General features: G+C 50.2%; 47 protein-coding genes and 1 other annotated feature (1 of these 48 only partly in view). Of the genes, 14 read left to right on the top strand and 33 right to left on the bottom strand.

Going from position 1 to position 53,825, the window contains the following annotated elements; translation table 11 throughout:
* On the bottom strand, nt 1-449 hold the beginning of the coding sequence (locus HPY52_13370; GenBank protein NPV81239.1) for a serine hydrolase. It extends 739 nt beyond the left edge of the window; only the first 449 of its 1,188 coding nucleotides appear in the window; the start codon lies at nt 447-449; its stop codon lies off the left edge, out of view.
* 208 nt (nt 450-657) lie between these two features.
* The gene (locus HPY52_13375) at nt 658-1,026 is read right to left on the bottom strand and encodes a hypothetical protein (protein ID NPV81240.1); all 369 of its coding nucleotides are present in this window, start codon (nt 1,024-1,026) and stop codon (nt 658-660) included.
* A 251-nt stretch (nt 1,027-1,277) separates the two neighbouring features.
* On the opposite strand from HPY52_13375, the gene HPY52_13380 reads away from it, so the two are divergent.
* Complete coding sequence (locus HPY52_13380) at nt 1,278-2,774, top strand: proline--tRNA ligase (GenBank protein NPV81241.1); 1,497 nt, start codon at nt 1,278-1,280, stop codon at nt 2,772-2,774.
* A gap of 38 nt (nt 2,775-2,812) precedes the next feature.
* On the opposite strand, the gene HPY52_13385 is transcribed toward HPY52_13380, so the two are convergent.
* The 14 genes from HPY52_13385 to HPY52_13450 all read right to left on the bottom strand — a co-directional run bounded on the left by HPY52_13385 (nt 2,813) and on the right by HPY52_13450 (nt 15,573).
* A complete protein-coding gene (locus tag HPY52_13385) occupies nt 2,813-3,586 on the bottom strand; it encodes an amino acid ABC transporter ATP-binding protein (protein NPV81242.1) in 774 nt (257 codons plus the stop codon).
* The gene (locus HPY52_13390) at nt 3,579-4,340 is read right to left on the bottom strand and encodes an HAD-IA family hydrolase (protein ID NPV81243.1); all 762 of its coding nucleotides are present in this window, start codon (nt 4,338-4,340) and stop codon (nt 3,579-3,581) included. Before HPY52_13390 ends, HPY52_13385 begins: the two co-directional genes overlap by 8 nt.
* Complete coding sequence (gene tmk, locus HPY52_13395; GenBank protein ID NPV81244.1) at nt 4,321-5,061, bottom strand: dTMP kinase; 741 nt, start codon at nt 5,059-5,061, stop codon at nt 4,321-4,323. The genes HPY52_13390 and tmk overlap by 20 nt, the downstream gene beginning before the upstream one ends.
* A 158-nt stretch (nt 5,062-5,219) precedes the next feature.
* On the bottom strand, nt 5,220-5,690 hold the full coding sequence (locus HPY52_13400; protein ID NPV81245.1) for a F0F1 ATP synthase subunit epsilon: 471 nt from the start codon (nt 5,688-5,690) through the stop codon (nt 5,220-5,222).
* Between the two features lie 21 nt (nt 5,691-5,711).
* Complete coding sequence (gene atpD, locus HPY52_13405; GenBank protein NPV81246.1) at nt 5,712-7,184, bottom strand: F0F1 ATP synthase subunit beta; 1,473 nt, start codon at nt 7,182-7,184, stop codon at nt 5,712-5,714.
* Between the two features lie 59 nt (nt 7,185-7,243).
* Nucleotides 7,244-8,131 carry an ATP synthase F1 subunit gamma gene (gene atpG / locus HPY52_13410; GenBank protein NPV81247.1) on the bottom strand — a complete coding sequence of 296 codons (888 nt, stop codon included), beginning with the start codon at nt 8,129-8,131 and terminating at the stop codon, nt 7,244-7,246.
* A gap of 3 nt (nt 8,132-8,134) precedes the next feature.
* Nucleotides 8,135-9,931: a F0F1 ATP synthase subunit alpha gene (locus HPY52_13415; GenBank protein ID NPV81248.1), complete on the bottom strand. Its 1,797-nt coding sequence runs from the start codon at nt 9,929-9,931 to the stop codon at nt 8,135-8,137.
* Entirely contained in the window at nt 9,928-10,422 is a 495-nt protein-coding gene (gene atpF, locus HPY52_13420) for a F0F1 ATP synthase subunit B (GenBank protein NPV81249.1), read from the bottom strand. The genes HPY52_13415 and atpF overlap by 4 nt, the downstream gene beginning before the upstream one ends.
* 48 nt (nt 10,423-10,470) lie before the next feature.
* The gene (gene atpE, locus HPY52_13425; GenBank protein NPV81250.1) at nt 10,471-10,725 is read right to left on the bottom strand and encodes an ATP synthase F0 subunit C; all 255 of its coding nucleotides are present in this window, start codon (nt 10,723-10,725) and stop codon (nt 10,471-10,473) included.
* A 272-nt stretch (nt 10,726-10,997) separates the two neighbouring features.
* Nucleotides 10,998-11,666, bottom strand: a complete 669-nt coding sequence (gene atpB, locus HPY52_13430; protein NPV81251.1) for a F0F1 ATP synthase subunit A — start codon at nt 11,664-11,666, stop codon at nt 10,998-11,000.
* 281 nt (nt 11,667-11,947) lie between these two features.
* The gene (locus HPY52_13435) at nt 11,948-12,403 is read right to left on the bottom strand and encodes a hypothetical protein (protein ID NPV81252.1); all 456 of its coding nucleotides are present in this window, start codon (nt 12,401-12,403) and stop codon (nt 11,948-11,950) included.
* Nucleotides 12,321-12,545: an AtpZ/AtpI family protein gene (locus tag HPY52_13440; GenBank protein NPV81253.1), complete on the bottom strand. Its 225-nt coding sequence runs from the start codon at nt 12,543-12,545 to the stop codon at nt 12,321-12,323. The genes HPY52_13435 and HPY52_13440 overlap by 83 nt, the downstream gene beginning before the upstream one ends.
* Before the next feature lie 371 nt (nt 12,546-12,916).
* On the bottom strand, nt 12,917-14,317 hold the full coding sequence (locus tag HPY52_13445) for a hypothetical protein (protein ID NPV81254.1): 1,401 nt from the start codon (nt 14,315-14,317) through the stop codon (nt 12,917-12,919).
* Between the two features lie 128 nt (nt 14,318-14,445).
* Entirely contained in the window at nt 14,446-15,573 is a 1,128-nt protein-coding gene (locus HPY52_13450; GenBank protein ID NPV81255.1) for a hypothetical protein, read from the bottom strand.
* A 1,697-nt stretch (nt 15,574-17,270) separates the two neighbouring features.
* On the opposite strand from HPY52_13450, the gene yyaC reads away from it, so the two are divergent.
* Nucleotides 17,271-17,888, top strand: a complete 618-nt coding sequence (gene yyaC, locus HPY52_13455) for a spore protease YyaC (GenBank protein NPV81256.1) — start codon at nt 17,271-17,273, stop codon at nt 17,886-17,888.
* Nucleotides 17,889-18,393: 505 nt separating this feature from the next.
* Here the strand turns inward: yyaC and HPY52_13460 are convergent.
* The 6 genes from HPY52_13460 to HPY52_13485 all read right to left on the bottom strand — a co-directional run bounded on the left by HPY52_13460 (nt 18,394) and on the right by HPY52_13485 (nt 24,896).
* On the bottom strand, nt 18,394-18,645 hold the full coding sequence (locus HPY52_13460; protein NPV81257.1) for a YkuS family protein: 252 nt from the start codon (nt 18,643-18,645) through the stop codon (nt 18,394-18,396).
* A gap of 695 nt (nt 18,646-19,340) precedes the next feature.
* A complete protein-coding gene (locus HPY52_13465) occupies nt 19,341-20,006 on the bottom strand; it encodes a phosphoribosyltransferase (GenBank protein ID NPV81258.1) in 666 nt (221 codons plus the stop codon).
* A gap of 626 nt (nt 20,007-20,632) precedes the next feature.
* Nucleotides 20,633-20,851 carry a transposase gene (locus tag HPY52_13470; protein ID NPV81259.1) on the bottom strand — a complete coding sequence of 73 codons (219 nt, stop codon included), beginning with the start codon at nt 20,849-20,851 and terminating at the stop codon, nt 20,633-20,635.
* A 657-nt stretch (nt 20,852-21,508) separates the two neighbouring features.
* Nucleotides 21,509-21,982: a polymer-forming cytoskeletal protein gene (locus HPY52_13475; GenBank protein ID NPV81260.1), complete on the bottom strand. Its 474-nt coding sequence runs from the start codon at nt 21,980-21,982 to the stop codon at nt 21,509-21,511.
* Between the two features lie 336 nt (nt 21,983-22,318).
* Nucleotides 22,319-23,326: a peptidoglycan DD-metalloendopeptidase family protein gene (locus tag HPY52_13480; protein ID NPV81261.1), complete on the bottom strand. Its 1,008-nt coding sequence runs from the start codon at nt 23,324-23,326 to the stop codon at nt 22,319-22,321.
* A 1,051-nt stretch (nt 23,327-24,377) separates the two neighbouring features.
* Nucleotides 24,378-24,896 (bottom strand): DUF4446 family protein, encoded by a 519-nt coding sequence (locus HPY52_13485; GenBank protein NPV81262.1) that lies wholly within the window; start codon nt 24,894-24,896, stop codon nt 24,378-24,380.
* Nucleotides 24,897-26,347: 1,451 nt separating this feature from the next.
* Between HPY52_13485 and HPY52_13490 the strand changes: the two genes are divergently transcribed.
* Nucleotides 26,348-27,289: a hypothetical protein gene (locus HPY52_13490; protein ID NPV81263.1), complete on the top strand. Its 942-nt coding sequence runs from the start codon at nt 26,348-26,350 to the stop codon at nt 27,287-27,289.
* 841 nt (nt 27,290-28,130) lie between these two features.
* Here the strand turns inward: HPY52_13490 and HPY52_13495 are convergent.
* The 11 genes from HPY52_13495 to rpmH all read right to left on the bottom strand — a co-directional run bounded on the left by HPY52_13495 (nt 28,131) and on the right by rpmH (nt 39,178).
* Nucleotides 28,131-28,982, bottom strand: coding sequence for a ParB/RepB/Spo0J family partition protein (locus tag HPY52_13495; protein ID NPV81264.1), 852 nt, complete (start codon nt 28,980-28,982; stop codon nt 28,131-28,133).
* Between the two features lie 695 nt (nt 28,983-29,677).
* Nucleotides 29,678-30,460 carry a ParA family protein gene (locus HPY52_13500; protein NPV81265.1) on the bottom strand — a complete coding sequence of 261 codons (783 nt, stop codon included), beginning with the start codon at nt 30,458-30,460 and terminating at the stop codon, nt 29,678-29,680.
* A 231-nt stretch (nt 30,461-30,691) separates the two neighbouring features.
* A complete protein-coding gene (locus HPY52_13505) occupies nt 30,692-31,582 on the bottom strand; it encodes a ParB/RepB/Spo0J family partition protein (protein ID NPV81266.1) in 891 nt (296 codons plus the stop codon).
* Nucleotides 31,583-32,328: 746 nt separating this feature from the next.
* On the bottom strand, nt 32,329-33,096 hold the full coding sequence (rsmG, locus tag HPY52_13510) for a 16S rRNA (guanine(527)-N(7))-methyltransferase RsmG (GenBank protein ID NPV81267.1): 768 nt from the start codon (nt 33,094-33,096) through the stop codon (nt 32,329-32,331).
* A 47-nt stretch (nt 33,097-33,143) separates the two neighbouring features.
* Nucleotides 33,144-35,102 carry a tRNA uridine-5-carboxymethylaminomethyl(34) synthesis enzyme MnmG gene (gene mnmG, locus HPY52_13515; protein NPV81268.1) on the bottom strand — a complete coding sequence of 653 codons (1,959 nt, stop codon included), beginning with the start codon at nt 35,100-35,102 and terminating at the stop codon, nt 33,144-33,146.
* 5 nt (nt 35,103-35,107) lie between these two features.
* Nucleotides 35,108-36,496: a tRNA uridine-5-carboxymethylaminomethyl(34) synthesis GTPase MnmE gene (gene mnmE / locus HPY52_13520; GenBank protein NPV81269.1), complete on the bottom strand. Its 1,389-nt coding sequence runs from the start codon at nt 36,494-36,496 to the stop codon at nt 35,108-35,110.
* A gap of 325 nt (nt 36,497-36,821) precedes the next feature.
* Nucleotides 36,822-37,505, bottom strand: a complete 684-nt coding sequence (locus HPY52_13525) for a protein jag (GenBank protein NPV81270.1) — start codon at nt 37,503-37,505, stop codon at nt 36,822-36,824.
* Complete coding sequence (locus tag HPY52_13530) at nt 37,480-38,193, bottom strand: membrane protein insertase YidC (GenBank protein NPV81271.1); 714 nt, start codon at nt 38,191-38,193, stop codon at nt 37,480-37,482. The genes HPY52_13525 and HPY52_13530 overlap by 26 nt, the downstream gene beginning before the upstream one ends.
* A 197-nt stretch (nt 38,194-38,390) precedes the next feature.
* Entirely contained in the window at nt 38,391-38,603 is a 213-nt protein-coding gene (gene yidD / locus HPY52_13535) for a membrane protein insertion efficiency factor YidD (protein NPV81272.1), read from the bottom strand.
* A gap of 25 nt (nt 38,604-38,628) precedes the next feature.
* The gene (rnpA, locus tag HPY52_13540; GenBank protein NPV81273.1) at nt 38,629-38,985 is read right to left on the bottom strand and encodes a ribonuclease P protein component; all 357 of its coding nucleotides are present in this window, start codon (nt 38,983-38,985) and stop codon (nt 38,629-38,631) included.
* A 58-nt stretch (nt 38,986-39,043) separates the two neighbouring features.
* Nucleotides 39,044-39,178, bottom strand: a complete 135-nt coding sequence (gene rpmH / locus HPY52_13545; protein ID NPV81274.1) for a 50S ribosomal protein L34 — start codon at nt 39,176-39,178, stop codon at nt 39,044-39,046.
* 996 nt (nt 39,179-40,174) lie between these two features.
* Here rpmH and HPY52_13550 point away from each other — a divergent pair.
* The 11 genes from HPY52_13550 to HPY52_13600 all read left to right on the top strand — a co-directional run bounded on the left by HPY52_13550 (nt 40,175) and on the right by HPY52_13600 (nt 53,256).
* Entirely contained in the window at nt 40,175-41,143 is a 969-nt protein-coding gene (locus HPY52_13550) for a hypothetical protein (protein NPV81275.1), read from the top strand.
* A gap of 68 nt (nt 41,144-41,211) precedes the next feature.
* Entirely contained in the window at nt 41,212-42,564 is a 1,353-nt protein-coding gene (gene dnaA / locus HPY52_13555; protein ID NPV81276.1) for a chromosomal replication initiator protein DnaA, read from the top strand.
* Nucleotides 42,565-42,838: 274 nt separating this feature from the next.
* Nucleotides 42,839-43,945, top strand: a complete 1,107-nt coding sequence (dnaN, locus tag HPY52_13560; protein NPV81277.1) for a DNA polymerase III subunit beta — start codon at nt 42,839-42,841, stop codon at nt 43,943-43,945.
* Between the two features lie 14 nt (nt 43,946-43,959).
* Nucleotides 43,960-44,178 carry an RNA-binding S4 domain-containing protein gene (locus tag HPY52_13565; protein ID NPV81278.1) on the top strand — a complete coding sequence of 73 codons (219 nt, stop codon included), beginning with the start codon at nt 43,960-43,962 and terminating at the stop codon, nt 44,176-44,178.
* Nucleotides 44,179-44,183: 5 nt separating this feature from the next.
* Nucleotides 44,184-45,281, top strand: coding sequence for a DNA replication/repair protein RecF (gene recF, locus HPY52_13570; protein ID NPV81279.1), 1,098 nt, complete (start codon nt 44,184-44,186; stop codon nt 45,279-45,281).
* Nucleotides 45,282-45,397: 116 nt separating this feature from the next.
* On the top strand, nt 45,398-45,928 hold the full coding sequence (locus HPY52_13575; protein NPV81280.1) for a DUF721 domain-containing protein: 531 nt from the start codon (nt 45,398-45,400) through the stop codon (nt 45,926-45,928).
* Nucleotides 45,929-45,962: 34 nt separating this feature from the next.
* Complete coding sequence (locus tag HPY52_13580) at nt 45,963-46,259, top strand: DUF370 domain-containing protein (GenBank protein ID NPV81281.1); 297 nt, start codon at nt 45,963-45,965, stop codon at nt 46,257-46,259.
* Between the two features lie 268 nt (nt 46,260-46,527).
* Entirely contained in the window at nt 46,528-48,468 is a 1,941-nt protein-coding gene (gene gyrB, locus HPY52_13585; protein ID NPV81282.1) for a DNA topoisomerase (ATP-hydrolyzing) subunit B, read from the top strand.
* Between the two features lie 208 nt (nt 48,469-48,676).
* Nucleotides 48,677-51,073, top strand: a complete 2,397-nt coding sequence (gyrA, locus tag HPY52_13590) for a DNA gyrase subunit A (GenBank protein ID NPV81283.1) — start codon at nt 48,677-48,679, stop codon at nt 51,071-51,073.
* A 62-nt stretch (nt 51,074-51,135) separates the two neighbouring features.
* Nucleotides 51,136-51,690 carry an archease gene (locus HPY52_13595; protein NPV81284.1) on the top strand — a complete coding sequence of 185 codons (555 nt, stop codon included), beginning with the start codon at nt 51,136-51,138 and terminating at the stop codon, nt 51,688-51,690.
* A 108-nt stretch (nt 51,691-51,798) separates the two neighbouring features.
* A complete protein-coding gene (locus HPY52_13600) occupies nt 51,799-53,256 on the top strand; it encodes an RtcB family protein (protein NPV81285.1) in 1,458 nt (485 codons plus the stop codon).
* A gap of 474 nt (nt 53,257-53,730) precedes the next feature.
* Nucleotides 53,731-53,824: a sequence feature (possible 16S ribosomal RNA but 16S or 23S rRNA prediction is too short), on the top strand.
* Nucleotide 53,825: the final 1 nt, after the last annotated feature.

Raw genomic sequence — 53,825 nt, forward strand, 5'->3', positions numbered from 1 at the left:
AGAGATCTCACCGCATCTTCTCTCGTGCTACCATGTAAGTAGATAGCCACAGAAGCCGGCAGCCCTGAAGTGTGGGTCAAAAGGTGGAAAAGGGTAATGCAATCTTTCATGGGGGCATCGAATTCCGGAAGATATTTGGAAACGGGATCCTCCAATAGCACCTCACCCATCTCCAAAAGCCGCAAGAAGGCGGAAGTCGTGGCAACGGGCTTGGTAATGGAAGCCATGTCGAAGATGGTGTCAACGGTCATGGGCACTTTTTCAGGCTCGAGAGATCTATACCCGCATGCCTCATAAGCGACGGGCAGGCCCCGGCGGATTATAAGCGTAACTGCCCCAGGATATGCAAATTTCTCCGTTCTGTCGGCAGCATTCCTCCTGATGAGTTCCAGGGCTCTCTCCAAACGATCAGCGTCCATGCCCGCCTCTTGAGGATCGAAAATTCTCATATCCAACCGACGCGGTATCCCCCCGAATTCCTTATGGCAGGCGCCGGTCTGTTTTTCAGCCCATCGCAACCGGGCGCCCACCATCAGCGAAGGGCAGAAATGCGTCTGTCCCCCCTTTTCGCCAGGTTCGAGATCCTCCTTGTGCGAGCCATCACCAGCGGCGCAAGGTGCCTCGAGCCGCGTTGAGATTTAAGACATCGTATCTATTCTATGAGTCAGATTCAGTCTGCTTAAGGTATTCCTCACGCGAAACGAGCTCACCATTGGTGATATTGGCCCCAACTACACGATATGCACAATCGAATTCAACAAAGAGATCCATCCTATTGAAACATTTTGTGCTCTTGCCCATGACTTCCTTATGGACAAAGAACACCGCGCCCGGGGCTGAACATACATTGTCGCAATCCCTCTGAATCTCATCTGTCTTACGCAGCCTCAACGGCACTATCTCCCCACACTTCTTACATTTGACATAGATCCAGACCGCATTGCGATCATTCGCTACAGCCAGACCCTTTCCTGATTCCGCAGGCTTACTCGATGCGGAACTGAATAGCTTTGCAAAGATTCCCACAGTCCTCACCAACCTCCAAAAATCGGTGATTTTACATCAAACCTCAGCCGCCTCGTCTTCCGGCGGTATATCCAGTCCGCCATGCATGGGATCCGACTCCGTCCCGGCCAGGTCCTGGCAGCAGCAGAGGCATGAATTCTTATACCCGGGGTGATAGTTACATTGAAATTTCATGTTCTACATGATATATTCCAGATATCGGCGCGGATTCCTTGTTGAAACGTGTTACAATAACTGATAAAAAGACCATTATGGGCCAACCCGCCCGGGGATATGGCTCTAGGAATTGGGGTGGTGCCGAATTGAGGGAAGAAACGAAATTCGTAGAACATCTTACGCCAAGGTCAGAGGATTTTGCCAGATGGTATACAGACATCGTGCTGAAGGCGGAACTCGCCGATTATGCGCCTGTTAAGGGCTGCATGGTTCTCAGGCCCTATGGATATGCCATATGGGAGAATATCCAGCGTTCTCTAGACGCCCGTTTCAAGGCCACCGGCCACCAGAACGCGTATTTCCCGCTTCTCATTCCCGAAAGCTTGCTGCGCAAAGAAAGCGAGCATGTGGAAGGGTTCGCTCCCGAGGTCGCGTGGGTGACCAGGGGCGGTCAGGAGGAACTAACAGAAAAGCTCGTGGTGCGTCCTACATCAGAAACCATAATCTGCAGCATGTATTCAAAATGGATCAAGTCATACAGAGACCTGCCTGTATTGATCAACCAGTGGTGTAATGTGGTCAGATGGGAGAAGACTACGAGGCCATTCTTGAGGACCTCCGAATTCCTGTGGCAAGAGGGGCATACTGCCCATCGCACCAGTCAGGAGGCTGAGGAGGAAGCCCTCAGGATGCTCGGAGTATATACTGATTTTGTGACCCATGACCTAGCCATCCCCGTGATTTCCGGCCGCAAGTCCGAGAGTGAGAAATTCGCAGGCGCGGTAAGCACATACACCATTGAGGCATTGATGGCCGATGGCCGGGCACTTCAGGCGGGCACTTCCCACAATCTGGGGCAAAACTTCGCGAAAGTCTTTGACATTACTTTTCTAGATGAAGACAATCAGCTCAAGCACGTATGGCAGACTTCCTGGGGCGTCAGCACGCGACTCATCGGCGCGCTGATAATGGTCCATGGGGACGACCGCGGTCTCGCCCTTCCTCCCGATATCGCCCCCATCCAGACCGTCATCGTCCCTATAATGCCGCCAAAGGACAGAAATGCTGTTCTGGCTCGGGCACATGAGCTTGCATCGCAGTTATCCAAGCAATTCCGGGTGCGTGTCGACGATAGAGAGGAATTTTCACCCGGATGGAAATTCAATGAATGGGAGCTCCGCGGTGTTCCCCTGCGAATAGAGCTTGGCCCTAGGGACCTCAAGGTTGGCCAGGTCGTTCTTGTCATGCGGCATTCCGGGGAGAAAAGATCCACCCCTCAGGAGGGACTGGTGGATGCGGTAGGTAAGGCCCTCGACGAGATCCGCGGGGGGTTGTATGAAAGGGCCAGGAGATTCCGGGATGAAAACACACATGAGGTGCAGACCTATGATGAATTCAAGACTCTCCTCGATACCAGGCCCGGTTTCATAAAAGCCGGCTGGTGCGGGAGCCATGAATGTGAGGCCGCCATAAAAGCCGAGACCGGCGCCACCATAAGATGCATCCCGCTGAACAACCAGGCGGGCGAGGCTACCTGTATCAGGTGTAATAAAACAAAAGGCCCGGTAGTCTATTTTGCTAGGGCATATTGATTGCGAATAGCAGAGGGACCTGGCTGAGCGCCATCGCCTTATAAGATGGACTGAATAAAGCTTCTAGCCTCAGGAGTCCGGGGATTTTTGAACATTTCCTGCGGGGTCGCTTCTTCCAAGATACGCCCCTCATGCACGAAAAGCGCCCGATCCCCGACTCTCTGGGCAAAGCCCATTTCATGTGTCACGACAACCATGGTCATGCCTCTCTCAGCGAGCGCCTCCATAGCCCGGAGAACCTCGCCAATGAGTTCGGGATCCAATGCTGAGGTTGGTTCATCAAAAAGCATCAGTTTGGGGTCCATGGCAAGCGCACGGGCGATTGCCACCCTCTGCTGCTGCCCGCCGGATAATTGATCCGGATATGCATGGGCTCGGGCACCAAGGCCTACCTGATCCAGAGCCGCTTTTCCAATGTGCTCGGCCTCACCCGGATTCATATGCTTTACAACCCTAAGGGCCAGAGTGACATTGTCAAGGGCTGTCAGGTGCGGGAATAGATTAAAATGCTGGAAGACGAAACCCATATTTTCCCGAAGCCTTTGAAGATTGGTCCTTACCGGGTCTATCTTCTTACCTTCAAACCAGATTTCGCCACTGTCTATTGTCTCGAGGTAGTTCAGACATCTGAGTAATGTGCTCTTCCCCGATCCGCTCCTTCCCAGGATGACCACAACTTCTCCACTATAGACAGTAAAGCTTATATCTTTTAAAATATGCAGCGTCCCCAAACGCTTGTTGATATTTACCGCTCGCAAGATCTCAGGTCGGGATATCTCCCGCGCTGCGGCCGCTCCGGGCCCTCTATTCATTGGAAGCAACCCTTTCTCTTTCATAAATATCTGCATGCTCAAGGACAAGATCTACAAGCTCTCCAATTTCCGGTAGAATCATTGTCGCTCCTCGTAATTTATCACTATATGTTGAATCTCTTTCACCATTTAAAAGAATGAAGACTTCAAGTCCGGCATCCCTGCCAGCCAAGATATCCACCACTGAATCGCCCACATATATTGTATCCTCAGGCGTACCTCCAAGATCGCTGAGAGCCTGGAGGATCATCGCGGGGTCGGGCTTAGGCGCAGGAACGCAATCAGCACCCACTATCACCGAAAAATGATATCGGATGTCAAGCGCATCGAGGAGATTGATCGAGGAATACCTGGGCTTGTTGGAGGCGATGGCACATTTCAGGCCGGCCTCCCTAAGTCGCCTGAGCGCCTCTGGTACTCCGGGAAAGACCGCGGTATTCTTGCATTGTACATTATTATAATAATCGCGATAGGCAATTACCACTCGCTCCATGTCCTCTTCTCGCACGCGACCATCAAGGAAGCGGTGCAAAGGATACCCCAGCAGGTGTCTTACATCATTTTCGGAAAATGGCTCATATCCAGCGCTGAGCAATGCATAATTGAGAGCTCTCAGGATCCCAGGATTCGAATCCACAAGAGTCCCATCAAGATCAAAGATGATATTCTTCAATCGTGCAAGTCGACTATACCTAAATAGTCCTACAGAATCTCTCGCCATCGCCGGTTGCTCCTCATCCTTCATCGGACGCATTTCCCTCTGGCTGGCCATTCTCAACGAACCCCATGGGAAGCGGTTGCCCCGAATCTCTGGCCCTGTTTCGCGCGCCCCTAGTCTGCCCCAGTAAGGGTTTTACCAGATTTACCACATCCCTGTGGATATCCTTTAATGGACGGTTTCCATCTATAATCTCTATGTTATGACCCTCTCGCTGCAAGATCTTTATGATTCTTAGGTAATTCTGATCAACCTGTTCGAGTTTTGACGTCTCCTCATAAAGCTCCACATGCCACCTATCCTGAAGCCTCCGTTTTTCAGCCACCAGGGGAGGCACCCTGAGCATGATAGTCAAGTCTGGCATGATGCATCTTGAATTTATGGCCTTTATCCACTCATAGTCCACTGATAATGACTGGTAGGCAAATGATGACAGATAGTACCTGTCGCAGATGACGGTCACGCCATTTTCCAATTTGGGTAGGATATCAACCTCCAGATGATCTATCCTATCAGCGGCGAATAAAAGCGCGAGGCAGGCAGGATCAAGGCTCTGGAGCTTACCATCCTTAGTTGGAACACCAACTCTTTTGGCGAGAACCGTTCTGATGAGCCCCCCTACCGGCCCATCTGTAGGTTCCTTGGTCAAGTGAACCGGCAGGCCGAGTTTCTTGATATATTCTTTTAACCTATATGTCTGAGTCGTGACCCCAGACCCATCAATGCCCTCAAAGACAATAAATCTACCCCGGATCACCAAGGTCGCCCCCTCACTGAAAATCCTGTTGGGATTGCGACTAACTAGTCAGTTAATGCCAAAATGGCCAGGCTGTCACACTCCCTATTATACCGCAAGGGCCCCTTGGATCAACCCCGGACCTCGCCTCAGGCCATCTCTGGCGGTTAGAATTATCCTTACTCTATGCTTCGAGGGTATTCGGATTCAGAAACACCTTTGCCGGGACCATTTTTCCGATCAGAAGCGACCTTGAGCCTGGTCATCGCCCTTTGTAGGCGGGCACGGGCGCGGATCAGGGAAACATGTTCCGTGCTCTTTGCCAAGATCTCTTCAGCACGGCGCTTTGACTCCAATGCTCTTTCCACATCAATCTCATATGGCATCTCCGCGGCCTCGGCCAAGACGACCACCTTCGTCGGTGTTATCTCGAGAAAACCCTCACGCACCGCCATGCGGATCTCCTCATCCCCATCATAGATAGTCAAAACACCAGTCTCAAGGTTGGTGATAAGGGGCATGTGCCCCGGAAGAATACCAATATATCCATCCCATGAAGGCGCTATAATGCTGTCAACCCGGCGAGAAAACTCTATCCTATCGGGAGTGACCACATCGAGTTGTATCTTCCTTTTTCCTTCGCCACCCAAAGCGTCCACCTCCAGGGAGGGTCAATTCCCCAGTTGTTTCGCCTTAGCCACCGCCTCATCTATGGTTCCGACCATATAAAACGCCTGTTCAGGCAGCTTATCATGGCGTCCCTCGATGATCTCCCTAAATCCGCGAATTGTCTCGGCAAGGGGTACCGTCCGGCCAGGAATGCCGGTAAATTGCTCAGAGACAAAAAAGGGCTGCGACAGAAATCTCTGTATACGCCTTGCCCGCGCCACAACAAGTTTATCCTCGCTCGACAGTTCCTCCATCCCCAAGATGGCAATTATATCCTGAAGTTCCTTATACCTCTGCAGAATGGACTGAACCGCCCGGGCCACCTCATAGTGTTCCTCCCCCACGATGGACGGTTCCAAAAAGCGCGAGGTGGAAGTCAGAGGATCCACCGCCGGATAGATGCCAAGTTCTACTATACTCCTATCCAGATTCGTGGTTGCATCCAGATGTGAGAAGGTCGTTGCAGGCGCTGGATCTGTATAATCATCCGCAGGCACGTAAATCGCCTGTATGGATGTTATAGAGCCTGTCCTGGTAGACGTGATGCGCTCCTGGAGTTCCCCGAGATCAGTGGCCAGGGTAGGCTGATAGCCGACAGCGGACGGCATCCGCCCCAGAAGCGCCGACACTTCGGCGCCAGCCTGTATGAATCTGAAAATGTTGTCTATAAATAACAGCACATCTTGGTGTTCCTCATCTCTAAAATATTCAGCCATTGTGAGGGCGGCAAGGGCAACTCGCAGTCTCGCGCCCGGTGGCTCGTTCATCTGGCCGAATATCAAGACAGTCTTATCCATTACGCCAGACTGCACCATTGAGTGCCATAGCTCGTTCCCTTCTCTAGTCCTTTCGCCAACTCCCGCGAAGACCGATACTCCACCATGCACCGTGGCGATATGCCTAATCAGTTCCATGATGAGGACTGTCTTCCCCACCCCAGCCCCACCGAACAGGCCGATCTTGCCGCCCCGCGGATATGGGGCAAGAAGATCTATCACTTTTATCCCAGTCTCTAGGATTTTTAGGTCAGTTGCCTGCTCCTCGAGGTCAGGCGGAACCCGATGGATAGATTCATACTTCTCGGCTTCGACTGGTCCCAATCCATCGATGGGTCTCCCAAGAACATCAAAGATGCGCCCAAGTATGACTTTACCTACGGGAGCCTTTATTGGTTCCCAGGTGGCTCGAACAGGTAGTCCACGCTTCAAACCCTCAGTGGCTGATAATGCTATACATCGCGCTCGGCCACGTCCAATATGGCTTTCAATCTCTCCGACCAGGAGTACTTCCCTCTGACCACCTGGCATGGTTCCCTGTGGACGAAGAATTTCTACAGCAGTTCTGACGGGAGGCAGTTCGCCCTCTGGGAACTCCACATCTATTACGGGACCGACTATTCGAACTACCCTGCCTCGCGCGGTCTCATCATGGTTGTTAAAATGAATCGAATCTATAGCTCGTTCTAAAATAGCCATATTACTCCGCCCCAGTGCAGCGGCGGTATCCATCTCCTTCCTCGCCGGCTGCTCCTCTGCTAACGGACAGCCTCAGCCCCGGCGATTATCTCCGATATTTCCCGGGTAATAACCATCTGACGCTGCCGATTATAGGCCGTTGAGAGCTTCTCTATCATCTCGGTCGCATTATCGGTCGCCGTAGTCATGGCTGTCATGCGAGCCCCCCGCTCGCTGGCCTCAGCCTCAAGTAGTGCCCTGTAAACGGCAGCCTGCATGTACCTGGTAACGAGACGATCAATGACATCTAAGGCTGACGGCTGGATATCGCGATTCCATATCCTGATGCGAACGCCCCCGGCTTCAGGAGAGGATGCCTGTAATTCTGCCGAGGGTTTTGCCGGGATCAACTGGAACGTCCTTGGAACCTGCTCCATAGCAGAGTGGAACCTAGAATATATAAGATACACTCGATCGAATATCCCAGCCGTATAAAAATCTCCGATTCTATCAGCTATATTCTCCGCCCAGGCAAAAGTCGGACGGCTAGATAACCTTTCATAAGAGGCCTTAACGGTAAATCCGTGGGCTCTGAAGAAATCACGCGCCACCCGGCCAACGGCGATGATAAACACCTTTTCCGGACCGCCAAATTTGGCGGCCTCCCGCATGGCCAGCTCCAGGATATCTTGATTATACCTCCCACATAACCGGCGATCAGACGTGATGACCACCAGCCCCACGTGCTGTACCGGCCTCTCCTGCAGAAATGGATGGGGAGGGCTAGACATCATTGAGCAAATATCCACCAATACTTCGCTGGTTTTCCGGGCATATGGCCGGGCAGCCTGTACACGTTCCTGGGCGCTTCTGAGTTTTGCTGCCGCAACCAGCTTCATGGCCCGGGTAACATGTCGGACTTCCCGCACTATTCGAATACGCTTTTTGATTTGCCTGAGATTGTCCATGGATCAACTAGCCTTCTTCCGCCTCTCCCTCGCAAAACGCTCTCTTACTTTAGCCCCAAGATCCTTAATGAGTTGGGTTTCCTCGGGTGTGAGTCTATTCCCCTGTTTGATCTTCCTGATTAGCCCCGGGTAATCTTGGGATACCCCTCGTATCACCTCAAAACCAAATTCGTGGACGTCCTCGATAGCAAGTTGCTCTATCCCGGGAGAGGCCATAGCCCACAGAAAAATCACCTGGTCCTCCATAGCCATGGGATGGTATTGCTTCTGTTTGAGCGCCTCCATGAGTCTCTCACCGCGAGCCAGTTGGAGTTTTGTGGCCCTATCTAGGTCGGCTCCAAACTGGGCGAATGCAGCGTGCTCCCGATATTGGGCAAGCTCGAGTCTAAGCGGCCCTGCGACCTGCTTCATTGCCGGGAGCTGGGCATCGCCACCAACCCTGGACACAGAGAGGGCCACGTTCACTGCAGGCCTCACGCCGGCGAAAAAGAGATCTGCCTCGGTGAAGATCTGGCCGTCGGTTATAGAAATCACATTGGTTGGGATGTATGCTGAAATATCCCCTGCAAGGGTCTCCACAATCGGGAGCGCCGTCATCGAACCGCCACCCAGGTCGGATGTAAGCTTTCCCGCCCGCTCAAGGAGACGTCCGTGAACATAGAATATGTCGCCAGGATAAGCCTCCCTTCCTGGAGGCCGCCTGAGAAGCAATGAAAGCTCTCTATGCGCTACGGCATGTTTCGAAAGATCATCATAGACGATGAGCACATCCTTGCCCGAATACATGAACTCCTCCGCCATCGCGCATCCCGCATATGGCGCAATATATCTCAAGGGTGTAGGATCGCTGGAGGAGGCGACCACTACCAGGGTATAATCCATGGCGCCCTTATCTTGCAGAGTCTTGATCAATTGGGCGATGGTCGATGCCTTCTGCCCAATGGCTACATAAACGCAGATGACTCCCTTATCCCGCTGGTTTATAATGGCATCAATGGCGATGGCTGTCTTCCCGGTCTGCCGGTCACCTATGATCAATTCCCGCTGACCCCGGCCAATAGGGATAAGGGCATCGATGACCCTTAGGCCCGTCTCCAGGGGGACCCTGACCGGCTCCCTTTCGATAACACCCGGAGCATGCGATTCCACAGGCCGTCTGCGGGCGGTCTTTATGGCCCCCTTTCCGTCGAGTGGTTCACCAAGGGGGTTTACTACCCTCCCTATGAGCTCAGGCCCGACCGGGACATCAATTACTCTACCGGTGCATCTCACCATATCTCCTTCGCCCACTTCATCCCATGGGCCGAGAAGTATGCACCCAGCTTCCCTCTCGTCGAGATCGAGCACTTCAGCAGGGATACCCTGCCCGATGAATACTTTTTCACCTATGAGAGCGTCGCTAAGCCCGCTGACCCTGGCTACCCCATCACCTACCGAGGAGACGAGGCCCACTTCCTCCCGAATGGGCGCTAGATCCAGCGAGGATAAGACCGCCTTGAGTCGATTCACAATTACACTGGCATCTGCATTCTCTTGCCATTCCGGGATTTCAGCGGCCCTGAGGGAACTATCAATATATTCGAGACGGCCCCGCGTGCTGGCATCGATCAATTGGTCACCCACCAGGATACATATACCGCCAAGAATGTGAGGATCGACCTCAATGGAAATGTCGATCTCCTCACCAAATTCCCGCCTGAGGGTCTTTTTGATATACTCCTCGAGGGCTGCAGAGATCTTTGTGCAAACCTTGACTTTGACCGGCCTTGCCATCCTAGGGGCGCCCAAATTGTTCATCATCGGGTAACACCACCAGCATCAACTATCTTGTCCAGGGCACGCCTGATCTGTTCTTCATAATCCTGGCCCGGTCTATCCTCGAGCACCTTTAGGCAGGCAGCCGTAGCAAGGTCAGCAATATCTTCCTTTAGCTTCATCCAAGCATCGCGTCGCAACCTGACGGCCTCATCCTGAGCGGCGCTCAGGATTCGACGAGCCTCTTCTTCGGCACCCTTTACGATGTCCTCGCGGGCCTTTTCACCTTGAAGGACAGCATCCTCCAGGCGGTCATGTATCTCCTTTTGGAGTTGGTCGAGTTTCTGCTGATATTCCTCCAGGAGCTTCTGTGCAGTGGAGCGGTCCTGCTCCGCCTTTGCCATATCATCCTGGATGCGTTGGGCGCGTTCAGCCATAAACCTTGTGATCGGCTTATAAAGAATGGCCGTTAGAATCGCAGTCAGGAGCAGAAAATTAAATATTGTCGCTATAACTGTAAGGTTTAAATTGACCACGACATTCACTTCCCACCACGGTCAAGTCATCTGCGCATCGAATTGTTATTACCCTAACAACGGATTTGCATAGAGCAATATCAATGCGACCACAAGCGCGATAATAGGCGTGGCCTCCACAAGGCCTATTCCGATCAGCATAGTTGAGAATATGCTCGACTTGGCTTCTGGCTGCCGGGCAATGCCTTCCACGGCCTTGCCCGCCACCTGCGCGTCTCCGAATCCGGCTGCTATGGCAGCAACCGAGACTATCAGGCAGGCCGCTAGGATAGAGGCCAACTTTAGTATCACTGCACTTGTCATCATGTGATTTCCCCTCCGATCTCTCCGGATCGCCGTCACCAGCACGAGGATGGCAAGATGCGACCCCTGACGCCATCCCAAGCCATACAACCATGGGATATGGCGCCCCAAAACATAAGAGCCCTCACGCATAACTTATTAAAGCGAAGCCCAGGAGCATAAAGGGCTATATGTGCGTATACGCCTAACGCATATACACGCCAAAGATTATGACTCTTATCAGGGAAAATTGCAACCCCTCAGAATGGCAACACCTGGAATCCTGCAAGCTTCTAGTCCGATTCCTCTAGAGAAACGGCAATATATGCTGTCGCCAGCATAAAGAATAGGTATGCTTGCAAAATGCTGACGAAGACATGGAATGCCTGACCTAGCATAGGCACAAAAAACATGACTAACCTGCCGAGAATGACGATGAGCACATCTCCAGCAAAGATATTTCCGAAGAGTCGAAAGGCTAGTGTAAGTGTACGTGTAAACATTTCTAATATATTCAATGGCAGGAAAAGAGGATTCGGCTTTATGAAGCTCAAAAGATACTTTTTAAGACCTTTGGTCTTGGTTCCAGCGTAGACGGTCAACCCCAGCACAGCAACAGCAAGCCCAATGGTGACATTGATATCTGATGTGGGGGATGAGAGCCCCGGGACCAGCCCAATAAGGTTTGCAAACAAAATAAACAGGAATAGGGTTGCCAATACCGGAAAACAAACGGCCGCAGCCGCGCCCATATTGTCCCTTATGAGAGCCTGAAGGCTTTCGACCGCCCATTCCAAGAGGTTCTGAAAGCCTGACGGTATAAGGCGCATTTTCCTGGTAGCAAGCCAGGCCATGATTATGAGTATAGCCATCACGACCCAGGTCATGATCACTGTGTCAAAATGAAGCCCCATGCGGCCAATGTATACCATCCAATGACCACGGATTGGAGACTCCTTCATGATACCGCCACCTTTGCCATAGCTCGAGGCATCAATATATCAAACCGTATTTCTCTACGAGTATATGGAGATCCAGAATATTGCATCTGCGCTCTGCATGGAAACTCCATCAATCTAAGAAATACCCACGATACCTGGAATATCCGATCTCCTACAAAGATACTACGGAGTCAGCCTTGCGTCAACACCCCTGATCATTGAGTGTTATCGGACCGCGGTAATATCGTCCTGCCGACTGGGGATATTCCGTCATGGGATTGCCCGGAACAACCAGCCATCTCCTATGATACGGTATGCACTCTGTGCCCGTGCGCCATATGTTGGGACCTATTATGACTGAGAATCGCATTCACTACAAGCCAGGTACGGGCAATGGCAAAAGTAAATGCGAAAAGGGTAAAAACCTTCGGACCTAAGAGATTTGCGCCAATAGCCAGGAAGATGAACAGTGCCGATAGTCTGGCGGCCGAAGACCAACGCATGAACCTAACGGATTGTGCTGGTCGCAGAGCAATCGCCCTATTTGCTGAGAAAAGCAGAGCCCGGTAGTCTGCTATCGCCAGGGCAATGCCGATAATGAATGCAAGCATAAACTGCAAATCAAATTCCTCCCCCAGATTGAGACCCCAGCCTATAGAATCGCCTAATGCATGCTCATTGCTGACCACCTTCCCGGTTACGATCCCGGGCAATTTCAGAATGGCGGGATGTCCGTCTTGCCCTTTTTCTACGGTCATCTTTGATGAAATCCCTCATGGCTAACCGCCATACGCCCCAGAAGCCCGAAGCTGCACCCATAAGAAATCCCAAAACGGCAAGGATTGGCCTGGTGCCGAATTTGGCATCGAGGAGCTGGCCGCCAATAAAACCCAGGATCATGGAACCGGCAAGGTTAAATCCTATAGTCCCATAAAATTTAAGGGCTCGGATTAGATCAGGATCAAATCTTAAATCTCCCAATCCGCACCTCGCTAAAGGTTCCGGCACCGTATGAGCTGCTAGCACCTAGCATCGCATTATCAACTACAGGTACTCCGGGGCCGGACCGGAATTGTGACGCAGAAGCCAGTCCGCCTCTTACCCGCACCTAAATGGAAATGGGATCCGGCGATCTTCATCCTGTGTCCAGTAAATCAAGTGTACTACACGTGGTCTCGAGCTGTCAAGGATCTCCAATTCCCTCATTCCACTTGCATCACTGATTCTCACCTAATATCATGGGGCCACGCAGCGCAATCAGAACTGACATCCTATAGAGGTTTATTGACCCTAATGATCATCGGGCGTGGCTTATACCTGTCACGTGAAATGAATTCTCTCTTAACTTCATTCCCCTCTTCGGTAATCCGCCACACGGAAACCACATACCCATTCCCCCCTTGATCCTCCACTACCCTTGAGCCCTCAGGCAGGCTATCATCGTTTTTTTCAATTACATCGGGAGGAATCTCAGTTTCGATCACCGTCTCGATGCGAGTCTGCTTCTTGTCTTTTCGGTGACCAAATATCTTCACTATTACTTTAGCTCCCTCGAGACGCGTCACCACCATGATATGATGGCTCAGATTATTCCGAAACCGTAAATCCAGGTAATCGTAGGCCACCGTGGCATCCCGTCCGGGCGGCACATAGGCGGGGACTATTGAATGATGAGACCGGGCCGAAATCTCTAACCCGGCCAGCAGCGCGGCATTATATAGGGTCGATGAAACCTGGCATACGCCGCCGCCGAGGTCTGGAACCAGTTCCACACCGAGGACGACCGGGGCCTCCTTATACCCGGCATCCCGGCTTCTAGGGCCGACTAGCGCATTGAAGGAGAACTCCTCCCCGGGGGCCAGCACCGTACCATCGATGGCGCGCAATGCCAATTGCACATTATGCGATCTTTCACTGGCCAAATCATTGAGATGAGTAATGTATGAACTCAGAAGGACCTCTATTCCCAAGGACTGAACTTCCTGAGTGCTTATCTCAGGTTCTATAGGGATTATCGGAAGTTCAAAGGAACGTCCCTGAACGGATCGGATGGCATTCACAAGCATCGATTTCGCCCTGTCATGATCTACATAGCGCCCGGGCTCTGCCCCTATTACATGGACATGGTCCTCATTATCGATAAAGATATAGGAATTCCTGGCCCTGCGGTTTATGCCTTGTGCGATGGCGGAGAGATAGCGGTGAATCGCCTCAGTATTACCAGTAATGATGGGTGTGATTTTGATGGGCGAATCTGAGTCTTCCGAATGCGGCCATATGCTATGATACCACCTCTTCTGTCGTCGGACGGAGAGCACCTCCTTCAATGTGGCTTCGACATCGAAATCGATCCCGGCAGCCTTAGGGTCAAAACGCCATTCCTGGCCTCCATACCTTAGCACGACTGGCTCGGACTCTATTATAGCAGCAAGTTTCAGAAGCCTCTCCCTTGCATCGTCGGCAGAGAGGCCACCTAGTTCACATCCAAGTATGCGGGCCCCGGGTGGCAAGGAGGAGCGGGAATAAGTTGATGAAACCACTTTAGAGGTGATACCGGGGTAAATGTCTTCCCAAAGGCAATACTTCAGGAAAACTCCCGTGCAAGCAAGTAGGCCCAAAAGCAGTAAGCCATTTGGCACAAATGGCCGTTTTGCGATTCGCCGAAGCGTCAAATTGATACCTCCTGCATGTCGCAGAGCACGATGTATCTCTCTTATTCCTTTTGAACATCTAGGCTATGATTCCTGCTTCCCCCATTTGAATTCGCCCTATATTCCATTTTCGTAGCCCACCTACCTACCTATTTCCTGCGGATTCTGAAGACCCAGAATGGGGATGTTGTGATAATAATATGTCGCGCTATTATTGCGCAGATCAGTGGAACCCCAGCCGAACCAATAAATGGATAAATATGTTCCAATAATGTCGTAAAGCCAAGTCTAGAAATAGGTATAGCGAGGAGAGTCACCTCCACAGCAAGTAGATTTGCAGGGCTTCCAAGATATCTACTTAGCTGTTTGCCAAGTGTATAGGCGGCGGCTGTCCCACTACTGATGAGCGCAAGGAACAATATACCCTGATAGGTCTTTCCATAGATTTTGCCAACTCTTCCTGCCAAGGCGAGCATCGGCATTTCGGACTCTAGTCCACAGCGTGCATCACTCAAGACGGCATGATTAACCATGCCAATGAGCAATCCAATTCCAAGCCCTCCTAAAATCCCCGCTCTATATGCGGATCGGGAATCGCGAATATCATCGCTGAGGGATGCAAATGTGCCTATCGACAAAACCAGATTATACGAGGTGTATATGATAGCCGATGTGATCCAACCTATCGAGCTAACGGATGGGGCGGAAGTCGCCGCTATTCCGGCTCTGGTAGCAGATAGCACACGTATCGAAATCACTATGATGGCTATCAGCATCACTGGGACCATTATCAGGTTGCTCAGTAGAAGCCCTTTGGCGCCTAATAAGACGATGAAACAAATGATCCCCGCGGTAGTCATAATTCCTATATCCTGAGCCGCGGCATTTTCGATGGAGGCCACCGCCCCGCCGCCCGCGATCATGATTGTAAGACCCCCATAGACGAATATCAACATAGCCACATTCCAAACGGTAGCGTGCCGCTTCCCCAGGACAGCCACTAGGAAATCATACAGGTTGCGTGGCCTAGAAAATGCTGATAAATCTAGGATAATGGCGCCAGCCACCATAAACAGGACCGTCGATAGGAGCGAGGCGAGTATGGATCGGGGGCCAAGCGAGCTGAAGAATATAAAGATTTCTTTACCTGAGGCAAACCCCGCCCCCACTACCGCCCCTATGAAGGTCGATGCAAGGGATAGTTCCTGTATAGACGGCAACCCCGCGATGCCCCTGACCCTATGGCAGTTCAACGGCCACATTTTTGGCCGCTTCATAGATGATCTTCGTCCCTCTCCATTCATGTCTCCATCTCTGCACCGGCAGACAATGCCCTGCTGGAACAACTCCATTTAATATAAACCTGACCATATATGAGGATCCCTTACGATTAGTCCCACTACCTGAGCGGCGCGGACAAATTCTGGACGTGATCCACATTGCGACCTTTTACTGCCATAGCTACATAATTTAGAAGGCGGGCAATCCGCCTATGCATTGCCTCTCGTCATCCCTTCATGCCGATGACTGCCATCGCAATCAGAGAATGAAAATGTCCATAGTTTGTTCAAGATGGCCCCCCATGATAACATGACAGCCACCGACGGCAAATAGAAATAACCATTGGCTTCTGTCGAAACAAACCCCCATGCCACCACGATGGCATCGTCAGAATGACGAAAACTGCGGCGTGCATTTTTGGGGCAGCCCGCCATGGCGGCTAACTGTCGCGCCATCAAGGGATGAAAATAGCGCTTTGTTGCGCCCAGGGATATTTCCATGCAAACATCTCGGTTTATTTCCCGGGAAATAAAATGAATCCTATCACATACTTTTATCTGATTTGGACTTTATTTGGACCTCTCCATGACTAATATCGCGGAAATAGGAAACCCGGACCTTGCTGTTTCATTGATTCCTCCCTCATAGAGGAGGGCTCCCTCGCGAGAGGTTCGCACCGTCCCTCCTCGGGCCGCACTTCTCACATAGCTTGAGTATCGGATAAGGGAATCGACCCCCGCAGAGGTTTAACAGTGTCTGCATAAGATATCTATGTTCGACGTGCGACGTGTATTCGCCTCCTTCCTCGGGGCCGTTATCGGGCGTGTTCCGACTGTGGGCGCTAAAATCCATTGTGTTCTCCAGGCTGGTTGATTAGGTTGATGCTATATTGATGGCGTGTGGGTGATTGGTACCCTGCCATTTGGGACCGTCCTTCTTGTACGTATAGGATCGGCAGTGCTGCCAGATCATGGAAAAGCTGGCCCCCCAAGGAAACAGGATCACGACATAAGGATAATCAAGTTCGAGAGACGCACCAATACGTTACCGCCAACATCCTGCATATGTTCTAAGCCTGATCCAGGTCTGAGTTAGGCATCTATCCAGAGCTTCAATCGACCCATCTTCTGCGGTGCCACGGCCCTGCCGCCACAGTGCCGGCGACACCCCTACCAGCAATAGATGTATCCCGTCCCTTTGAACGGATGGTGAAATCCAGGAAAAGGCCCCTGCCATTTTTATTCATCTACTTTTGCTGTCCCAGCAGCATGCGGTCTGCTTGGATAGCAGCCAATGACCAACCCTTTCAGGACTTCGATGGCAGCGATAACTGGCCGACGTTGAAATCACCATGATGTCGTGAATACTCATCGGCCATGACTCATATACTTGTTATGCACGTGGCTAGCAGGGCATGAGTAAATATCACTCTCGCATCGGCTCCGAATCTATGCATCTACTCCCTGCTGTCTAGATGCTCCAGGCCGGTTCAAGATGTAGATAAAGGCCCTCGGCCACGAGTCCATTCATGAAAAGTGGCCATTTGTTTTCGCATATCCCCATTTTGTGGTTTTGTTTAGAAAAATTTGGGGGTAGCACCTGCCGGACATATCCGTGTCGGGACGTATATTTTGTAGTCATGCGAGGCTAATGGTTTTCTGTATATATTTCAGTTCGAGGATGGATCCAGGCTATGAGCGTTTTGCGGGCCCGGGATTATAAATCAGCCGCCTCCCCAAAGCCGCCGATACCATGCAGCCATATTCGTGTTCACGTAGATGATGCAAACGCCGCATCTACTCTTCAATCTACGCTTCGGGGTCACTTGACCTGGGCCATTGGACAGGGGAAACATAGAGAAGTATTAGCTATATGCATCGGCACAGATAGGTCAACGGGTGACTCACTGGGCCCGTTGGTCGGATCGCATCTAATTGAATCGGGAATCCCAGACAGGTATGTTATAGGCACATTGGATGAACCGGTCCATGCTGCTAATCTTTCTGAGACGCTAAAGCAAATTTCGGGCATTCATCCGAAACCCTTTATGATAGCCATCGACGCCTGCCTTGGCAGACTTGAGAGCGTCGGGGTCATAGTGATGGATAGAGGACCAGTCAAGCCCGGCACTGGCGTGAATAAGACTCTTCCCCCGGTTGGGGACCTACACATTACCGGCATCGTGAATATAGCGGGCTATATGGAGTATCTGGTTCTGCAAAATACCCGATTGAGTCTAGTTTTCAGGATGGCAAGGGTAATCGCAGGTAGCATAGCGCCTGTATTACTAGATATCATAAACGAGGACTAGATTCTATAGGGTCGATCTTCCATGATCAAGGCCGCGAGATTCTGAAACCCGGATCTTACCGATTCATTGGCCCCTATTTCATAGGGACGCGCCTCCTTTGCGGGGGATTTACGCCATCCCTTCTCAGGCCATCCCCGCACAGTCCCTGCAATTCGTCCCGGACCTCACAATGAATCCATAACTGGCTTCTGCCATCATATCCTTCAATGGAGCAAGGATCAATTCGCGAACTCATCGCTCGACCTCAATACATTTGGCAGACTTTCTCGGGATGCCCCGGTTTGTCCTGGCCCTTATGGTAAGGTGACATTGAGCGCATAATCTGAGATCCCTCACTTGCTGCGAATTCCGCAGCGGAATCTAAGGCTTTTTTCCCGTCCGATCTGATGAACAATTGCAAAATCGACAGGGGGTGTATACCGCTTCGGTCTTATCCTTCTTCTTCACCGCCTTATATGTTCCATCGGCACGCCAGAGGCGCCCTATCCGCCCTACCTCCTTCCACCTATCTTTTCAGGCGGATCTTATCTTCCACTATCTGAAGTACTTCATGAGGAGGCTTTCCGGTGGCGTCGATGATGGGTGTCTCAGTTGAGATTGCAGAAACACCTGACATATCCATATCCATTCCTGATACTACTACCACATCAGCCCGCCTAAGGTTCCCGTCTATTCCTACGACTGTATATCCCTCCCGCTCCAATAGATTCCCGATGTTCGACAAGCCTTCCGCAACTGCGACAATCCCTTTTTGCATCTCCTTTAATCCCATCCTTCCCAATCAATTCCTAATAGCCAGAAGGGCCTAATACTACTTTCACGAGGCTGATATCTCGCCTGGACGAGATATTAAGCTATGGACAACATGGAGCACTTCTAGCAGCTTGCCGTCCCAAATCATATGGCCTACAGAACATGATAAACAGTTCCTTGCCCGCCCTTATATCCCTGGAGGCATATGATGCCATCCAGTGGAGTGGGGTCAGATGCCGTAGACTTTTCCATCAATTATAATCCCATTACTTTGCCATGGTCCTCCCCAAAAATCGAACCTTGGCTCTGGATCATGGGCCGATTATCCAAAGCGCATCGAATCCAATGGCCTCATACCAACACGGGGCCCCATCCTTCACCCGTAAACCGATTTGAGGGGCCCAAGCAGGTGCTGCGGTCGACCGCCATGAGGATATCGCCTTTCGCCCCTGGACCCGTTTAACTTCATCCCGTCCTAAAGAGGCGCGGCCGTTCGTGGCCTTATACTGCCTACCTAACGACATGCAGTGGGTCTAAGCCGATCCGGTATCACCGCCATCCATGATTTAGATTATCCATTATCTCATGGGAATATTTAACGATGTAAGGCTGCCGCGAGGATTTAATATCGAGGACGGGGCGAATACACAGAAAGCCATCAATGTCGCTCCCATGATCATCTCAGCATAATAACCACGATCATTCGCGGCCTGAATGCCAGCTTGATCTATTTTGAACGTGCCGCTCGAGTAGTGACTCCACCTCATCGTCTAGTACGGGGGAGAAATCTCTATAGAATTGCCCGACGGCGAGGAATGCCATTGGGGTCTCAAGTATTATGGTTTCATCCGCTATATCTATGAACAACTGCGCTGTGTCTGGGGGCGCAACCGGCGATGCAATGACTATGTAGCCAGCATTCCTTCTCCGCATAGATTTCGCGGCGGCAAGCATGGTATATCCGGTCGCGATCCCATCGTCCACCAATATTGCGACTTTGCCTGAGAGATCATCGCTGCCCAAATATCTTTGATACCTGCGAAGCCTCGCTTGGATTTCATTCATTTCCTGCTTCGCTGCCGTCTGTATATATTGCCCGGTGACCCTGAGATGGCCGACAAGTTCCTCATTGAGCACGATGGTGCCATCCTGGGCAACAGCTCCTATAGCGAGTTCAGGATCTGATGGGGCCCCTAACTTTCGTGGTAACAATGGATAAAGTGGCGCATAGAGTCGCTCTGCTATCTCATATCCTACTGGAACCCCGCCTCTAAGAAGCGCAAAGATGGCCGGGTCAAGCTCCCTGAACTTAAGGAGCCGATCCGCAAGCATTTTCCCTGCCTGGCTCCGATTCTCAAATAGCATATATTGCTTGCCTCCTGATATATTATAAGATGAGGCGACCCTTTCATATGTAGGTACATTTACCGACCATGCGAGGCGCAAGGGATTCAGGTTGGTAGTCCCACGAGTCTCGCATAGGATGTCCTGTCTGCAATCCAGGATCGTAGTTGTGGCAAATGCCCTCAAGGATAGCTCTCAAATGTGGCCAACTGCCTTGTCTATCAAGCCCATTGTCTCATTTTCACACATCATGCTTGCAGAAGAGGGGTCACCGGGATTTCCTAGGCTTTTGAATGGCCTATTGATCCCTATCCCCGACGTATACGATAAAAATGTTTCACGTGAAACATTGGTAAAACTTTGCTAATATAACTGCCATGCCTGTTTGTCCGCGGGTCTCATTTCACGATGCATACCAGGCCGACTGGCCCCCATATCGACTGCCGTTCTTATCTGATAGATCTCCTTAGGGTTCTATAGATATACAAGCTCGCTTGAACCTCTCCACAACTGAAGTCGCGGGATTCTGCAATCCTTGACCTGGTCGCTTCATTGATTCCTGTTTCATTGAGCCGCGCCTCTCTTGCGGAAAGGTCTTGCCAGCCCTCTAACAGGCCATCCCCGCAGTTCCTGCGATTCATCTCCTGCTAACCTGCTAAAAGGTGCTTCCCTTCGATCAGAATGCTACGAGCGGCATTTATGTCCCGGTCATGGATTGTCCCACACACCGGGCATTGCCATTCGCGGTCGGGACGGGTCAATATGGAACTTTTCGTGCCGCATCTTCCGCATAGTCTGGACGACTGATAAAAAGGATCGATCTTGATGAACATCGTGCCATACCAGGCGGCCTTGTATTCCATCATACGCTGAGACTCACCCCATCCGGCGTCGGATATGGCCCTAGCTAGCTTCCTGTCCATGTCCTTTCACTACTGCCACATCTACCATTGCAGATATTGTAATATATATGTCTGCAGGAGGCAAGATTTACCTAGGAATATGCTCGGAAATCCTACCAAAGAAGCTATATCCCGCAATATGTTGGGGCAACTCCTAAGCGTAGCCACAATATATAGAGGCCGTCAGAGTTTTCGAGCAATCTCCTAGAATTTGTCCAGAGTTTTTCGGAATGTGCACGAAGTGCAGGATAAGCGGAGCAGATTCACCTCTAGTGGTTAGGCAGCGGCTTAACTGATAAGCCCGTCCCTGAGGTTATGCGCGCACGAAGTCTTTGTCGGCTTTACTCATGACCAAAGCCGAGAGTGTGTAGCCGGCATTTCATCGAGATCAAGAACGGGGCATAAGGAAAGCTGAGAGCATGCCTCACGACGCAATGGAGGAAGATCGCATAGGCTTCTGACAACATTAACTTGCTATCAAAGTCGCAGGGATATGCCTTTTAGACAGGACGCATTTTGGAGGTGAAGGTTTTATAATGATGGTCGCATGAGGGAAATATGGCCAGGATGATTGAAAATAAAGGGCAAATCCCGGAAGGTCTTGAGCCCATCATATATCCCCTATAGATCGCCGGCCTGCTTATCCATGTCCAATTGCCCTTCTGTCAGTCCAGGCTTATCTTTATCTTCCCCGGTCTCGATATTATCATTACCACTTGGGAGAAGCTCCGGCCTGGAGTTGTCACTATGGCTCATCTTACACCCGCCTATAAATACTGCGCCATCATCGACCACAAGCGATGATACAAATACATCACCATGTAGACGCCCTGTGGGTAGAATCTCCAGCTTCCCGCTGGCACGTACGGTACCAATTAGTTCACCCGCCACTACCACGTTACGGGCGCAGATGGTAGCCTCGACATGAGCCTTTTGACCTACGCTGACGTCACCCGAGATATTAATATCTCCTTTTACTTGCCCATCAATTCTTATTGAACCGTTCCCAGTAATCACCCCTTCAACCATCGTTTCGGGTCCGAAAATGGAATCCACTCCTCGTGATTCAGCTGGCTTACCTCGCCTTCCGAACATTAGCCAATCACCTCTAACAGCCACATGGGAAGCCTGGCTTGATTGCTAATGGAACCCTCAGAACGCATGTTCGCGCCCCTAACTTAAACATAACATGTGCCCACCATGGACCCGTGGGCATCACGAGGCTAACTTCGGACAGGCACCTCCGCCTGCAAACGCCCCTAATACTGTATAGCTTAGGTAAGATGTCTTCGCGTCTGGTACCAAAAACCACAAACTGTCAATCCCGACATCGACGTTTTAGAATGGATCCCAAATGGATTCCGATTATAAATGGAACATTGTGAACAGATCCGGGTATATTAATATGGTCAGTTCCATTCAGCATGATGTCTAGTCTGCATAGCCCCACGGGTTCTGCGGCCTCCCATATAGACGGACCTCGTAATGGACATGAGGCCCCGTACTGGTGCCAGAACTTCCAGAATAACCGATGATCTGCCCCTTTTTCACATACTTGCCCTTTGAAACCCGCAGGCCGGAAAGATGTGCATAAAGCGTAGACAATCCAGCGCCATGCGATATCTCGATACAGAGTCCATATCCCGCCCTCCAGCCAGCATATGCCACATATCCGGCGGCAGTCGTTCGCACGGCAGTTCCGGTGGGGACAGCTATATCTATTCCGGTATGGTAATGCATCCTTCTCGTAATAGGATGCGCCCTGCGGCCATAATTTGATGTTATCCTTCCCCTAACGGGGAAAAAGCTGGGCGTATGGTCCGCCTTTCTCCGATGTGCAATAGCCGCGCCTTCAAGGTCGTTGAATTCCCTTGACAACGTCTCCACTTCATCGAGGAGACTATCAAGGGATGACTCAAGGGCTTGAATATCAAATTCCCAATGGGTTGGCCCCTCTACTGCGTTCACGGTACTGGATGAAAATGGAACGCCAGTAGAGGGTCTCGAACTCCCTCGATTCGGGGTCCTGGCGCTTGTCCCACGGGAACCTCCATTGAGGATAGACCTTATCTCCATCCCAAGCTTATCAAGGGCCACCATCTTCTTCTCAAGTGTTTCAGCCTTCTTTTTCACCGTAAAAAGCTGTTCTTCCTGAGATTCAACTGCGCGTTTCAGTTCAAGGTTTTCAGAAGTCAATTTGGAGATCATGGCATCACTTATGGCCTGCTGTCTAGTAGATATCGTAAACCGGGAGAGCATATAAAAATATGTAACACATAGCAACAGCAAAACACCTGTGGCAAATGCCACTACGATGCATGCGGTGGGCAAGGAAATACAGAAGGACCTTGCCTGTCCGCCGGAAGATGACATGGCGACAATGGTAAACCTACGTCGTCCCAGCCGCCGAAGCCGCTCACGCGAAATTGGGAATTTCATTCGGCATTCCCTCCATGGAAACGTAATCTCGGGCGACTCGTCTCCATGATGATTATTTAGATTGAGGATATATCTTATTCATTGCTGCGAACCCGTGGGATTCTCATGGAAGAACCATGGCAAACTAAGAGAATACTTCTCTAGGCGCTTCTGATTTCCTCCCGCTGCCACGCATTTTTTCTTCAGTTTTGGGTACCATCCCAGGAACATCTCAAGCAGGGTGGCGAATTCCGAGCCACGGCCCGGCTGACTTATCTCCGCCGGCGTATCCCCGCTGACCTATCACATCATCCATTATGCGAAGCCTGAAGGCTCCCACAGGGGGGTGACAGATCGGCGCCAATTCCTGCTACCACGTCATATAGGCTGCCTCGAGGATGATCGAATGCAGTTTGTTTCCCTCCGACAGCTCCGCCATTGGGGTTTGCATGAGGTCCTGTCTGCCTCCCCAGAAGCACCTCCTCGACCGATTGTCCATTGATATGAAGAGAGGCCGCCAATTCCCATTTTATGAATTCAGTAGAAATAATGCCAAAGACTCAGGCTGGAACCATGGTAGGCGGGCCTCCAAGTTTATATTCGCGCATTGGTTACCATACCTCATACCTTCGTCAGGAAGAACGTCATACTCTTTACATACGTAAGGCATTGGGCTAATCCTTATGCAAAACAGCCCCGGGGAGCCTCCTGTAAGGTATTCGAATGTCCAGATGGTCATGAATATGAAGGATGGGTGTTGCATGTGCGGGCGATGCGAACTATAGATGACCAAGCTCGAATTTAGAAACATAAACTGATCGTGTCTGGAGAACCCGGCAACCGCGTGGTGACATAGCTTGGCCATTTTTCAACTCTGGACTTGGAAGTCTATAGAGCTCCCGTGAGGTGCTTGGCTATTGGATATACCCAATAGTGGAATATGCAGATTGGGCCTGACATTAATGACTCAGCAACGCAACCCTATGCACTTTACCGAGGCCGCAGCCCATAGGCTCACCAGGCACGAAAGGAAATATTGAATGGGCCTCACTATGGAGGTTTCAGAGGAGATTCAATCTCCCTTTCTGCCTGTTCTGGCGGCATCTAGGGCCTGACGCTCCTCATCAGACAGTTGATAGGGGGAGCACCAAGCCTCTACTGGCTTGGCGTAGACGCGGAATTCATCCCGCGAATGGAGACCGGTCAGAATTATACCATTGCCGCGCGAGTCGCACAATGCAATACTGAAACTCTGAGCCCCGCCCATATCATGAAAGGCATCAAAGCGTATGATGGAAAGATACTTAAAGGACCTAAGCACCTCCGCAGCTATATCATCAAGCTGAGAATTCAGATGACCCACCGAAGATTCTAGTCTAGTTAACCTTCCAAATATATGCTCAATCAGGTCACCGTGCTCAGGCGCATATGCCTCCTTGATCAGCGCCTGATATTTCCTGTATACAGATAGAAGACGAATCAGAAGGATAATCAGCGCAACGGTCAGCGCCAACTGAAATAGGAGGAAGAGCTCCAATCGCCCCTCAGCTACGATAAGTCCAAATAATCCCCCTGAATTACCTTGGTACATGCAGGACGCCGCAACCACCAACTCCGGGAAGTATAACTTTGGATGTAAGCGGCACTTCCCCCTCTACTGATAGAATATAATCGTTCCTCGTGGTAGTCCCCATACCGCCCTCCGGACATCATCATCGAAGAATATGAATGGCCGTCGGCTGCCTTCTGCAGCGGCAGCACCATCAGCGGAATAAAAATCCCGCATGTGGGCGCCGCTATTTTCAGGGCAGGCCCCCATACTACACCGGCGACACCATTAGGAGATTGAAAACAGCGCGCGGCTATTTTCGGGGTAGCCCTCCATGCCGCCGGGGCGGCACCAACGAAAAATGAAAATGGCGCTTAGCTATTTTCAAAGTAGACCCCCATGCCGCTGCGGCGGCACCATCAGAAGGATGAAAACCGCGGCGTGCATTTTCAGGATAGACCCTCATGCCGGTCTGACCGACACCATCAGGGGGATGAAAAATCCCCCTATGCGGGCTCCACTATCTTCAGGGCGGACACCCATGCCGCTGCGGGGCACCATCATGAGCATGAAAACAACGGCAGCACATTTTTGGGATAAATACCCATATCCACATGGTGACATTTAATCAATCCCGGCCGCTATGACCCTCATACACGCCCCGAAGACCTAGGCTCTGCAGACTTCCCGGCCGCTGATATTGATAGTGAATTGATTTTATGGCGCATCACCTTCAGGGTGAGGAAGACCATGTAGAATTATGAGCAGTGCCGAACCATTATCCCTCCTGTATCCGGTTCATCCTGATCATATGCAAATTGTGGATAGAAAAGCCTGGATCCGGCACATCGGCACAGCTATTATTATATCGCAGACCCAGATGGAACTAAAGATCCCTTTCACAAAAATGGTATAGAGCCAATCTTTAGATTTTGTATATTTTTAGAATTCTTTCTTCATCAGCAGGACATGAGGAATTCCATCTGACATCCTCCCACAGCGAAAGTCGTGGGGGGGTTCCTCTATAAGATCTATTCGTGTTCGGTTTCATACCTTGTAGATGCTCGCGCTGGCCTACGTGCTCTGCATGAACCTTCAAGGTCCAGGACCCCCCGGTGAGGTTTCCCCAACAAAGCAGGTTGACCGCAGGGCGGGAAATCGCGCTGACCATTCGTGGCCAGATCGGCAAGACGAGGCCAGCCTCGTAGAGATGTCCTTGGAAGATATTGTACGTGCCACAAGATCGGCGTTCAATGTGGAGCCACGGTGAATGAACGCCCCGCCGCATACCGTGCCTTCTTTGCCATTCTGCCATATATCGGGCTACCGGAAATAAGGCTGGCATTAGTTTTTGCAATGCCCAAATCCGGCGCCACAACATTGCCATTTTCCCGGTATCTTACCAGCATCCGATGGATAATGTATGAAAACCAACTCCGGTATTCGATCCATAATTCGTGTGAAATCTAATGGATCTGAAAACCGGGGTCTTGATGAAGAAATATAGAGACCTCGAACTTCCCTCGACGGAGGTTGAGGTCTCTATGCCAGCAAGCACCGGTTCAACAACCAGCCCTGAGGCAATTTTAAGTATATCGGATGGCGCCCGCGATTTCAAGACCCTTGAGCAGAAGTGCTTTGATTTGGGGATGGCGCTTGCAGCCCAGATATTTGAGAATGTGATTATGTGCCTTGATGAGGAGCTAGCCAGGACGAGGCCTCGCACACTCAGGAACAAGGGAAGTAGTGAGCGTAGGATTCAGACGATCTTTGGTGAAATAAAGATCAAGAGGCATAGATACCGAGAAGAGATACGGGAGGACGGCAAGCTCAAGAAGGGTGAGTATAGATATCTATTGGATGAGGCCTTGGGACTTCCGCCGGAGGAGAGGATCTCGCCAGGTTTAACTGAGGCTTTGGTGGAAGGGGCGGTAGAGGAACCATTTCGCCAGGTAGTTGAGAGGCGGCGGGAGGCAGGGCTTCTCACACCGAGCCATACCACAGTGCATACTCTCACGAGAAAGCTTGGGGAAATGGTGTCTCGCGAACAAGAGGAGGAACGTCGGGCTGTATTTGAATATGCCCAAGAGCTTCCTGGGGAGAAGAAGGAAGTAGCCTGTTTATTCCTTGAGGCTGATGGCACGATGGTACACCTCCAGAGGGAGGAGCAAAAGCTCGGTGAGGTCAAGATTGGGCTTTCGTATGAGGGCTGGGAGGAGCGCACGCCTGGGAGCAAAGAATATACACTTGTGAACCCCATGGTAAACTGCGGGATATTTTCTGGTTCTGATGCGTTTTGGGAGACGACGGCTGCAAGACTATCCAGAAAGTATGATCTCGATGATAGCACGTATACGGTTTTAAGCAGCGATGGCGCCGGATGGATAGATGGGGCTAGGCATTGTTCGACGATGTACAAAAGTCACAATGAATAAGCGGGCTCACATTATCGCAGTATCGTAGGCTCGTAGGTTACGCTAAGGATACATGCACTTGGTGCATGGCTACATATGAAAGGGGGTGGTGTAACAAGATAATATTACAGAATATGTCAGCCTTAATATATCGAGTGCTGAACCTTTCACATGGGCCTCCAGATTCTTGCTGGTCATTGACCATAGCCTTTTCCCGCCACTGAATCTTCTTTCATGCTGCACCATGTTCTGCTTCGCCCATCCAACAAGCCGCGAGTGTCAGATAATAGGCGATCTTTGACAACCAAATTCTATCCTGGACTATGCATATGCCATGTGCGATGAGCCTGGCAGCCGCCGGGCAGCGGAATCTTTGAATTTTAGGCTTTATTATCTATGGTTCCAGGATTGGACCAGACATAGGGTATATACGAGTTACAAGGTAGGGATGTGGAGGCAGCAGTCTCTAGACTTCAAACCTGAATTTGGACATACAAGCTCGAACCAATAAGTTGCGCCTAATGCACAGGCATCCACGACGGCCTTGCCCAGGGTGCGCCCGGATTTCGCTGCAGCTTTGGAGTTAGCCACCCCTAGAAGGTTGCGCGCTGGGCTGATAGGGGGCTGCCATGTACGGAACAAATGCGATTGGCTGCATGTTTGTAGTCATAGTGGACGATGGAGGAATGAACCCCTTTAGTCCTCGGGTACGTCCGGCGACATGATATACCAGCCAGGCAAGGGAGCTACTCGAAGTGGGAGCTCAAAATATCATAATCTACCGTAAGGTGGATGAAAAGGGCCTGATAGAAGTTGACTTATGCCTCTTGACACCCGAACCTAGATTCTATGAAAACCGGAATCAGGATGGCATCAATATCGATAATATACGCTCAAGATCATCTTTTGAATAGTAATCTATAACTATTTTCCCACGTTTCTCACCTGGGCTTATGCGCACACGAGTACCAAGGGTACGCCTCAGCCGATCTTCAATATCTTGCAAAATTGGATCGAGCGCCATCGCGGCTACTTCTTGGGCTGCAGATTTTTCCCGGGCAACCAACCTTCTTACGAGTTCCTCTGTTTGCCTTACAGATAACCCTCTCTTTACAACTAATTCGGCAGCCTCGATCTGCTGTTCAGGGTTATTAAGGGCGAGAAGAGCCCTGGCATGCCCCATAGATAATGTTCCACGTGAAACATTGTCTTGCACATCCTCAGGCAGATTAAGAAGCCTAAGCGTATTTGCTATGCCTGACCTGCTGCGCCCCACGACCTCAGCAAGTTCCTCCTGAGTCAGCCCGAACTCATTTATTAGCCGATGGAACGCCTGTGCCTCCTCAATAGGCGTCAAATCTTCCCTCTGAAGGTTTTCGATGAGCGCCAGCTCCATCATCTCAATCTCATCTACATCGCGGATCACCACTGGAACCATGCTCAGACCCGCTCTTCTCGCTGCGCGCCATCGACGTTCACCAACGATTAGTTGGTATCCGCCCTCGAGAGGTCTCACCACTAGAGGTTGAAGAACTCCATGTTGCCGAATAGATTCGACTAGCTCCTCTAGCTTGTCTTCATCAAACTGTCTCCTCGGCTGATACGGATTAGGCTGGATCAAATCAATGGAGATTTCCGTGACTTGCTCTTTCATCACATTGGTTTCATCCGGAATAAGAGCTCGAAGTCCTTTCCCCAGACCCTTCTTTACCATCTTACCTGCACTGCAAATGTTCAGGCATATGCCTATAAGTGAAAGCAGCGCTTCCTCCCTTACTGAAGAAATGAATTAGCAGGTCCCAATCGAGGGCTAATGCCAAATGTCATGGATCAAAACACTCCCTAGTCCCCATCAGATGATGCCCCAGAGCGCCCCACACCCTCGAGGAGTAGGCGATGAAATCTCGATGTAAATAACACAGACCGGTATTCGGCAGTTGAAACCAACCTTTTCATCCATAGTTGCCATAGATGGAAGTTGACATATGGTACCGCATTGGAAGTAAGTCCATTTACGCTAGATATTCTATCTCATCTAAAGCTGCCGTCTCAACGATGCCAGCATCTGTTCCGAGAATAAACAGATAACATTATCATCCTTTTGACGGTGCTGCCGCGGTAGTATGAGGGTTCACCTCAAAGATGTCCCCGGTGTTGGCGGCATTCTCATACTTCGATGGTGACGGGGAACGCCCCATATGGTCGATTAATCCGACAAATATGCCCCGTGATTTCTCCCTGTCGGCTGGTGCGACCTCGCCCGCATGGGGGGTCTATCTCGAAGATAACCAGAATCGTTCGGGGTCCCATAAGCCCCATCCTTATGCGCCGATTACTATGGCAAATTCATGTATTTCATCCGCAGCTCTTGTCGGCGTCCAACCTCATCCAATAGCACAGACTTGGATGTCAGCCCGCCACCCCAACACCGGAAGTAAGGTCAATCATCTCATGGGCCAGGTTTCTATATGCCTCAGCACCCTTTGACCGGTCATCATATAAAATTATCGGCATCCCATGGCTGGGCGCCTCACTTAGTTTTACATTTCGCGGGATGATATTCTTGAACACCTTCCCTTTGAAAAAGTTTTTTACTTCTTCTATCACCTGCTGCGAGAGATTTGTCCTGGGATCATACATAGTAAGCAGGACCCCCTCGAGATGCAAACCAGGATTCAGGTGCTTCCTGACAAGCTCCAGCGTACTCAACAACTGGCTTAGCCCCTCGAGCGCATAGTATTCACACTGGATCGGAACAATCACCGAGTCACATGCAGTCAGGGCGTTTAGGGTGAGAAGACCGAGAGATGGCGGGCAGTCGATTATGATATATCGGTAGCCCTCCCTCACTCCCTCTAGCGCGCGCTTCAGCCTTATTTCCCTGGACATCATCGATACCAGTTCGATCTCGGCTCCTGCGAGCTGAATTGTAGCAGGAACCACTGCTAAACCCTTGACCGCAGTATCCAAAATCAAATCCTTTATCGGGACATCATTAACCAAGACATCATATATACAGCGTTTAACTCGCCCCTTTTCGACTCCAACACCGCTACTCGCATTACCCTGGGGATCTATGTCTACCAGCAAGGTTGGATGATTCAGTGCAGCAAGATATGCGCCCAAGTTAACCGCCGTTGTGCTTTTGCCTACGCCACCCTTCTGATTTACGATCGCCATTACTCTTCCCATGATATCGCCGTGATGCGATCACCCACTCACAAGGTGGGAAAAATCGCGGCTTCCCCCCTTCTGGAATAGCTAGATTACCAAATGCGGGACCCATCTCATGACTCAGCTAGACAAACCATTCACTAGGGAAAAAATAACCGAGAGCCCAATGGACACCCCGGGATAGACAACCGCCCATTGGAATTCTGCGTAACCAAGGCCGAAGAATTTCGGAATCTGGATCTCGCCATTTCATCGGATGCCTCTGACAGAACCACGACCGCCCGGATTCTCCGACTGACCGCCTGTATCGGCCTCGGATCGATTAATCCTGATAATGAATTCTAGCCACCCATCAATCTCCCTCTCCTCGAGTCTCGCGGGAATCCCAGCCCGTCGTAATTCCTTTACAATCTGCCGAATTGAATTCGTAAATAGGCGAATATCCTTAAATGCTCTCACCAATCTCCTCTGGGCCACAACAGGCTTCTCGGGCTCCTTTGTAGCGAGTCTCTGTAATAGGACATCAACAGCCTGATCTGTCTGACTCACCGTGAGCCCTGAACTGCAAATCTCCTCCGCCATTCGCATCTGAGTATCAGGGTCTGGAAGCCTTAGCAGCGATCTCGCATGCCTTTCAGTAATCATTTCCCGGGCAATATACTCCAGAACCTTATCAGGCAGCCTCAATAGCCTGAGCTTATTGGCGATGGTCGACTGGTCCTTTCCAACCTTTTGTGCCACTTCTTGCTGTGTGAAACCAAACTCCTTGATCAATTTCTGGTAACCGCGAGCCTCTTCGATGACCGTGAGGTCCTTCCTTTGTAGATTCTCAATAAGAGAGATCTCGGCCGCCTGCACATCGTCCATCTCCTTAACGATGGCCGGGATAGTCTTGAGGCCGAGCAATCGACAGGCGCGTAGCCTCCGCTCACCGACTATAACCTCATACCGATCACGGATACGGCGTACCACAATTGCCTGTATTACCCCATGCTGCTTTATAGATTGCGCAAGCTCTTGAAGTCCCGCCTCATCGAATTGCTCGCGAGGCTGGTACGGGCTGGCATCGATAAGATCAAGAGGAATATCCTGAATCTCGTCCCCTTTAGGTCCCTGCCTACCTCGCTTAAGACCGATCATGCGGGCGATCTCGTCCTTCACAAAATACGGCGCAAAAAGCTTCCCATTAGCTGGGAGGAGGAACGCGCCTGCCTCCTTTCCTTTGCTCCGAATGGGGAGCAAGACATCACATCCCATTCCATTCGTCCGGCATCGAATCCCGCGGCGTCGGAGACCCCAGCACTCAGGCGTGGGGAGGAGACGCGGCTCTCTCCCTTTTCAGACTTGTACCCTCGGAGGGGCGGCGCCGAGCATTGCTCTCCTTACAAAAATTCTACAGCGGCCTTCTTTCGAAAGCACCGGCCTCAACTCCGCATGGCTGTTTAACTCCCGAAATACAGAGCCTGGAGCTGAAGAAGCACCCATGGGTGAGACTTTTGGTTCTCACGGATACCATAGCCCCGCCGGTCTTGCGGCCGGTGGCGGATGTTAGGCAGTTCCGGGCCTGCGCCTCCACTTCGTCGTAGACCCCAGCGTTAGTCATGGGTCCGCTGACCGGATGGATCACGATCTCTCCGACGGCTAGACCTTTTTCCTAGAGCCAAATCCATTATTATTTCTTCTTATTTCGTCACCCCGGCAGCGGTTCCTTCCTTTTAGCCGGATGAATTTGATCACCCATTTGGGTCATTTTCAGGGTGATATTAATCACGAAATATGTTGGAAGTTATTTCCATACTGCAGGGATGAAGGCACCATCGTAGATTAATGATAAGCATATGGATACCAGAATTATGATCTCATAAGACAGGGGGTAATGTATGGAATCATAAGGGCTTCTTGGCCGGTATCCCTGGCCTCCTAGGATAGCGGACAGGACATGGACGCTGCTTCCTTATTACAACCAAACGTCGCAGCACCTGCCCTAAAGGAAGGGTAATTTCGTCAACCTTCTCTATTTCGCCTCCCGTCTCTCCAAGTGCTCTGCTTGCGTTAGCTATTTCCTCTTGCGCCCCGGGCCCTTTCATCGCAATGAAGATACCGCCGACCCTCACTAGCGGTAGACAATACTCGACAAGAATAGATAACATCGCCACGCCGCGCGCCATGGCCACATCGTACTTTTCCCTATGCGAATCTTGTCGGCCCAGTTCTTCGGCCCTTGCCTGAATAACCTGCACATTTTCGAGCCCCAGTAAATCTGATATATATCGAACATAGTCGGCCTTCTTGCCGACCGATTCAACTAATGTAAAGTGAAGGCAAGGATAATGGATTGCCAGGGGAAGCCCGGGAAATCCTGCACCTGTACCCACATCTACAACTTGACCTGATCCCATTTCATGCAATATCCGACTGCATAGGAGAGAATCAAGAATATGCTTTATGGCAAATTCCTCCGGTTTGATAATACTGGTCAAGTTGATGGATTCGTTGAACTTCATCAGCTCCTGGTACATTGAAGCAAAAGTCTTTACTTCATCATCTGACAACTCCATTCCCAGGCCGCCCGCGCCCGACATGAGAGTGTGCATGAATAGCCGCATGTCCTCATCGCCTATTACGCTACTCCCTATCGACTTGATGTCCTGCAAGCGCGCACCCTCCCGATCTTCATGCCGGATGTCTAGGGGCTCCCATCCTAGCTAGCCCGGCGACCGACCTCATCTATATTTTGACCAGACCGAGGTTTTTCAACCTCAGCAGTGTCCCCCTCTTCTACATCATAGTCTCGGGATCCTTTCCTTCGATCCAGGCTCCGCAAATAAATCATGAGCATTGATAAGTCTGATGGTGAGACTCCGGATATTCTTGCTGCCTGCCCCAAGGTGGCCGGCCTTATCTTGGAGAGCTTCTCCCTAGCCTCACGCGAGAGTCCCCTCATGGTTCCATAGTCAAGATCAGGGGGGAGCGCTCGTCTTTCCATCCGAAGCATTCGCTCGGCCTGCTTCATCGCTCTATCAATATATCCCGCATATTTGGCCTCGACTTCAACCTCCCTTATAATATCAGAAGATAATGTTGGTCTCTCAGGGTCAACCGGCGCCAGGTCGGAATAGGTGATCTCAGGTCGACGGAGAGCATCCAGAAGGCTAGAACCAACTGATTGACCTAACGGGCATGGTATATCTGAGGAGGCCCTGCGCCCCCCGATTACCGTTCTAGAAAGCCGTTGCAGCTCATCCTTGATTTGCCGTTCCTTATGCCTTATTCGCTGGTACCTCTCCTTAGATAAGAGACCCACACGCATTCCAGCCTCCGCCAAGCGGATGTCGGCGTTGTCTTGACGCAATAGCAGCCGATGCTCGGCACGGCTTGTCATCATTCTATATGGCTCAGCTGTCCCCTTCGTGACAAGATCATCGATGAGTACACCAATATATGCCTCAGCGCGATTGAGCACCAGCGGATCCCGACCCTTCACGAACTGAGCCGCGTTGATCCCGGCAATGATGCCCTGGCCGGCCGCCTCCTCATATCCCGAGGTTCCATTTATTTGTCCCGCGCAGAACAAGCCCGAAATGCCCTTCACTTCCAGGGTGGATTTGAGCTGCGTGGGGTCGATACAATCATATTCGATGGCATATCCAGGCCTCATTATCACAGCCTCCTCAAGCCCAGGAATGCTGTGAACCATTTCCACCTGGACATCCTCTGGCAGACTGGTCGAAAGGCCACTGATATAATATTCATGCGTATCGGCACCCTCAGGCTCAATGAATATCTGATGACGCTCCCGGAATGGAAATTGGACCACTTTCACCTCTATAGAGGGGCAGTATCTAGGACCCGTGCCATGAATGGCGCCTGTATAGAGAGGTGCCTTGTCGATGTTGAGACGTATCAGCTCATGAGTCTTCCCCGTGGTATAGGTCAACCAGCAAGGCAACTGCTTTCCAGGAGTTGAATCAGTCTCAAACGAAAACCCGCAGCCAAGGTTTTGAGCTGGAATCACCTCCATGCGTGAGAAATCGATAGAAGATGCATCAACACGTGGAGAAGTCCCGGTCTTGAATCTCATCAGCCTGAGACCAAGGTCTACAAGACTCTTTGTAAGTTCAGTAGCAGCATGCTGCCCTTGAGGTCCTGATGGGAAATTTATATTCCCGATATGGACACGGCCTCCAAGATAAGTCCCTGTAGTTAGAATGACCGCCTTCGCGTGAAACTCCATCCCGGTAGATGTTACAACACCAATCACCTGGCCGTTCTCCACCAATATCTTATCCACAGTCGCCTGCCGGATATCTAACCCTGGTTGCGCTTCAAGTATCTTGCGCATTCTGGCCTGATAGGCTTTCTTATCTGCCTGCGCCCTCAAAGATTGCACGGCCGGGCCTTTACTGGTATTAAGCATTCTAAGCTGAAGGCAAGTAGCGTCTATGTTTTTCGCCATCTCTCCTCCAAGGGCGTCAATCTCCCTGACGATTTGCGCTTTTCCAGGCCCCCCGATCGATGGGTTGCATGCCATTAATGCGATATTCTCTAGATTTAAGGTGATTGCAAGAGTCCGGCATCCAAGCCTGGCGCTGGCCAATGCAGCCTCGCATCCCGCATGCCCTGTCCCAACAACGATTACATCATAGTTCAACCATATCACCTCCCTTACTTACCAATACAGAATTCCTCAAAGATCCTATTGATGACATCCTCAGAGACGGCTTCCCCCGTAATCTCTCCCAATCTATCGACCGCCTCTCTGACATCGACCGCGACCATATCGATTGGCAGTCTCTGCCTTAGCGTGTTCAGGGCGGCCTCCAGGCTCTCCTTGCTCGCCTCTAGCACCCTGATATGCCTTATGTTACCAACGAGCGGATCTGCCCCGGCCTCCACACCCCCGCCGGATACCAAATCAAATATCCGGTCCTCCAGCTCGGAAATCCCCTCATGATTCAAAATGCTGGTATAGACAATGGGCGCACTACCAGCCAGCCTTACCATATCATCACGTGTAACCTTTACCCCAAGATCTACCTTATTTAATACTATAATAGTAGACCTTTCCTTGATCTTCTCCCAGATCATTAGATCCTCATCATCCAGGGGACGAGAGCTATCTATAACAAATATGAGCAAATCTGCCCTCTCAAGCGCCGCAACAGCCCGGGTAACACCGATAGATTCGACCGCATCCTTCGTCTCCCGTATCCCCGCAGTATCAATGAGGCGGACCGGTATCCCACGAATAACGGCCACATCCTCCACCGTATCCCTAGTAGTGCCCGGAATATCAGTGACAATTGCGCGTTCGCTCCCAAGAAGAGCGTTCAGAAGACTTGATTTCCCGACATTAACCTTGCCAACTATGGCAATCGATACACCTTCCCGTAGAACCCTTCCCCTTCTAGCGTCATTTAGCAGTCCACCTATCTTCGCCATGGCTTCCTGACATCTAATACCCCATTGATCCATATCTATTTCATCTACATCTTCGGGAAAGTCTAGACGGGCCTCAAGGTCCGCCAGGAGCCCGACCAGGATATTCCGAATTTCGCGAATCCTATCTGAAAGCTGACCAACAAGCTGCCTTGTGGCGCGTTTTAGCGCAGCATCACTTCTCGAGCGAATGACATCAATAACGGCCTCAGCCTGGGCGAGATCAATCCTTCCATTCAAAAACGCCCGCCGGGTAAATTCACCGGGCTCCGCAAGCCTCGCCCCCTCTTTCAGAATGAGCTCGAGCACTCGTTTGAGGGGCTGGGGGCCTCCATGGCAGTCTATCTCTACCACGTCCTCACAAGTATAGCTGCGCGGACCGGGCATGATCAACAGCAATACCTCATCTACAATATCGCCAGATTGAGGATCAATGATCTTCCCATAGATCATGCGTCTCACACGCGAAGGTCTGATATACTTGCCGGAATGAGTCCGAAATAATCTTCGAGAAATCAGAATAGCTTCTGGTCCGCTGATACGAACTATCCCAATACCACCCTCCCCTAATGGGGTTGATATGGAAGCGATGGTATCAGAGCGTTCACTCTGAATTTCAATCACCCCCCTCTCATCCACGCACGCCTCCGGTATAGCCAAAAATGCAACGCCCACACGAGGATTTCCCGGGAAATAAATCTAGATATTACGCACCCGGTACTCCATAAGCATAATTAAGCTGCGGATCTCCAGAAAGAGAAACGCAGCCTTCTTCTATAATTTTGTTAAATTTACATTACTTTATCTACTATGGCTGTGGCGCCTGCCAATGTTGCGCCCCCGGAAAGGTGGTGCACCTTTCGGCCTACCTATGTCTTGGCAAAAATGCCAGATGGAACCCCTCAGACAATTAATCTCAATCCGCAAATCCTGCGTCGAATCATCTACGCCTTGGACCGACAGGAGAAATCACGATTCTTCGCCTGGGTTCCTCTCCTTCGCTATGGCATGAAACGCCCTCGATATTCTGGAGGGCTAGATGGACCACCCGGCGCTCCATCGGTGTCATCGGTTCAAGGGCGATCCTGCGACCATCCCGCTTAACCCTATCGGCCACCCTAAGGGCGAGACTCCTCAGTGCATCCTCCCGACGATGCCGATAGCCCTGCGCATCCACCACAAAACGGATACGATCCTCACCCTCAGGCAATCCGCCATCTTCCCTCAAAGTCCGGCTAGCCACAAGGTTGACCAGATACTGGATGGCATCTAAAGTTTGACCTCTTCGACCAATGAGATTTCCCAGCTGACCTCCCGATATATTGAACCTAACTGCCCCATCAATCTGCTCAGTCTTGATCTCACTTATCGACATATGCATCTGATCAAGTAGACCCTCCAGGAATCTCTTCGCCCGGCTGATGCTGTTCTCTACCCTTTCTTCGGGCCGTGGCGCCCGCGGAATAACAAGCACCTTTGCCGGCCTAGCGGCAAATCCTAAAAATCCTCGAGTCCCTTCCTCCAAGACCTGGACATCCACTTCGTCCCGGCTCAACCCCATCTCATTCAATGCTGCCCTTGTGGCTTCCTCAACAGTCCTACCTGTCTTTTCTACCGCCTTCATCCTGGATCTCGACCCCCTTCACCCTGAGCTTCTTAGGGATGCTGCCCTTCCAATTGGGGTCCGCAGCAACGTCTCCCCGAGTACCTGATTCACCTTCCCGAACCTTTCTAGCTTCAAGCTGACGCGCAGTAATATATTGCTGAAATATAGAGAATATATTAGTTACCACAAAATATATCCCAATGCCTGAGGGCAATCCTATGGTAATCCACGCCATAAAAAAAGGTCCAATGAAATTCATGACCTTTTGAGATGGATCTGTGGAAACCATTATACCTTGGATATATGTGGTGATACCCGCAAGCGCCGGCAAAATATACATTGGATCCGGTTTACTCAGGTTTTGAAGCCACAGAAATGGTTCCGCTGCAAAGGAGTAGGTCCGGAGCGCACTGAAAAGCGCCCATATAAAGGGTAACTGTAATAAAAGCGGGAGACATCCTCCCAGAGGGTTGACCTTGCTAACCCTATACAGCTCCATTACCCTTTTTTGATATTCTTGCTGATCATCCTTGTATTTCTCCTGCAGCTCCTTCAACTTAGGCTGAAGGGCCTTCATTTTCTCCATAGACTCGGTCTGCTTCCATGTGAATGGATAGAGGATGACACGGATGACCAGAGTTAAGGCGATGATCGCCAAACCATAATTTCCGCTTACCTTGTATAAATACTCGAGAGCCATCCGCATAAGATTAGTTAGCCCCAAATACAACCCCTCCTCCATTCATATGGCAGCAGTACATAAATTCAAGGGCGAACCTGCCTGCAAAGTCATATCTATCCACAACCGGCATCCTGAAACCATGCTTGCCTCGCACACGAATCGATAAGTGAACCGGATCGCAGTATACTATATATTAGCATGAAATCATACTATATTGCATCTCAAGGCACTGGATCGTACCCACCTGGGTTGAATGGGTGGCATCTCATTACCCGAAGTGCAGCCAGTCTGCCGCCCTTTAGCAGGCCATGCTTCTGGATGGCCTGAATGGCATAAAGGGAACAGGATGGATAAAAGCGACATGAAGGCCTTAACTTCAAGGGAGAAATCACCAGACCATAAAACCGAAGAACCATAATCACTAGCCAGCTGATGGCCCTCCCTGCGATCCCGCAGATTTTATACCCCATTATAGCTGTTTTCCTCAGGGTCAATCGCCCCACATTTTGCCAGGAGCATAGCCAGAGATGCACAAATCTCCGAAAACTTAGCCGACTTGATTCGATGCCTAGGGATGATGACAACATCCTTATATATCTTAGGTGAGCCAATTCCTTGTCTGAATGCCTCCAACACGCGCCGGCGCACCCTATTACGCTCTACTGCCCCACCGATTTTCCGGCTCACTATTATGCCCATCTTACCCGCCCTTCCACCCGCAGGATGGGCATAAACCACCAACAATCTATCAATGCAGGAATGCCCATGGTCGAGGACCTGCCTAAATTCCCGCCGATTCGAAAGCCTTTTTGTCATCCCGTATAACTCCGCCTAGATGTGAGAAGGCCTTGAACACCATTCCAATGCGACCTAATCAAGCAGTGAGTCTCTTTCTTCCCTTTTGGCGCCTTCTCTTTATTACCAGGCGACCCGCCCTGGTGGCCATCCTGGCGAAGAAACCATGTATCTTGCTGCGTCTCCGAACCTTCGGCTGATAAGTTCTTTTCATGTTCAGCACACCCCTCTAATTCTCGCATAGCCTCCAACTCTCTGCCAGGATCGGCCTCCTGGCTGAACGAGCCATGTCAGTAAGATTATAGCCTAGCCAATAAAACAGTGTCAAGGAGCCGAGACTTCGTGGCAAAAGGGGGATACAGCGTCAATATCGTCCCTATCTCTAGAAGACCAGGGCCAGGCTCCTGCGCACGGTAACAAAAGGGGTGAAATAATCCCTTCACATAGTCAATGGCCGTGAAATATGGCATATAGATGTGAAATGAGCTTTTCGGCATCCTACATCTCCTTTTCGCCGCTCTGCATCCTCCGCGCCAGTTTTCCACAGCCCATTCCACAGATGTCTGTCGTCCAGCATCTTCGGCATCCTATCACGACTTGCCCATCGGGCGCTTATTTGCTATTATTTCTATGGGATGGACAGGATAGTACCTTCTTCCACATTTATTCTAACTTTAATAGGATTACCACCTATCCACGAAATTATTCACAACTTGTGGATTATCCTGTGAATAACCTGTTGATTAAAGGCAGTCACATTCTATGGCGTTTCCGCCGCTTTCCGAAAAGGGTATGTGGAAAATGTTAAATCCCTGCTAGAACGTTTTTTATTGAAGAAAGCCCCCGTCTATTGGGGGATATATTATCCACAAGAGCCGTGGATAATTTGTGGATGTACTGTCGTTAATCCGCGTCTTACCGTGAGTTGCTTGGGTTTTTCACAGGTGTGGAAAACTTTGTGGATAAATTATAGACGTCGCCCGAAGCCGTTTTTGTTGGATTTCCATCATTTGAAAGAGGATAAGCATGTCCGGACGGTCCTGCGATCCTAGGTTGTTATCTATGGGTTTTGATTATCCACATTTTCTGTGGATAATGTGTTGATAGATGCGGACTTTTCACATAGATGGAAAATCAAATGGGTACAGCAATGGCAATTGCCGCGATTTTCGCCATATAGAGGTGTTTTCTCGAGGGGGACGAGCATAAGATGGCGGCCTTCCTTTCTCGCTTTTTCAGAAGGCGAAGTGATATAATACCAACCGGTCCTGATAGGAAGGATCCTGATACCCACAGAGCCGCACACACTGAGACCGGATCCAAGCAAACCTACTCTGTACGTCTGGCGGTTTATGACTCCCTGGCTACTGTGCCCCGGGTGATTGATTTCACATCCGGGGAGATATCACAACTCCTAGATGATCTAGCAAACAAGACCTACTCCCTTTCCCATGAAAGGGGGGGGAAGATACCGTATGTCGCTATCAAGGAGATCATTGAAAATCTGATGCATGCTGAGTTTAAAGAGGCTGTAATAAGCATATTGCCTGACGGAAATACTATAAGGGTTTCAGATCAAGGCCCCGGGATAGCAAACAAAGACCGAGCATTTCTTCCGGGATTTACCACGGCCACCGGTTATATGAAACAATATATTCGGGGAGTGGGATCAGGCCTGCCCATTGTCAAGGAATCTCTCAATATATCTGGCGGCTCAATAGTCATCGAGGATAATCTCAGAAGCGGATGCGTCGTAACGCTGAGTCTCTCACAGGGGGGCTCCAGGGATCTCACTTCCGAACAGGATGAAAAGATGGTGATGAAAAGCGGGAAGGAGGAAAATGTAGCTGCACGGCGCACATCAAAAACCGTTCCGACGGTGGAAAATCCGGAAACGGGAGATAAATTCGATGAAAAAAGACCTGTGGATATTCCCGTCGATTATGAAAAGCTCAACAGCGTGCTTTCTCAACGGCAGAAAAAGGTATTTCTTCTGATCGCTGACGTGGGTGAAGCAGGCCCATCCACCGTCGTAAAAGAATTGGATATGAGCCTGAGCACTGCATACCGGGACCTCGTGACCTTAGAGGAATATGGGCTCTTGAGTAGCGTGGATAATACAGGTAAGCGGAAACTCACTGAAAAAGGTCTGGCATATCTATCCCATATGTTTCAGTGATGAAGAGACCCAGGAAGGGAGGCAGGCCGCCGGCAGTCCACCAATGCGGGTACTGGCGGGACCAAATCATGGTCAATGAACTGACTTCTGTTTGGAACAAGGTGTTAGATATTCTTGCAGGGGAGCTTTCAAAACCGAGCTTCGAAACATGGCTCAAATCTACCACTCCAACTGGGATGGAAGGTAATACTGTTTTAGTAAAGGTTCCCCATGCATTAGCGCGGGATTGGCTCGAGACAAGATATTCGACATTAGTCCGACGCGCCCTGGAGGCAGTAACCCATGAAGAGCTCAACATACGCTTTATAGCCCCGCCGGAGGCTCCCAACAGCACCCCGGTGCCAACCATTTCGGGAGCTGTGTTGGATCATTCTAAGACGCAGTTCGACGAGCTTTCATCGGCAGCGCTAAACCCAAAGTATACATTCGACACCTTTGTGGTTGGAAATAGCAACCGCTTTGCTCATGCCGCTGCCTTAGCAGTAGCGGAGGCGCCTGCGCGGGCATATAACCCCCTGTTCATCTATGGGGGAGTCGGCCTAGGAAAAACCCATCTTATGCAGGCGATAGGCCATTATGTACTTGAACAATCTCAGCAGAAGGTAGTGTATGTATCCTCAGAAAAATTTACCAATGATCTGATCAACTCTATACGTGATGATAAAACGGTTGAGTTCCGGGAACGCTACAGAAATGCCGATGTCCTCCTTGTAGATGATATCCAATTCCTAGCCGGAAAAGAAAGGACACAAGAAGAGTTTTTCCACACTTTCAATGCCCTTTATGAGGCCAATAAGCAAATAGTGATCTCAAGCGATAGGCCACCTAAAGAGATACCAACCCTTGAGGATCGTTTAAGGTCCCGATTCGAGTGGGGATTGATAACGGATATCCAGGCGCCTGATCTTGAAACGCGAATTGCCATCCTAAGGAAGAAAGCAAGCCTCGAGCATCTAGAAGTGCCTGGGGATGTCCTGGTATATATAGCCAATCAGATTCACTCAAATATCCGTGAGCTTGAAGGGGCATTGATCAGGGTGATGGCATTTTCATCTTTGAACAATGTACCTGTGACAGTGGAGTTGGCAAGCCGGGTCCTGAAAGATATGCTCCCTCAAACAAAGAACAAGCAGATCTCCATTGAGTTCATCCAACAGACAGTGGCTGATTTCTTCCAGATAAGTTTCGAAGAAATGAGGGCTAAGAAGCGCACGCGAAATGTGTCATTCCCACGTCAGATAGCAATGTACCTCGCGAGAGAGTTGACAGAGGCCTCATTGCCGAAAATAGGCGAAGAATTCGGTGGGAGAGATCACACTACGGTGATTCATGCCTGCGAGAAGATCCAGAGCGAAAGCCAGACGGACGCAGCGCTGGCCAATATCCTGAAGGAGATTATAGCAAGACTGAGGAATTCCTAAATCCCATACTATAATTAGGTGCATTATTCACACCAAACGGGGAAAACCCTTAGGATATCTTGTGGACAACCTGTGAATAAGTTCCGATCATTTATTCAATGTTGATAATGTGGAATATCTAGGTATATAATCCACATGGTTATCCACTATGGAATCTCTGTCAACCCTATGTCTTAGACCCATTATCAACAAATTCACATGTACTACTCCGAGTACGACGAAAAGCTTTGTATAGTATCTGATAGAAGTACGCGAGATAAGGGGACGTGATCAGATGAGATTTTCCTGCAATTCAGCCAATTTGGCCTCTGGAATACAGATTGTGACCAGAATTATCTCGTCAAAGACAACTCTTCCGATACTCTCAGGGATCATGCTAGATGCCTCAGAGGGCGATTTACGGTTGGCCACGAGCGATTTGGAAATCAGTATGGAAACACGAATTGAAGCCGAAATTTCCGAGCCTGGGCGATGTGTATTGCCGGCCAAATACATATCTGAACTGGTAAGGCGACTTCCCAATTTGGGAGTTACATTCACCTCTGCAGCGAACCTTGGCCCTGTTCAAATAAGCTGTAATAGTGCCGAATACTTGGTGAATTCTATGGATCCTGATCAGTTCCCACTTTTGCCTGAGGTGCCAATGGAAATGACATTCAGGATCCCTAGTGAGATCCTCTCGGAGCTCACTAGGAGGACCGCATATGCTGCCGCCATTGCTGATGCTAGGGCCTTCCTTTCAGGGATTTTAATCGAAGCATCTTCGGGGATGCTATCTATGGTCGCCACAGATACCTTTAGATTGTCATTCGTGACGGCAAAAGTTGACGGGATTTCCGGGGAATTAAAAGGGATCATAGTCCCGGCAAAGGTATTGGTTGAGGTCACTAGACTCGCAGGCAACCTATCTGATAAGGTAGGGATCGCCATAGGAGAGAATAGAAGTGAATTCACCTTCGGTACCACGAGGATTATATCTCGCTTGATCGAGGGAAGATTCCCCAACTACCGTCAGGTGATTCCAAATGGCCATATTGCAAGGATTAAGATCTCCTCAAGGCAATTCCTTGAAATGGTCGATCGGGTTTCTCTCCTCGTAAGAGATGATATTGGATCGGTAAAGCTGTCAGTTGCTGGCGGCGTTCTTACAGTCACAGCGAATAGCCCGGATCTTGGGCGCGCAAAGGAAGAGATATCCGTTGACCATGAGGGTGAGGATGCGGAGGTCGCGCTTAAGGCTTCATATATCCTGGATGCCTTGAAGGCTATTGAGTCCGAGAATGTTATATTTGATATGACAGGTGCTATGAGTCCTGTAAGTATTCAAGGTGAACAAGAGGAAGACGGCCTCCACCTCATAATGCCGCTTACCACCGCGTAGAAGGTGCTTTTATGATTACTGATATTGAGATTCAGACGGATAAGATAACACTTGAGCAATTATTGAAGTTCTCAGGCTACGTATCTACTGGTGGCCAGGCCAAGATACTCATACAGTCGGGCAAGGTCAGGGTGAATGGGCAGATTGAAACAAGACGGGGTAGAAAACTCGTGCCTGGAGATATTGTGGATCTTGGAGATGAGCTGAAGATTTTCCGCGTTACTAGGCATTAAAGATTATGGCAGTTGAACGTATCTTCATTTACAATTTTAGAAATTATGAGAAACTAGATCTTGAGATTGAGGGTGCCATAAATCTTTTCCTGGGAAACAATGCTCAGGGAAAGACGAATCTGCTTGAGGCCCTAGAGATGGCAGTTACATCGCGTTCTCATCGCACGAGCCGGGATGCCGAACTCATCAAGTGGGGTGCCCAAGGTTATTATATAAAAGCTAAGCTCAGGGTAGACCATACCACAGCCGTAGTGGAAATTGGGTATTCGTCCGATAAAGGGCGGGCGATAAGGGTTGATGGGCAAATAGTGCGTGGGGCCAACGGATTTTTCCCCGGTGCCGCAGTCGTATTCAGCCCAGATGATCTATCCCTGATCAAGGGGACGCCTGCCCTACGTAGAAAATACCTCGATTCTCTCGCGGTTCAAGTCAACCCAGGTTTTCAGGCCCAACTCTCGGCCTTCCAAAGGATACTGTTTCAGCGCAACTCCATTCTAAAGCATGGGGAAGGCATGAATGATGTAGTTCTAGGGGTATGGGATGAGCAGCTAGCTGCTCGGGCCGCCAAAGTGATCAACGGCAGGATGGCCGTTCTCAGAGAACTCCGACCGCTTGTCCAGGAAGAGCATAAGAGGTTGGGGAATAATAAAGATATCAGCATGTCCTATGATTCTTCATTGGGGATTCATGGCAATGATCAGAGCATTGATGCTGACACCATACTTGAAAGGATTTTAGAGGCCCGTGAGGATGACCGCGTCAATCGGTATACGACCGTCGGGCCCCATCGTGATGATCTGATCGTGACTGTAGACGGGACAGACCTACGGGTGTATGGATCACAAGGCCAGCAAAGAGCCGCTGTTTTGGCGCTCAAACTTGCTGAGGTCAGACTCTTGGAGAGGGCTAAAGAATATTCACCTATCCTTCTCCTGGATGATGTCTTCTCAGAGCTGGATACGCATCACAGGCAAGCGCTTGCCCGTGCCATGGGCGATTGCTCACAGGCCTTTATTACTGCTACAGATTTGGATTCCTTGCCAAATGAAATAGGACAGGCATCTATTTATTATATTCATGATGGTTCCGTTGGGAGAGGGTGAAGATTTATACTAATCTATAGTTCCTAGATTTGCCATTTCTCCCACAAAAGGAGGGTACCGGGCGGCAGTCCCCTTGTCCACGGAATAGTGGATATTTTTGCCGCGGATATCTATCGATGAGAAGATGTACTACGCCTGTCCCTATAGCTCAGGCCCTCAGGGCGAATATTCAAAGGCTCGGCATTGCAAAGCGTATCAAAGAGGGACTTGTGATCTATAAATGGAAGTCCATGGTTGGTCCAGAAATCGCAAGAATAGCCGTTCCTTTGCTGGTAAAAAATGGCGTCCTATGGATAAGAGTCAAGAATAATATATGGGCAAATGAGCTTTCTTTGTTTATCCCAAACCTTATGAAGAAAATCGCCAGGCAGATAGGCAAGGATATCGTGAAAGAGATTCGATTCAAAGTGGATTCCTGTATCCTGGAAAGATCTGATGGAGAATGCCATATGGAACAAGCCAGCAGCGAGGAAGATAACCCAGGGTCGGGCGGCACCTTTCTCCGACAAATCATTGAGCCGGAGGATTTGAAATTCGCGGATTCTATTTGCAAAGCTATCGCTGATGATAGACTGCGGCAGACTTTTTCGAATTTCATTTTGACCGCTCGGGCTATCCAGAAGCATAAGACTGTGAGTGATAAATGAAATGGTCTTATCAGGAAGGAGACTTGATTTTATAATGTTCATTCATCTTGGTGGAGATGTTGCAATAACGGGTGATGAATTCATAGCAGTGATTGACATTAGCGCCATAAGGAGAACCCCCACGATCGATGAATACCTGACGGCCGCAAGAGCAAAAGGGACCCTTGTAGATCTATCTGACGGGATCCCAAAGGCAATCGTTATTACTAGAGATAAGGTTTACCTCTCTCCGATATCCCCGGTGACGTTGAAACGACGCGCGGAGGGGCTTGTTGCCGTTACGGGAGACTATTTCACTGATGACTCCGAGACTGGCGACAGCAAGGATTAAGTATCTTTTCTAATGCCGGGGGTTCCCGATGGGCATACATCGGATGGCAATGGACATAGAACATCTGTTCTGATAAAATCGTGTATGGGAGTAGGATCCATATATCACTTGTTTGTAATCTCGTCATTATTCATAAAGTATCCTCACATTGTTGCAACATCAAGGGATTTGAAGTACACCGTTCATAGAGGGGAGGAGCCTGCCTCACATCAGGCGTAATGCCAAATGACAGGTGAAACATGAGAGGTGGGCGCAAGCTGTGGTTCAGATGAATCAAGGCAGCGCGATTCAAGATAAGAACAGCGGAGCAGCATATGGAGCTCAACAAATACAGGTACTAGAGGGGCTTGAGGCGGTAAGACGTCGCCCCAGCATGTATATCGGGAGCACGGACATCAAGGGCCTTCATCATCTAGTGTGGGAAGTTGTAGATAACAGCATAGATGAGGCTTTGGCAGGCTATTGCACCCACATTGAGGTTATACTAGAAAAAAATGGAGCGTGCACAGTCAAGGACAATGGCCGCGGGATCCCGGTAGACATCCATCCCAAACAAGGACGCCCGGCTGTAGAGGTTGTGCTGACAACATTGCATGCGGGTGGGAAGTTTGGAGGGGGGGGCTATCGTGTCTCCGGAGGCCTACATGGTGTCGGAGTAACAGTCGTCAATGCCCTCTCTGAATGGCTCGAGGTAGAGGTGCGCATCGGTGGCAAGGTCTATAGGCAGAAATATCAGAGAGGTAAGCCTATGGGCGACCTTGCGGTGGTAGGAGAGACCAGCGAAAGTGATACAGGCACAACAATAACTTTTATGCCTGACAAACGGATATTCGAGACCGTTGAATTTTCCTATGAGATGATAGTTCATCGTCTCAGGGAATTGGCGTTCTTGAGCAAAGGGTTGAAGATATCCCTGGCAGATTATCGGACTGAGCCGCCGCGATCGATGGATTTTGAATATGCCGGTGGTATAGTCTCCTTTGTTGAGCACTTGAATAAAAACAAGGATGTATTGCATGATGAGATCTTCTATGTCAATAAAAGCGTTGACGATACCTCCATCGAAATCGCTATGCAATACAACGATGGTTACACGGATAACACCTTCTGTTTCGCTAACCTTATCAATACGGCAGAAGGGGGTACGCACCTGAGCGGATTCCGTTCGGCCCTCACAAGGACCCTCAATGATTACGCCCGAAAAAACGGCATGCTCAAGGATTCTGAGGATAACTTCAGCGGCGATGATGTGAGGGAAGGCCTCACGGCTGTTATAAGCGTTAAATTGGTCAACCCGCAGTTCGAGGGCCAAACTAAGACGAAGCTTGGCAACAGCGAAATCAGGAGCATAGTGGAAGGGATATTTGGCGAGGCCTTTTCAGAGTTTCTGGAACAGAATCCACAGACAGCCAAGAGGATCATTGAGAAATGTCTCACTGCGGTCAGAGCAAGGGAAGCAGCGCGCAAAGCCAAGGAGCTCACCCGCAGAAAAACAGCCCTTGAGGTATCTTCCTTGCCAGGAAAGCTGGCGGATTGCAGCGAAAGCGATCCAGAGCTCTGCGAATTATATATTGTCGAGGGAGATTCTGCTGGTGGATCCGCAAAACAAGGGCGTGATCGAAGATTTCAGGCGATAATGCCCCTTCGCGGCAAGATTCTCAATGTTGAGAAGGCCAGGCTTGATAAGATCCTCGGTAACGAAGAAATAAAGGCGATGATTACGGCGTTGGGAACAGGAGTTGGAGATGATTTCGACATCTCGAGATTGAGATACTCCAAGATCATCACAATGACCGACGCCGATGTTGACGGGGCGCATATCCGGACTCTTCTTTTGACTTTTTTCTATCGTTATATGCGTCCCCTGATAGAAAATGGAAATGTTTATATAGCTCAGCCTCCGTTGTTCCACGTGAAACATAACAAAAGAGATCACTATCTGCACAGCGAGAAAGAGCTCGAGGATCTCTTAGGCAGGTTAGGATCAGATGGAGTAGTAGTGCAAAGGTATAAAGGCCTAGGTGAAATGAACGCCGAGCAGCTTTGGGAAACTACTATGAATCCTGAGAAAAGGGTAATCCTTCAGGTTACAATCGAAGATGCTATGGCTGCCGAGCAGATATTCACTACATTGATGGGAGACAAAGTGGAACCTAGACGTCAATTCATTGAAGAGAATGCAACTGAGGTAGCTGAGCTGGACATTTAGGCTCTACGGTGGTATTCATCTTTGAGGTGGACCTCCATGCTGCTGAGACGGCAGCATCAGAAAGATGAACATGACAGCGATTCATTTATGGGACAGCCGCGACGGATGTTCATCTTCTGCCTTTAGAGTCTGTACGTTAGAAAGGTCAGTGATGTGATTGGCTCTTGAAAAAGGTGGTAAAATCATTCCAATAGATCTGCATCAAGAAATGAAGAGGTCTTATCTCCTCTACTCGATGAGCGTTATCGTCGGCAGGGCTTTACCTGATGTCCGGGATGGACTCAAGCCTATTCACAGGCGCATCCTTTATGCTATGAAGGAGTTGGGATTGACCCCGGAAAAGCCCTACAAGAAATCCGCCACTATAGTCGGTGAAGTAATGGGCAAATATCATCCCCATGGAGATGCGGCTATTTACGAGACCCTAGTAAGGATGGCACAGGATTTTTCCCAGCGGTATATTCTGGTCGATGGCCATGGGAATTTTGGTTCAGTGGACGGAGATCCTCCTGCAGCGATGCGGTATACGGAAGCCAGAATGGCCCGGATTACTATGGAGCTCCTAGCCGACATAGACAAGGAGACAGTTGATTTCGGTCCAAACTTCGATAATTCCTTAAAGGAGCCATTAGTGCTTCCATCAAGGTTCCCTAATTTGTTGGTAAATGGTTCCTCAGGTATAGCTGTCGGCATGGCGACGAATATCCCTCCTCATAACCTGGCCGAGGTTATTGATGCATGTGTTGCGTTACTTGACCGGCCAGACATGACTATTGATGAGATTATGGAATTCATCAAGGGGCCTGACTTCCCCACCTATGGGCTTATCCTCGGCAAGGAGGGGATCCGCAGCGCATATCATAATGGGCGAGGAAGCATAAAGGTGCGGGCAAAGGCTGAGATCGAACAGGGTCATGGAGGGAAAACAAGAATCATAGTGACGGAATTGCCGTACCAAGTTAATAAGGCGAACCTGATACAGGATATAGCAAACCTTGTTCGTGAACGCAAAATCGATGGAATTTCCGACCTCAGGGATGAATCTGACAGATCAGGAATGCGAATAGTTATTGAGCTTCGAAGGGACGCCACTCCGAATGTCGTTTTGAATCAGCTATACAAGCATACGAAGATGCAAGATACCTTCGGGGTCATAATGTTGGTCTTGGTAGAGGGCAAGCCGCGGGTGCTCAACCTTAAGCAGGTCCTAGAATTCTATCTCAAGCATCAGGAGGAAATCGTAACCAGGCGAACTCGATTTGACCTGCGAAAAGCTGAGGAAAGGGCGCATATCTTGGAGGGGTTGAGGATCGCCCTATCCCATCTTGATGAAGTCATCAGGCTCATAAGGCAGTCTGAGACGCCAGAGACTGCGAAGAAGGCGTTGATGGCGCAGTTGGGCCTGTCTGAAAAACAAGCACAGGCTATCCTTGATATGAGGCTCCAAAGGTTGACGGGGTTGGAGCGAGATAAGATAGAGAGCGAGTATAATGAGGTAACGGCCTTGATTCAGAAGCTTAGGGCGATCCTAGCTGATGAGTCAAAGGTCCGTCAGGTGGTCAAAGAGGAATTGCTTGCAATAAAGCAGAAATATGCTGATCCCAGAAGAACGCAGATCTTGCCTGGCGAGGATGCGGGATTTGAATTGGAGGATCTGATAGCTGAAGAGGATGTGGTGATCACCCTTACTCACAATGGATATGTAAAGAGGCTGCCCGTCTCGACTTACAAGAATCAACGTCGGGGCGGAAAAGGTGTCACTGCCCTCATAACCAAAGAAGACGATTATGTTGAGCATTTCTCGGTGGCTTCAACACATGATTTCATACTATTCTTTACTGATAAAGGAAAGGTATACAGTGCTAGGGCCTATGATATACCAGAGGCTTCCCGCCAGGCGAGAGGCACAGCTATACTTAATTTGATCTCTTTGTCCGCGAATGAGATTATCAGGGCCGTCATTCCTGTAAGAGAATTTTCTGATGAGAAGTATGTGGTAATGGTCACGAAGCGGGGACTCATTAAGAAGTCCCGCCTTTCGGAATTCCAATCCGCGAGGCGAAGCGGCATCATCGGAATTTCCCTGGAAGACGGCGATGATTTGGTGGAGGTTAAGCTCACAGATGGGGCTCAGGAGATCATCCTCGTCACCGCCGGAGGCCTGGCATTGAGATTCCCGGAGGAAGAGGTCCGCCCCATGGGTAGGTCATCCAAGGGAGTGAAAGGTATAAGACTGAGAGCAGATGACTATGTGGTGGGGATGGATATCGCAAGGCCCGAATCCGAGCTCTTGGTAGTTACAAAAAGAGGCTATGGGAAGAGGACCCCACTTTCAGAATATCGAGTCCAGGGAAGGGGCGGGAAGGGAATAAAAACCCTCAATGTGACACAGAAGAATGGCCCTATCGCGGCCCTAAAGGTAGTCCAGGAACAAAATGAAATAATGATCATATCAGCTGGCGGTACTGTGATCCGGATGAACGTGCAAGAGGTGCCTTCTGCAGGCCGGGCCACCCAGGGGGTCAGACTGATGCGTACAGACGGTGATGATTTGGTTAGCGCAGTTGCACAGGTATCTGTTCACGACGAAAGATCGGGGGGCTAATATGGGTTTTAGGCATGCCAGGATGTGCGCTTTGAGCATCTTCGAAGGTGGGCGCATGGTTCATGGGCTATGAAGTCTTCGATCATACGGCTGATATCGGCATCAGGGTATGGGGAGAGTCTCTAGAAGACCTTTTCGAAACCGCTGGACGATCTTTGCTTGTTATAGCAGCTCCTAGGATTTTGGTGCAGCCGATTCAACACAGGCATATCATGGTAGAAGCCGATGATCTTGAGGCCCTTCTCGTTAATTGGCTTTCGGAGATTCTCTATCTTCTTTATGTCGAAAGCTTCTTTCCGGTTACAATAACGGCACATATAAATGGCATATCGACGGAGATTCATCCGGACATAGAGGATTCAGATAGATCAGAGGCCCCTTCACGTGGGCCAAAGGGAGGGGCTCCGTCTGAGTCTGGGCCAGGATTGAGCGTCGAGGGAGTACTCTCTGGTGAGATCATGGATAGGGAACGCCGTTCCCTGCTTGAAGTGGAGATCAAGGCTGTCACATACCATCTACTCAAGGTTGAGAGGCTAGATTGTAAAGGCAGGGCCGATAGGATGAAAGTACCCGACCAGCGGGCGGTTTGGTTTGCGCAATTTATCCTAGATATATGAGCTGATCAAGGGGGCAGAATATATACGATCTAACTTGTCCAAATTCCTTTCGCATATGAGAATAGCGGGGGATCTCATTCCCCGCATGAAGTCTGGAGGAATGACTCCATGGAAGGCTGGGCGGGACCACTAGAGAGAATAGATGAATTCCGGTGGATGATCCCTCATACATATAAGAAGGGCATGAGGGTTTCAGGGATCATTTTCGCCCATGAGGGGCAGATTTCGCAAATACGGAAAGACCAGGCCCCTGAGCAAGTGGCGAATGTCGCGTTCCTACCTGGCATTGTTGGAAGTTCATTGGCGATGCCTGATATCCATTGGGGCTATGGTTTTGCCATTGGCGGTGTGGCGGCGACTCTTTACCCAGAGGGTGTGGTCTCGCCGGGCGGAGTGGGCTTCGACATTAATTGTGGGGTCAGGCTATTAAGGACAAATCTGAAGCTTGTGGATATTGAGGAGCATCTCGAGGAACTGGTGCAGCGGCTTTTCAAGGAAATTCCCGCAGGGGCGGGGTCGGAAGGGGTAATCAAGCTCGGGAATGCAGAAATAACCCGGGTGCTTGAGGAAGGCGCCAGATGGGCTGTGGAAAAGGGGTTTGGCAACATCGAAGACCTAGATCGCATTGAGGAATATGGCGTTATGCAAGGAGCAGACCCTCAGAAAGTAAGCGACAAGGCCATCAGGCGTGGTATTCCCCAGCTAGGCACCTTAGGCTCGGGCAACCATTTTCTTGAAATTCAGCTTGTAGAGGAGATTTATGATCATAGAGCGGCCGAGATTATGGGGTTGGAGCCTGGATCCATTACATTGATGATCCATACAGGATCGAGGGGCCTCGGCCATCAGGTGTGCACTGACTATTTAGTAGCTATGAATGAGGCTGTCCGAAAATATGGTATCAGCCTACCAGATAGACAGCTTGCATGCGCGCCCCTTGACTCCCAGGAAGGTAAGGATTATCTCGCTGCCATGGCATGTGCTGCAAATTATGCGTGGGCCAATCGCCAATGCATAACTCATTGGGCACGAAGAGTTTTCGAAAAGGTGTTAGGCTCGTCGGAGAAAGCCTTGGGCATGGATTTGATATATGACGTGGCTCATAACATCGCCAAGATCGAGGAACATGAAATTGCGGGAAGAAAAGTTAAGTTGTGTGTGCATCGCAAGGGGGCAACTAGGGCATTTCCGGCGGGATCTTGTGACCTCCCAGAGATTTACCAAAAATTAGGACAGCCGGTCCTGGTGCCAGGTGACATGGGGCGAAATTCATACCTTCTTTTGGGCACTGAAAAAGCCATGGCGGAAACCTTCGGATCGACCTGCCATGGAGCGGGGAGAATCATGAGCAGATCTCAGGCCAAGCGTGATGGTCAAAGCGGTAAAGAAATAGAATCCGACCTGCGGAGCAGGGGTATCATAGTCAGGGCGGCGAGCAGAGCAGGGCTTGCAGAAGAGGCATCATCAGCATATAAGGACGTGAATGAGGTCGTGCGTGTATGTCAGGGGGCGGGGATCTCGCGCATGGTAGCCAGAATGAGGCCGCTTGGCGTCATCAAAGGGTAAGGGAAGACGAGGAACCCCGAAGAGAATGGCCAAGCTCGCTGAAGACTCGTTCCCAACCAATGTTACTGGCGTCTGTAGCCAGCATTTGAGGTAAGATATAAGCGGAAATGTGTGTAGAAGCGCTTTAATTAGCTATGGCGCGAATCTCTGCATATTGCCGGTAAAAATCGAGCAAATCAACCTCTTTCTCCGACAGATGCAATAAGTCCGCCTTATGTATGGTTGAAACAATTCGATGGGCATGGTATACTCAATCTTGCCTCAAGACGAGGTGCCACGAAATAGATCGTGGTTTTTTGCTCCTTGAAAACTAAACAGTGTGAAGGACAGAGCTGGTTCAACGAGGTATGAGCGAGGAAATTCTGGCTAGAGATAGTCAGAGGACCCGAGTCAATATCCTATAGATATCTATGAGAACCATCCCGATTGCGCTGGGGGGATAAATTCTCTGGTGCGGTAGGGAGGGATAAAGTTTTCATGGAGAGTTTGATCCTGGCTCAGGACGAACGCTGGCGGCGTGCCTAATACATGCAAGTCGAGCGGGGGTAACGAAGTAGTTTACTATGGAG

The organism is Bacillota bacterium (assembly GCA_013178415.1).
GTDB lineage: Bacteria > Bacillota > SHA-98 > Ch115 > Ch115 > Ch115.

Bases quoted from the DNA above. Each gene is read 5' to 3' on its own strand.
- HPY52_13380 (NPV81241.1), top strand. From the start codon at position 1,278: ATGGGCCAACCCGCCCGGGGATATGGCTCTAGGAATTGGGGTGGTGCC.
- HPY52_13385 (NPV81242.1), bottom strand. From the start codon at position 3,586: ATGAATAGAGGGCCCGGAGCGGCCGCAGCGCGGGAGATATCCCGACCT.
- HPY52_13390 (NPV81243.1), bottom strand. From the start codon at position 4,340: ATGCGTCCGATGAAGGATGAGGAGCAACCGGCGATGGCGAGAGATTCT.
- atpD (NPV81246.1), bottom strand. From the start codon at position 7,184: ATGGCTATTTTAGAACGAGCTATAGATTCGATTCATTTTAACAACCAT.
- atpG (NPV81247.1), bottom strand. From the start codon at position 8,131: ATGGACAATCTCAGGCAAATCAAAAAGCGTATTCGAATAGTGCGGGAA.
- HPY52_13415 (NPV81248.1), bottom strand. From the start codon at position 9,931: ATGATGAACAATTTGGGCGCCCCTAGGATGGCAAGGCCGGTCAAAGTC.
- atpE (NPV81250.1), bottom strand. From the start codon at position 10,725: ATGACAAGTGCAGTGATACTAAAGTTGGCCTCTATCCTAGCGGCCTGC.
- atpB (NPV81251.1), bottom strand. From the start codon at position 11,666: ATGAAGGAGTCTCCAATCCGTGGTCATTGGATGGTATACATTGGCCGC.
- HPY52_13435 (NPV81252.1), bottom strand. From the start codon at position 12,403: ATGACCGTAGAAAAAGGGCAAGACGGACATCCCGCCATTCTGAAATTG.
- HPY52_13440 (NPV81253.1), bottom strand. From the start codon at position 12,545: ATGATCCTGGGTTTTATTGGCGGCCAGCTCCTCGATGCCAAATTCGGC.
- HPY52_13450 (NPV81255.1), bottom strand. From the start codon at position 15,573: ATGAAGCGGCCAAAAATGTGGCCGTTGAACTGCCATAGGGTCAGGGGC.
- yyaC (NPV81256.1), top strand. From the start codon at position 17,271: ATGAGCGTTTTGCGGGCCCGGGATTATAAATCAGCCGCCTCCCCAAAG.
- HPY52_13460 (NPV81257.1), bottom strand. From the start codon at position 18,645: ATGCAAAAAGGGATTGTCGCAGTTGCGGAAGGCTTGTCGAACATCGGG.
- HPY52_13465 (NPV81258.1), bottom strand. From the start codon at position 20,006: ATGCTATTTGAGAATCGGAGCCAGGCAGGGAAAATGCTTGCGGATCGG.
- HPY52_13470 (NPV81259.1), bottom strand. From the start codon at position 20,851: ATGATGGAATACAAGGCCGCCTGGTATGGCACGATGTTCATCAAGATC.
- HPY52_13475 (NPV81260.1), bottom strand. From the start codon at position 21,982: ATGTTCGGAAGGCGAGGTAAGCCAGCTGAATCACGAGGAGTGGATTCC.
- HPY52_13480 (NPV81261.1), bottom strand. From the start codon at position 23,326: ATGAAATTCCCAATTTCGCGTGAGCGGCTTCGGCGGCTGGGACGACGT.
- HPY52_13485 (NPV81262.1), bottom strand. From the start codon at position 24,896: ATGTACCAAGGTAATTCAGGGGGATTATTTGGACTTATCGTAGCTGAG.
- HPY52_13490 (NPV81263.1), top strand. From the start codon at position 26,348: ATGAAGAAATATAGAGACCTCGAACTTCCCTCGACGGAGGTTGAGGTC.
- HPY52_13495 (NPV81264.1), bottom strand. From the start codon at position 28,982: ATGGTAAAGAAGGGTCTGGGGAAAGGACTTCGAGCTCTTATTCCGGAT.
- HPY52_13500 (NPV81265.1), bottom strand. From the start codon at position 30,460: ATGGGAAGAGTAATGGCGATCGTAAATCAGAAGGGTGGCGTAGGCAAA.
- HPY52_13505 (NPV81266.1), bottom strand. From the start codon at position 31,582: ATGATCGGTCTTAAGCGAGGTAGGCAGGGACCTAAAGGGGACGAGATT.
- HPY52_13525 (NPV81270.1), bottom strand. From the start codon at position 37,505: ATGAAGGCGGTAGAAAAGACAGGTAGGACTGTTGAGGAAGCCACAAGG.
- HPY52_13530 (NPV81271.1), bottom strand. From the start codon at position 38,193: ATGCGGATGGCTCTCGAGTATTTATACAAGGTAAGCGGAAATTATGGT.
- rnpA (NPV81273.1), bottom strand. From the start codon at position 38,985: ATGACAAAAAGGCTTTCGAATCGGCGGGAATTTAGGCAGGTCCTCGAC.
- rpmH (NPV81274.1), bottom strand. From the start codon at position 39,178: ATGAAAAGAACTTATCAGCCGAAGGTTCGGAGACGCAGCAAGATACAT.
- HPY52_13550 (NPV81275.1), top strand. From the start codon at position 40,175: ATGGCGGCCTTCCTTTCTCGCTTTTTCAGAAGGCGAAGTGATATAATA.
- dnaA (NPV81276.1), top strand. From the start codon at position 41,212: ATGGTCAATGAACTGACTTCTGTTTGGAACAAGGTGTTAGATATTCTT.
- dnaN (NPV81277.1), top strand. From the start codon at position 42,839: ATGAGATTTTCCTGCAATTCAGCCAATTTGGCCTCTGGAATACAGATT.
- recF (NPV81279.1), top strand. From the start codon at position 44,184: ATGGCAGTTGAACGTATCTTCATTTACAATTTTAGAAATTATGAGAAA.
- HPY52_13575 (NPV81280.1), top strand. From the start codon at position 45,398: ATGAGAAGATGTACTACGCCTGTCCCTATAGCTCAGGCCCTCAGGGCG.
- HPY52_13580 (NPV81281.1), top strand. From the start codon at position 45,963: ATGTTCATTCATCTTGGTGGAGATGTTGCAATAACGGGTGATGAATTC.
- gyrB (NPV81282.1), top strand. From the start codon at position 46,528: ATGAATCAAGGCAGCGCGATTCAAGATAAGAACAGCGGAGCAGCATAT.
- gyrA (NPV81283.1), top strand. From the start codon at position 48,677: ATGAAGAGGTCTTATCTCCTCTACTCGATGAGCGTTATCGTCGGCAGG.
- HPY52_13595 (NPV81284.1), top strand. From the start codon at position 51,136: ATGGGCTATGAAGTCTTCGATCATACGGCTGATATCGGCATCAGGGTA.
- HPY52_13600 (NPV81285.1), top strand. From the start codon at position 51,799: ATGGAAGGCTGGGCGGGACCACTAGAGAGAATAGATGAATTCCGGTGG.